The 40,786-nt window shown below is 56.0% G+C and carries 30 protein-coding genes, 1 other RNA gene, 2 pseudogenes and 1 CRISPR repeat array; of the genes and pseudogenes, 15 read left to right on the forward strand and 18 right to left on the reverse strand.

The annotated features are described in order from the left end of the window. Positions 1-2,045: hypothetical protein (locus AC5RE1_RS00680; RefSeq protein ID WP_493938196.1), on the reverse strand; the 2,045-nt coding region annotated here is incomplete at its 3' end. Between the two features lie 1,115 nt (positions 2,046-3,160). On the opposite strand from AC5RE1_RS00680, the gene AC5RE1_RS00685 reads away from it, so the two are divergent. The 5 genes and pseudogenes from AC5RE1_RS00685 to AC5RE1_RS00705 all read left to right on the forward strand — a co-directional run. Continuing rightward, a complete protein-coding gene (locus AC5RE1_RS00685; RefSeq protein ID WP_435729322.1) occupies positions 3,161-3,370 on the forward strand; it encodes a helix-turn-helix domain-containing protein in 210 nt (69 codons plus the stop codon). A 1-nt stretch (position 3,371) separates the two neighbouring features. Next, positions 3,372-5,225: a DNA primase family protein gene (locus AC5RE1_RS00690; protein WP_493938197.1), complete on the forward strand. Its 1,854-nt coding sequence runs from the start codon at positions 3,372-3,374 to the stop codon at positions 5,223-5,225. A 30-nt stretch (positions 5,226-5,255) separates the two neighbouring features. Further along, entirely contained in the window at positions 5,256-5,534 is a 279-nt protein-coding gene (locus AC5RE1_RS00695; protein WP_435729320.1) for a hypothetical protein, read from the forward strand. Continuing rightward, positions 5,534-6,232, forward strand: coding sequence for a plasmid mobilization protein (locus AC5RE1_RS00700; protein ID WP_493938198.1), 699 nt, complete (start codon positions 5,534-5,536; stop codon positions 6,230-6,232). The genes AC5RE1_RS00695 and AC5RE1_RS00700 overlap by 1 nt, the downstream gene beginning before the upstream one ends. Positions 6,233-6,360: 128 nt before the next feature. Then, positions 6,361-6,645: pseudogene (locus AC5RE1_RS00705) on the forward strand (relaxase/mobilization nuclease domain-containing protein); the annotation flags it as partial. A gap of 21 nt (positions 6,646-6,666) precedes the next feature. Here the strand turns inward: AC5RE1_RS00705 and AC5RE1_RS00710 are convergent. Beyond that, positions 6,667-7,068 carry a hypothetical protein gene (locus tag AC5RE1_RS00710; protein ID WP_493938202.1) on the reverse strand — a complete coding sequence of 134 codons (402 nt, stop codon included), beginning with the start codon at positions 7,066-7,068 and terminating at the stop codon, positions 6,667-6,669. Here AC5RE1_RS00710 and AC5RE1_RS00715 point away from each other — a divergent pair. Both AC5RE1_RS00715 and AC5RE1_RS00720 read left to right on the forward strand, forming a co-directional pair. Next, positions 7,046-8,005 (forward strand): hypothetical protein, encoded by a 960-nt coding sequence (locus tag AC5RE1_RS00715; protein ID WP_493938203.1) that lies wholly within the window; start codon positions 7,046-7,048, stop codon positions 8,003-8,005. The two genes, AC5RE1_RS00710 and AC5RE1_RS00715, sit on opposite strands and share 23 nt — an antisense overlap. A 9-nt stretch (positions 8,006-8,014) precedes the next feature. After that, positions 8,015-8,227 (forward strand): hypothetical protein, encoded by a 213-nt coding sequence (locus AC5RE1_RS00720; protein ID WP_435729318.1) that lies wholly within the window; start codon positions 8,015-8,017, stop codon positions 8,225-8,227. A 287-nt stretch (positions 8,228-8,514) separates the two neighbouring features. Here AC5RE1_RS00720 and AC5RE1_RS00725 read toward each other — a convergent pair whose 3' ends face one another. The 4 genes from AC5RE1_RS00725 to AC5RE1_RS00740 form a co-directional block, all read right to left on the reverse strand. Further along, positions 8,515-9,267 carry a PaeR7I family type II restriction endonuclease gene (locus tag AC5RE1_RS00725; RefSeq protein WP_435729317.1) on the reverse strand — a complete coding sequence of 251 codons (753 nt, stop codon included), beginning with the start codon at positions 9,265-9,267 and terminating at the stop codon, positions 8,515-8,517. 15 nt (positions 9,268-9,282) lie between these two features. Beyond that, positions 9,283-10,926, reverse strand: coding sequence for an Eco57I restriction-modification methylase domain-containing protein (locus AC5RE1_RS00730; RefSeq protein ID WP_493938199.1), 1,644 nt, complete (start codon positions 10,924-10,926; stop codon positions 9,283-9,285). Next, positions 10,916-11,485, reverse strand: coding sequence for a recombinase family protein (locus AC5RE1_RS00735; RefSeq protein WP_435729315.1), 570 nt, complete (start codon positions 11,483-11,485; stop codon positions 10,916-10,918). The genes AC5RE1_RS00730 and AC5RE1_RS00735 overlap by 11 nt, the downstream gene beginning before the upstream one ends. 207 nt (positions 11,486-11,692) lie before the next feature. After that, positions 11,693-12,589, reverse strand: coding sequence for a hypothetical protein (locus tag AC5RE1_RS00740; protein WP_435729314.1), 897 nt, complete (start codon positions 12,587-12,589; stop codon positions 11,693-11,695). A gap of 109 nt (positions 12,590-12,698) precedes the next feature. Between AC5RE1_RS00740 and AC5RE1_RS00745 the strand changes: the two genes are divergently transcribed. After that, positions 12,699-12,956 (forward strand): helix-turn-helix domain-containing protein, encoded by a 258-nt coding sequence (locus AC5RE1_RS00745; protein ID WP_435729313.1) that lies wholly within the window; start codon positions 12,699-12,701, stop codon positions 12,954-12,956. Positions 12,957-13,000: 44 nt separating this feature from the next. On the opposite strand, the gene AC5RE1_RS00750 is transcribed toward AC5RE1_RS00745, so the two are convergent. Continuing rightward, positions 13,001-13,552 (reverse strand): antirestriction protein ArdA, encoded by a 552-nt coding sequence (locus tag AC5RE1_RS00750; protein WP_493938200.1) that lies wholly within the window; start codon positions 13,550-13,552, stop codon positions 13,001-13,003. 787 nt (positions 13,553-14,339) lie between these two features. On the opposite strand from AC5RE1_RS00750, the pseudogene AC5RE1_RS00755 reads away from it, so the two are divergent. After that, positions 14,340-15,278 (forward strand): annotated as a pseudogene (locus tag AC5RE1_RS00755) (recombinase family protein); the annotation flags it as partial. A 168-nt stretch (positions 15,279-15,446) separates the two neighbouring features. Here AC5RE1_RS00755 and AC5RE1_RS00760 read toward each other — a convergent pair. The 8 genes from AC5RE1_RS00760 to gdhA form a co-directional block, all read right to left on the reverse strand. Beyond that, a complete protein-coding gene (locus tag AC5RE1_RS00760) occupies positions 15,447-15,776 on the reverse strand; it encodes a hypothetical protein (protein ID WP_493938201.1) in 330 nt (109 codons plus the stop codon). 98 nt (positions 15,777-15,874) lie between these two features. Continuing rightward, positions 15,875-16,251, reverse strand: a transfer-messenger RNA (tmRNA) gene (gene ssrA / locus AC5RE1_RS00765). A 212-nt stretch (positions 16,252-16,463) separates the two neighbouring features. After that, positions 16,464-16,994, reverse strand: a complete 531-nt coding sequence (gene smpB / locus AC5RE1_RS00770) for an SsrA-binding protein SmpB (RefSeq protein WP_179370252.1) — start codon at positions 16,992-16,994, stop codon at positions 16,464-16,466. 187 nt (positions 16,995-17,181) lie between these two features. Beyond that, entirely contained in the window at positions 17,182-18,450 is a 1,269-nt protein-coding gene (locus AC5RE1_RS00775; protein ID WP_103632382.1) for a peptidoglycan DD-metalloendopeptidase family protein, read from the reverse strand. Between the two features lie 2 nt (positions 18,451-18,452). Beyond that, the gene (ftsX, locus tag AC5RE1_RS00780) at positions 18,453-19,367 is read right to left on the reverse strand and encodes a permease-like cell division protein FtsX (protein WP_006680931.1); all 915 of its coding nucleotides are present in this window, start codon (positions 19,365-19,367) and stop codon (positions 18,453-18,455) included. 2 nt (positions 19,368-19,369) lie between these two features. Continuing rightward, positions 19,370-20,059 carry a cell division ATP-binding protein FtsE gene (ftsE, locus tag AC5RE1_RS00785; protein ID WP_006680930.1) on the reverse strand — a complete coding sequence of 230 codons (690 nt, stop codon included), beginning with the start codon at positions 20,057-20,059 and terminating at the stop codon, positions 19,370-19,372. A gap of 253 nt (positions 20,060-20,312) precedes the next feature. Next, a complete protein-coding gene (prfB, locus tag AC5RE1_RS00790) occupies positions 20,313-21,437 on the reverse strand; it encodes a peptide chain release factor 2 (RefSeq protein ID WP_179370251.1) in 1,125 nt (374 codons plus the stop codon). 125 nt (positions 21,438-21,562) lie between these two features. Beyond that, entirely contained in the window at positions 21,563-22,924 is a 1,362-nt protein-coding gene (gene gdhA / locus AC5RE1_RS00795; RefSeq protein ID WP_179370250.1) for an NADP-specific glutamate dehydrogenase, read from the reverse strand. Between the two features lie 220 nt (positions 22,925-23,144). On the opposite strand from gdhA, the gene AC5RE1_RS00800 reads away from it, so the two are divergent. After that, positions 23,145-24,734 (forward strand): phosphotransferase, encoded by a 1,590-nt coding sequence (locus tag AC5RE1_RS00800; protein WP_218840500.1) that lies wholly within the window; start codon positions 23,145-23,147, stop codon positions 24,732-24,734. Between the two features lie 112 nt (positions 24,735-24,846). Here the strand turns inward: AC5RE1_RS00800 and AC5RE1_RS00805 are convergent, their stop codons facing one another. After that, positions 24,847-28,314: an ATP-dependent DNA helicase gene (locus AC5RE1_RS00805; protein ID WP_179370248.1), complete on the reverse strand. Its 3,468-nt coding sequence runs from the start codon at positions 28,312-28,314 to the stop codon at positions 24,847-24,849. 3 nt (positions 28,315-28,317) lie between these two features. Next, positions 28,318-31,467, reverse strand: a complete 3,150-nt coding sequence (locus AC5RE1_RS00810; RefSeq protein ID WP_179370247.1) for a PD-(D/E)XK nuclease family protein — start codon at positions 31,465-31,467, stop codon at positions 28,318-28,320. A gap of 94 nt (positions 31,468-31,561) precedes the next feature. Between AC5RE1_RS00810 and AC5RE1_RS00815 the strand changes: the two genes are divergently transcribed. Beyond that, positions 31,562-31,783, forward strand: a complete 222-nt coding sequence (locus tag AC5RE1_RS00815) for a DUF3107 domain-containing protein (RefSeq protein WP_006680924.1) — start codon at positions 31,562-31,564, stop codon at positions 31,781-31,783. A gap of 80 nt (positions 31,784-31,863) precedes the next feature. On the opposite strand, the gene AC5RE1_RS00820 is transcribed toward AC5RE1_RS00815, so the two are convergent. Beyond that, positions 31,864-32,493, reverse strand: a complete 630-nt coding sequence (locus AC5RE1_RS00820) for a ferritin-like fold-containing protein (RefSeq protein WP_006680923.1) — start codon at positions 32,491-32,493, stop codon at positions 31,864-31,866. A 305-nt stretch (positions 32,494-32,798) separates the two neighbouring features. Here AC5RE1_RS00820 and AC5RE1_RS00825 point away from each other — a divergent pair, with 305 nt between their 5' ends. The 4 genes from AC5RE1_RS00825 to cas2 all read left to right on the forward strand — a co-directional run bounded on the left by AC5RE1_RS00825 (position 32,799) and on the right by cas2 (position 39,391). Next, a complete protein-coding gene (locus AC5RE1_RS00825; RefSeq protein ID WP_464812903.1) occupies positions 32,799-34,589 on the forward strand; it encodes a DEAD/DEAH box helicase in 1,791 nt (596 codons plus the stop codon). Positions 34,590-34,849: 260 nt separating this feature from the next. Further along, positions 34,850-38,152: a type II CRISPR RNA-guided endonuclease Cas9 gene (gene cas9 / locus AC5RE1_RS00830; RefSeq protein WP_179370245.1), complete on the forward strand. Its 3,303-nt coding sequence runs from the start codon at positions 34,850-34,852 to the stop codon at positions 38,150-38,152. A gap of 2 nt (positions 38,153-38,154) precedes the next feature. Beyond that, positions 38,155-39,078 carry a type II CRISPR-associated endonuclease Cas1 gene (cas1, locus tag AC5RE1_RS00835; RefSeq protein ID WP_103632374.1) on the forward strand — a complete coding sequence of 308 codons (924 nt, stop codon included), beginning with the start codon at positions 38,155-38,157 and terminating at the stop codon, positions 39,076-39,078. Further along, positions 39,071-39,391 carry a CRISPR-associated endonuclease Cas2 gene (gene cas2, locus AC5RE1_RS00840; protein ID WP_103632373.1) on the forward strand — a complete coding sequence of 107 codons (321 nt, stop codon included), beginning with the start codon at positions 39,071-39,073 and terminating at the stop codon, positions 39,389-39,391. The genes cas1 and cas2 overlap by 8 nt, the downstream gene beginning before the upstream one ends. 49 nt (positions 39,392-39,440) lie before the next feature. Next, positions 39,441-40,756: a CRISPR direct-repeat array (repeat unit 36 nt; unit sequence AAAGAATATCAAGAGTTCTGGTAACTGATTCCCAGC). Positions 40,757-40,786 lie beyond the last annotated feature (30 nt).

Raw genomic sequence — 40,786 nt, forward strand, 5'->3', positions numbered from 1 at the left:
ACTACGGTGTCTTTAGTGACCGTAATCTCGGTAGCCACAGCTACCTCTTTGCCGTCAATTTCCCAGTAATTGAACTCTTGGTTCTCAGGGGCTTTGAATTTATTATCCAAAATCTTGTACTTTGAGCCCTTGTTGAGCTTCTTGCCATCCATTTTACCGGTGCCGTCGTTACCGTTGTAGCTAACAGTGGCAGTTTCGAGCTCCTTGGTTGCCGGATCTGAATCGAGCTTATTGGTGTCACCCTCGAGACCGCCTTTATCTTTTGCGGTTGCCGTGACAGTTCCACCAACTTCGATGTCTTCAACTTTCAGAGTAATCACACCGGTGTTCGCATCAACCGTGGCATTATTATCGGCTGTCCAAGTCGTCTTACCGGAAGTTTCGTCTACAGTTCGCGTTGCGGTGACGGTTTTCTCTGCTCCGGAAGCATCCTTATAGGTGACGGTGTAGGACAGCAAGTCAGTATCTTCACCCAGCTTTTCATAGGCAGGCGGGGTAATGGTTACTCCACCCTTATCCGTATCTACCGTAATCGCAGGAGATTTAGGTGCGATATTTTTCAGCAGATCCTTGGCTGGGATTGTTCCTTTTGGTTCAGCTCCGTCTTTTACCTTGACTGAACCATCTGCATTTTTTACAGGTACCGGATTCCAATTACTATCATAAGTAACTTCCGCATCATTACCGCTAAATATCTTAACGTTTCCGTTGTCATCAAATTGTATAACTGCCGGAACCCCATCCCAGTCCCCAATTCCATTGGGGAGCTTAGATACGCCATTTACCGTATTGGCATCTCGAATAGCTTTATCAATGGCTTTTTTATCGTCATCTGTTAATTTGCGAGGATCTCTCACAGCAACTTTGTCGGGGGTTGTTATTACCGGCTCAGACTTCGCGCAAGAACGGAATTTATGTGGCTCTTTGACAAGGATACCGAACTCTTTTTCAAGTTTTAAATCGTTATCCTTGATTGGGAAAGTAACTTTTTTGCCGTCAATGGATACTGCTTGAGACATCTCTTGTGAGTTAGATTTGTCAATTTTACAGGTTCCATTTCCGTCAAAATTCTTGTCCTCCCCATCGGTAAAGTTGTTGACAAAATAAAATTTCGTACCTGCGACAACTTCTTTATCAAGTGTAACGATAATCTGTCCGTCTGTTACCTGGACTTTTTGTATTGTCGGAGCGGCAGATGTTTCCGTTACCTGTTTGATTTTTAGGCCCGTAGCTTCAATTTTTCCGGAGGTTGATCCATCGGTATAGGTCACTTCATAGTAGGCATGATCCGTGTAATCGATAGAGAATTTAACACTCTTAAAGTCTTGCTTAATGTCCGGATTGGCACCCTTCAGCATTTCAAGAGCTTCTGCTTGCTCATCTTTATTTACAAGATTGGCGTCAGGGTGTTCTATCCAGATTTCGCCGGTGGGCATTTTAAGAGTAACTGTAGATGCCTTAGATGGTTGCGCATTTTTAGTTACTTCCGGTGATTTGTCTTCACCTATTTGTTGGTAGACAGTAACCGTATCGCCTTTTGCAACTTTAACGCCCCCAGGTAGATCCACCTTCCAGGTTGTTCCACTTGTAGGTGTAACAGAAAGATTGGCTTTTTCAGTGCCATCTTCACCTTTTAATGTTACATGAACTGTTGCTATTACAAGCTTTTTATTAACTCTATCTTTTGCTAAATTGCCTCCAGAAATCGTCGTGGCATCATAAAATACAGGGTCAACGGTCGGTGTTTTTACAGCTGCACCAACGGGTTGCCCAATAATTTCCGGCCCAATCTCCAGGCCATCGCCTGCCTGGGTATCAGTTTCAACTTCTGGAGTGCTTACTGGTGCCGGGCTGACGCTTTGTTCGTCAGCTTGGGAGCTCATCTGCAGATCCTCGGCTTGAGCCAAGGACGGGGTCGATAGCGTGAAACCCAAAGCGCAGGCCAAGGTTACGATCAGAAATTTTCTAAAAACGTGAGCTGGTTTAAGCAACGCTCTGCCGGCAAGCGCTATAAAAGAACCGGGCACGCCCTTGAGGTTAAGCATTAGAACTTCCTGTCCAGTGTCGCTAGTTGAATCTACTCCCTAACGTACCACTACTTTATCCACACGACCAGCCCGTTGAGCTCAGATAGGCGGTTACACCCACAGGAATATAGGCAAAAATATAGTAAATTAGCTAGAATTCCATTACACATATTGATAGCTATAGCAATCGCTATACGTAAGTAATTGTTTTTGGTAATCAAATCATTCATTAACGGTGATTTGAAATGAACGTCTACGAAAAAACGTGACACACTTTTACTGCTTAATTTAGAAGGTCTGGCTTCGGACAGTTACTCCACGATCGCTCTAGGTTATAGATCTATCCCGTGAAACCGCAAAGTTTTAGCGACTCGCACACTTTTGGCGGATGGACATATTTCTTGTAACTTACTTCTCGGAGCCTTCCAGCCTCCCGGCAATCTGACAAACTGTGCCGAGCCAGCGATAAGTCAAATACCTAACCAGGAAGACTTCCGAAACCCATAAAGCTACCCCCGACAGATGGTGATCCCGCGCGGTAGGTTTTCAGGTCGCCTACTCACTGCTCCTCCTGGCTCAGGAAAACTAGAACGTCGGTTTCGGTTCTAGTTTTGTTCTAGTTTTGTTCTAGTTTTGTTCTAGTTTTTATGGCCTAATTATGGCCATTTATGTCCCTTCCTATCTAGGGCACTTTTCCTAAAATCGGCGTAATTCCAACAAAAACCCCACCATTCCGAGGAATGGCGGGGCTATGGGTGGACTTCAGGGGGTATGTGTCGAACTCTGGCCCGTTGGCGATCACCTGCTGCTTGTTGCGATGGTGGCGTGACCAACGTTTCCCGTAGACAAAGTTTGGTCACGTATGATACGATCGCGTTAGCTTTCCAGCGACGACACGCGAGTCGTTGGAAAGGGGATCACCCCGAGAACTGGATCGGATACCATGACCTCCGTCTCCAGGGAGTAGCTCTCCGAAGGTGTAGCGACCGTAGATTTCTCCGCAGGTTTTATTTCAGAGGTTGGGTACCGGGTTAGCACTCGGGTAAAGCCATCAAGGCACGGCACGTTAGGCCGCCCAGATACAGCCGGGAACGCACCCCTCTCCGGACAGTTCAATCTGTCTGGAGTTTTTCATGTCTGACGCGATTTCCCCGCCTCGCCTGTACTCGCTGAAAGCCGTTTCTGAGGCTGGTTACGGTTCGATCACTACTTTGCGCCGCGCCATCCGCAATGGCGATCTTCGCGCCGTGTTTGTCGGTGGTCGGGTCAAGATTTCTGCCGATGCGCTCGACGAGTACGTCCGCGAGTCGTCTGCTCGCACTTCCCAGAGCGGAGGCGAGTGACATGACCGTACAAAAAAGCGAGGCCCCCAGTACTCAGGCAAGTACCGAGGGCCACAACAATGATTCACTTGCCCCCAATCGTACAGATGTTCGATCGCTAGAGCAAGTAGGTGAGACGCCGCTTCAGCCGTTGGATCTTCCCCCAGTGAACCAGATCATCGAGGGCGAGGTCATCCCCTTCTTTGAGCACGAGGATCAGTCAGTTATCCCCGCTGCTCAGGTGGAGAACATCCTGCTCAACAGGATCAATACGCGCTTTCGCAACGAGAACGTTGTACGCAAGCTAAAGGGCGCTCTCGCGTATCGCCCGATGAAGGCGCTCCCTCCGAACGTCATCGCGCGTTGCATCATGGAACGCGACCTGCCGCATCTCGGTCTGCTCGCGGACGTTGACCGGGGCGATAGCGAGGATGTTCGCGATACTGCCGCGCTTGTAAGCTACGCCGAGGATGGTCCTGACCAGGGACTTTATGTGAACGCTGGCCTGCTCGTGCGGAACGCTGCGCGTCAATACAACTCACAGCTCCTCAAGCGCGATCTTGAGGAGATCATGTTGTGGCTCAGGGACGAAGTTCCGCTTCTGTCGCCCTCGTCGAATGGCGACGTTGTGGCCCTGTCCAATGGCCTTTTTGATCTGCGGGACAAGACGCTGCGGCCTTTCACGCCTGAGGTCGTGCTCAGTTCGAAGTGCGAGGCTCGCTGGGACGCGAACGCGACCGTTGTACCCGTCATCGACGGCTGGGACGTTGATTCGTGGATTCGCGACATTGCCGACGAGGACGAGGAAGTGGAGCGCTTGCTCTGGCAGGTGATTGCGGCGCTTTTTCGCCCCGACCACTCGTTCGACAAGGCGATCTTCCTCGTCTCCGAGAGTGGCTCTAATGGCAAGGGAACCTTCCTCGAACTCCTGCGTAACCTCGTTGGACGGAACCGTGTTGCCACGGTTTCTCTCGCGGACTTTGACCGTCCGTTCATGCCGATTCAACTGGCATCGTCGTTCGCCGTGCTCTCGGACGAGAGCAGCGTCGGCGGGTATCTCCAGCGTGCGGAGAATCTGAAGAGCTGGATCTCGCACGACTGGGTGATGATGGATCGCAAAAACCGCGATTCCATCCAGGTGAAAGGGCGAGGGCTCTCGGTCTTCTGCCTGAACGAGCTGCCGTCGTCGAGGGACAAGACGGAATCGTTGTACCGGCGATTTCTTGCTGTCCCCTTCAAGCGTCGTTACGTGGATGGTGACAAGAACCCGCTCATCAAGAGCGATTACCTTAAGCGTCCCGAGGTTCTCGACTACGTGACGCACAAGGCGCTCTCTATGCCGTTGTTCGATGAGTTCGACGTGCCAGCGGCGAGTGCCGAGCTGCTCGACGACATCCGTGTCGATAACGATCCCGTGTCGCAGTTCGCGGAGGAACTATTGTCGGAGTTTTCGTGGGCGTTTTTGCCGTGGAAGCTCGTGCACGCTGTGTATTGCGAGTGGATGAAGCGCGATAACCCGTCGGGTCGGGCAACCTCAGCACGCGAGTTCACGAAGCGAATGGCGGGGTTCGTCGATGCGCATCCGGAGTGCGGCTGGATTGTTCCACGCGGAGCGGATGGAAAGCAAAAGGCCGTACGAACTGACCCGTTCACTCGACGTTTTGGCGACGATCGGCTGGTTAGTCGATATGACCTGTGGGAATGGAAACGGTCGAGTTTCTCGAACGTCATCCCACATGTTTCACGGGGTCTTCTGCGTGTGTCGTCTGTGAGCAATGCCGACGACGACAACCCGCCCGCAACACCTACGCCCCAGCAACAGGGCATCTTGACACCCGAGTCGGAAGCCCGAGTTCTCGCCGCGCAATCCGCATAGCACAACCAACCAAATGAAAGGAACACAACCATGTCGCATGTTGACGATCTCATCAAGGAGAAGCAGAGGAAGCACGCCGCCGAGATCAAGGCTCTGCGTGAGCAGGCTGCCAGAGAGGAGCAGGAACTCCTCGTCCGCGTCGCTCGTCTCGTCGAGCAGCACGAGCCTGAGCGCTTCGCGCAGTACCGCGACCATGCTGCCTCGCTCATTGAGCAGGAGCGTGTTGCTCGCGCTGAGCGTGCGAAGGCGGCTCGCGCTCGTCGGAAGGCGGAGCATAACGCTGCGTATGACGGCGGAGGTGAGGTCTGATGAGTGGGTACGTCATCCGACCGACACGCATCGCCGCGCAGGGCACTGCACCTCGCGTCTCTGCTCGTGCGAACAGCTCCGAGCAGAGCGCGAGCGTGCGTCCCGTGCGTCCCTCGGTCCCCACTTCTGCTGCCGTGCAGCAGGTGGGGGCCGATCCCCTCGCCCGCAGGTCGCGAAGCGACCGAGGACGAGGCCAGCGGTCGATTGGAGGCGAGGAGCGGAGCGAGTCGTCCGACAATCGGCCTGCTGGCACTGTCGTTACAACACCTCAAACGGACCTGAAGGTACCGGGTGTTGTGACGAATGCACCGGCCCTTCCTCCAGTGGAGGAAACACAGGGGGCCGGGGCGCGGGTGAGGCTCGATGCACATCTTGATGTGCGCGTCACCCGTGACGAGCTCGCCGCCGTCAAGCGGCGCGCGACAGTGATCGGCGTCAAGCCGAGCACGTGGGCGAGGGCTGTGCTGCGTGACGCGCTGGACAGTCGTCGCCACGAGGAGGAGGCACTCGTTGCGCAAGCAACGATGCCGAGGCCGTCGCCCGAGTTCGTGAGGGCCGTCGAGCAGCTCCGCAAGGTCGGTGTGAACCTGAATCAGGTCGCGCGAGCGGGTACGGCGGTTGACGACGACCTTCTGCGTGAGGTCCTCGCTGCTGTCGTTGACGTGCGCGCGCAGCTCGGAGACGAGGTGAGTCTATGAGCACAGTGAACGTACAGCCGACGACGAGTGCACGAGCGGCGGTCGAGTACGCGTTGCTCGGCACAGGTGCGCGTCGTGCGGAGCACCTCAAGGACGGCACGACACGTGCTGCTCGCTTCACATGCTCGATGGACTCACCCGAGGCGATCATCGCGCGTGCAGAGCAAGTGAGCACTGCGTTCGGTCGCAGGAACCAGATGTACACGTACACACAGAATTTCTCGCCGGAGGAGTTCGACGTGAAAAACCCGGAGCACATCCAGCGTGTGCATGACCTCGGTGTAAAGCTCGCTCGCAGGATGAACAGCGCCGACTTCCTCGTGGTCACTCACATCGACAGTGCCGGTGGGCACTTGCACAACCACATCTACGCGGTGAACCACGACAACCTCACCGGCAAGTCACTCTCGCGGTGTCGGTCATGGTCGCGGGGACTACGGCAAGTGAACGACGAGCTGATGAGGGACGAAGGGTGTCAGGTGCTCCCCGACCCCCAGCAGCCAAAGCCCGACTGGGATCTGCGTCGCGGTGGGTTCGCAGAGGGTGGCTTTGAGCAGGTGCTCGGCGACAAGGTGATGGAGTCCCTCCTCGATCCGCGATCGGTTGATCGTGAGGCGTTCGAAGCAGTGCTCGCGGAGCACGAGGTCCGTCTCCGTGTGACTGATCGCGATGGATGGACGTATTCGATGCGGCGTTTGGACAACGGGAAGTGGGGACGGCGCAAGGCGTCGTCGCTCTGCGAGGAGTTCCAGAGCGCGAAGGTCGAGGAGGTCTTCGCGTTCCATCAGCAACACAACCAGAAGGGAGAGCACGATGAGCGCGATCGACAAGCTCAAGGAGCAGCAGACCTCGGACACGTCGCAAGCCTTGACGTTGAGGCTCGACGCCGTGGAGGAGCAGACGAGAGAGCTGACGAAAGCCGTGAACGCCGTGAGCGGGTTCCTCAGGGCGATGGACGAGGCTCAAACAGCAGCACTCAAGCGCGTGGAAAGGTTGACCTCGCAGCAGCACGAGCAGCCCTCGCAGACGCAGCTCGACGACGAGACGAAGAGCAGGCTCGCCGAGATCGAGAAGACGATCGCCGTCGTCGCGAAGCAGCTGAGCGCGAGCGGGCTCGTGAAGTTGAGCGACGGAAGCGAAGTGAAGCAATCAGATCTCGACTCGTTCTCGATGATGAAGAGTCTTCAGTCGCAGCTCCAGTCGATGACTTCGAGCTTGAATGACCTCACGAAGGTCGTCGGCAACGGCAGGACTGTGCGTGTTGACGTTGACCGGATCAACGACCACGCCGTGCGTGTGCTCGACCAGCGGCTCGCGCAGGCCGTTGAGCTGCCAGTGAAGCGCATTGAGAGCACTCTCGAAGGGTTCGAGGAGCGCGTGTCCGCCCTGGGCGCAGAGAAGGTATCGGAGGCCGCTCAAAAGCTCGATAGCACGCTTGCTAAGGCCGAGGGCGTGGTGGGGGCGGTAGAGCGCTCAGAACGCCGTCTACAAGCCCTAGAAGGGCGGCAAACATGGACAGCCCTCGGGCGGCTCTGTCTCGCCCTGGTGCCGCTGGCAGCGGTGCTCCTCGTGATCGGCGGGCTCACGATGGGAACGTTCTACGCCCTGGGCTTCGGGCCATTGCTCGGCTGGGCGTGGGCGTCTTTCACTGAGGCGAGCACATGGTGGGCGAAGACACTGATCGCGGTAGCGACGCTCGGCGGGGTCGCTGGCTTCACCTGGGTCGTGTGGAAGGTCGCCGGGCGGCTCCGTGATGAGTTCGGGTCATGGTGAAGGGAGGTGATGAACATGGCGATCAAGCGGATACCGTCTGGTCTCAAGACCGGCAAGCCCCGCATCGAGGTTGACCACTCGCGGTCGATCAGCAAGAACGCTGAGCGGCTCGATGGGAAGGTGCGTGAAGGTGAGAGCGTCGCGGACTACCAGCGGCGCGTCCTCGGTCAGATCGAGGGTCTGGACTGGGGCTCAAGGGGCGACGATGAGCCTGAGATCTGATGTCGAGAGGGAATATCCCCGGCCACCGATGAGGTGGTCGGGGATTCTTTCTGTCTCTGTGCGGGCAAAGGTGGGTACAAAAGGGGTCTTTCTCTGGTCACCATTGACCCGAGAGGAGGGTGTGGGCAATGGTGGTCGATAGAAGGGCCAATGATGACCGCTCGCTGAGCTGTGGGATAGCAGGGCGTTTTCGTGACCATTTATCGGCCATTGAAAGACCACGGTGAAGCCTGGTCAATGATGGGCCAGTTTGGGGTGTTTCTGTGGTCAGGAAAGAGCCAGCGGGGCTAGTGACGGACCATCGCGTCGAACTGGTCATCGGGCAAGGCTTTAATGTAGGCGATTCTCGCCTTGATGGCGGCTTCGAGGTTGGCCATCGAGAGCGCCGGAGAGGGTTCTTCGTACTGGCCACTGTTGGCTTCGGCGGTGAGAAGAGCTACTGCGTCGTAGTTCCCCTCGGCGATCATGCGCTCGAAGAAGATTCGATAGCGCCCGATGTAGGACTCGCCCGTGAAGATCGGGTCTGCTGGGAATGGCATGTTGCTTGGCACTCGGACGGGGCTGGTTGATCCTGGAGCGCGTTCGACGAGCATGAGGAAGCCGAACCACGGCTTGAGCGTGCCGAATAGGCCGCGCTCGACGGCCATCTGAGAGTCTGCTGCAAGTCCGAGGGCTTCTTCGGTTCGGTTGTTGAAGTTGTTGCCGAATGAGGGGCCACGCTGGGACTTGAACTCCATCGCGGCGATGAGAGCGCCTCGGTAGAGGACGACGAGATCCCAGTTTTTCGAGGGGCGGAAGTAGGTCGGCAGGTCGTTATGGCCTGTGGTGCGCACTTCGAGGTCGATGTCGGGGTCGCTCTTCCACAGGTCAGCGACAACGGCTTGCATGAGGTCCATCTGCTTGCCGCCTGTGACGGCGGCACGGTTGCCGGTGTCCTTGATGCCGGAGACGGCTCCTTGGTTTGCTTGCTGGGTGGTGAGGTGGTTCCAGTAGCCAGCGACGGCTTGTTGCCAGATGGATGGATCGAGTGGATCAGACATGGTGCCCCTTTGTACCTAGAGAAGTTGTTCAACGGTGCCACGAGGAAGCCCGTAGGCATCCTCAGCGGCCACGTTGGCTGCTACGCGGTCCTGTGCCCTGAAGGCTGTCCTGAGGCGTTCTGACACGTCCTCAGTGAGTTCGTCGGGGCGGGGAACGGCGATCTTGCGCAGGTATTGCGCTTGGAATCTCAAGGTACCGCCGCGCATCTTCACCCCGTAGGCGGTCACGAACGCCTCAGCGATGCTCGACAGGAGCAGTCCACCTAAGACCTCAAGATCCCAGGTGTCCGAGACGATGTAGTACAGGTTGTGGTGTGGGTACAGACCACCGGGCTCGAAGACCGGCGTAATCTGCGCTTTCATGTCCTGGAGCAGGAGTTTGGGGCGCTCGGCAAGGCCCGGATACACCTTGTCGATGGTGCGGTGCCACTTGTCGGGGTTCTTCTTGGCGACGTAGCGCTGCCGAATGGCTGGTCTTTGCTCGAGCGTGTGAGCGAAGCGGGGGTAGTGAGCGAGGTCGATGAGGTTGCCGTGCTCGTCCCACGGGTTGAGGAGCTGCATCGAGGGGGGCTTGACTACACCTTGGCGGATGTCGTCGGCCATCACGAGGGGCAAGAGCCGGTCGGGTTCCACGTCTGCGAGTGTGTTCATACCGACGAGGTACGCCTTGTCGTTGCCGGTGGCGACTCCGATGGAGATACGGGTGCTTCCGTCTGCCTCAAGCGTTGGGAAGTGCTCTTGAAGGCGCTCGAGCAGTTTGATGGTGCCCGGTGAGCCCGCTGGCCAGAAGTCGTCGGTCTCGAACCAACTGGGAAGACGCACACCCTCCCAACCGGCTCCGTGTCCGGTCTCCTCGTGCCCTTGAACGAATGAGCGCGCCTCGTGTGCCGAAGAGTCGTCAAAGGTCTCAGTCGTGTCGATAAAGGTTGCCTCACGCTGTGGTGCGTTGGCGATCACCGTGATTGCCGGGTAGGCGGACACTTCTGCCTCGAAGGCATCAACGTCGTGCATCTGCCACACCGTCTCTACGGCGTATCTCTGATAGACGAGACGACGGAGGGCTTTGCCGTAGGAGTTGTGCATCCAGCGGTCTGCACAGATGTAGCTAAGTCGTCCTTCGGGGCGAAGGAGAGCGAGTCCGCGCTCGTAGAACCCGACATAGATGTCTGCTCGTCCTCGCATTGTCGTCCAACGTGTGCGATACGCCGCTTCTACCTCGTTGTCGAGGTCTTCGGTGCGGATGTACGGCGGGTTGCCGACTACGAAGTCGGCATCGCTGGGAACCTCGTCAAGCAGGAAGTCTCCCTCGTGAAGCCAGTTCATCGTCAACGTCTCGGCGTGATTCGCACTGAAGCCGTGCTCGCGCAGCATGGAGGCGACTGTGGAGCGGCAGGTGGCGACATGGACGGCTTGTAGGTCCATGCCGAAGAGGCAGTCGCGCAGATCATCTGCGGTGGCCTCGTGACGCTGCGCCGAGGCGAGGAGACGCTCAACGACGGGCACGATGAAGGCTCCTGAGCCAATGGAGGGCTCGATCAGCCGCGTGCGCGCGAGATCCTTATCGGGGGTGTATCCCACGAGATCAAGCATTGTTTCGACCACCCAGCGACGGGTGAACACTTCGCCGTATTCGATGTTGTCCATAACCTCAGTGCTCACTGTAAACACCACGTCCTGCAAGTGCGTCTGCCAGTGTCCAGCGTGAGACGCCGAGACGCGCTGCGACTCGGGTCTTCGGCACGCCCTCGTCGATGAGCCTGCGGCCTTCGTCAAGTTGCTCAGGGCTGAGCTTGGGGCCTCGTTGGTACTTGCCCTTGGCTCGGGCAAGAGCGATTCCTTCTCTCTGGCGTTCCTTGATGAGTTCGCGCTCGAACTCGGCCACGGCGGCGAGGACCGTGAGGGTGAACTTCCCAGAGGGCGTGCTCGTCGAGAGTGCGGGCGTGTCGATGAAATCGACGGTAACGCCCTTGGCCTCGAACTCTTGAAGCAGCGAGAGCAGGTCTTGGGTGGATCGGGCGAGGCGGTCCACGCTCTTGACCTTCACCACGTCGTTGGAGCCGTCGCGCACGTACGCGCGCAGCGCGTCGAGCTGTGGCCGGCGCGCATCCTTGCCTGAGGCGTGATCGACGAACAGGCGATCGACCTCACCGATGGCCTCGATCTGACGGTCGGGGTTCTGATCTGCTGTGCTGACACGGACGTACCCGATGAGTGCCATCTCGCCTCCTCTCAGTGGTGAACATGGTCATAGACATAACCGCACATCTGTTGAACTACAGTTTACCAGACTGCCGTTCACCACTCCAGAGAAGGGTGCTCGGGTGTGGATAAGGGTGTGCCCTGTTCACCGTGTGGATACGGGGGAAAAGAAAGACCCCGATCACCGCGTGGTGACCAGGGTCTTGAGTGTGGATTAGGTGAGCGACTACTTCTCCAGCCAATTGCCCGAGGAATCCTGCTGCCAGTCCTGAATGGTGGAGCCGATGATGGTGATCTTGCCGTCCTTCATGACGGTGTAGTCAAAGCTCGCGAAAGTTTCGATCCCATCAACGTCTGATGAGACACGAGGGAACCTGCTCGTCGCGGCTTCGTCCTCAGACTGAGGGTTGAGAGCACATTTCAGGACTTGAACCGCCTTCGTTGCATCTTCGCTCATGTATAGGCCGTACTCGGGAGACGACTCGTTGAATTCGCTGAGAGGCTTGGCATCGATGCGATCGAGAAGGTTAGCGACAGGATCGGCGTTCTGGATCTCTTCGGAGATCTCATCAATAATTCGTTGCTTGCCTGCGAGGTAAGCGTCCACATCGAACCCCTCCATCCCAATTTCGCGGAGGGTCTGTTCCCGCTCCGTCCCGGTCATCTCAAGGACACCAGTCTCACCCAGGAGCACGCGGGTGTCCCGAGGAGATGAGCTGTTCGGCCACAGCTGAGTCGTGAGCGCGTCGAGGCGATCAAGGAATTCGCCGGTGGTCGTGGGATCAACCTCCACGGGAGTGGAGAGCTTATCGAGCGCGCCGTCGGAGAGAGTGAAGGTGATGTCAGCGGCGCAGTAGGTGGAGGAGTCCAGCGCGTGAGCCTTGAGATCGGCTCCAGTGATGAGCACCTCCTCAGCCCCGGAGCCCATCGCCTGGAGCAGCTCCTGCGGAAGCTCGGCGCGGATGCTCTTGGCAGGTCCAGCCGACCCGCTGAAGGTGAAGGTCTCGTTTCCCTTGATAGCGACACCAGTGCTACCCCCGGCAGAAGACGCGCCACCGGAACAGCCCGCGAGGAGGGCTCCGGAGGCGACAAGGGCGAGGACTGACAGACGTGTTCGATTCATGTGGACTCCTTGATTGTGCTGATGTACGAGGCAAACCTCTTGGTGGTATGATACATCAGGCCTGACCTATAGGGTGTTCTCAGACAGGCCTTCTCCAGACGATGAATGCATGTCTTGGAGTGTCGAGGAAGCGCAGCGATTAGGTGCTGCACTCAAAGAATTGCGATTAGAGCGGGGATTCTCTCAGGAGAAACTCGCGTTTTCTGCGGGCATCACGAAGAACCAACTGCAATTGCTGGAGGGTGGACGCGCGTCCGGACGAAAGGGCGAGACGGGACCGTCGAACCCGCAGATGGCGACGATTTTCGGTCTTGCTGTTGTGCTCGATGTGAGCGTCGCCGAGCTGGCTGCGCGGGCAGAGTTGTGACGATAGACCCCCGCCATCGCACGATGGCAGGGGTCTATTAGGGCTCAGTGAGCAAACACGTACACGCCGCTGCCTCCGACAACATCCATCAAGGTGTAGTCGAATCGCAGGTCTCGTTGATACGCGTCGATGTCGAAGTAGCGGGCAACTTCTTCAGGCACTCCCTCCAGTAGCCCTGAGTTCTCCACGTAGTCCCAGGCGAAGTCCTCGAAGCTGTCCCATTCGCCCCTGTAGGAGTCCTCGAACTCGGAAGCGGAGGGAAGGCCGTGGGTATCCAACGAGGGAGACCCACTCTCGAACCAGGCGACGAGGGCTGGCCACAGTGGCTCGCCAACTTCCTCGAAGAGTTCGCCCCACTCTTGAGCGACGGACGGGGGAATCTCGCCCACATCGCACGGTAGCCCTTCAGTATCGAAGCACCACAGCTCTTCGTGATCCGTTTCCCACTCGTGGATGTCTTCAGGGGTAACAGCCCCGGCGTCTTCGGCGTAAGCCCAGACACCTCGCAGAACTCCGGCGTTGTAACACGCTAGGCATCCGACCCACACTGAGGGGCGGACGACGACGGGGACATTAACGACGATTGGATGACTCATTGAAACCTCCCGAGATAAGGGGAGGTCAGGGTGGGCAGCCAACTCTCGGAAATGGCGCACTGGAACACCCCGACCTCCAAAGCGAGGCTCGGGGTCGCGGTGCGACCCTCACACTCAGCCTGGGGCAGTAACGGAGGTTGAGGGTCTCGGTGGCTGCCGCCCGCGAGGCGGGCGACCGCCACAGCTCGTGGAAGGAAGAAGGGGACGGTGGGGTGTCGGTAGCGGCGCTACCGGACTGTTTGACCCCAATGTGCGCCGATTTTTGTGACCTGCGTCTCTATCTGGGGCCATCGAGGCCCCCTTGTAACATTCGCTGTAACACTTGTAACACTTGCTGGAGAGAAGTGTTACAAGAAGTGTTACAAGTGGTTATGCTGGTTTACCAGGCAAAACGGCGCAAAAAAAGACCTTGTAACACTTGTAACACTTAAAATGAACTCTCACGCGTACGCGCGCGCACGCGCATGTGTGCGCGTGTAGGAAAGTCAAAAAGAAGTGTTACAAGTGTTACAACTGCTCTCGCTCAGGCGAGAAATCCTCACTGACCAGGAAAAACGCTAAGCCTCAGGTGTAACACTTGTTCAGAAAGAAGCGTTACGCCAAGTGTTACAAGTGTTACTTGCCTTGCCCACCCCTCCCCACCTCCCTGTGCTCTTCAACGAGCGTGACGGGGGCGATGTCAGCGAGTCTCGGTGGCTTCCTCGGTAAACTTGCTCATGTACGAGCACAATCGAGAGTCCGAGGAGGCGATGAGATGCGGGGCCAACCTCAGTACAACGACAACTCAATGGTCGTCGCGTATTACAGGTACTCGTCGTCCTCTCAGAACGAGGCGTCGATCGACCAGCAGCGAGAGATGGTCCATCGGTGGGCCTCCTCGCAGGGTCTCACCGTCGTTGCCGAGTATGAGGATGCGGCCAAGACTGGAACCAACGCTGACCGGCCTGGTTATCAGTTGATGTTGCGGGATCTGAAGAAAATCAGGCCCGCCTACGTCGCCGTCTGGAAGAACGATAGGCTCGCCCGAGACCGCGCCGAGCTGCTGCTGGTGAAGCAAACAATTCGCTCTGTGGGAGCCAAGCTTCATTACATCGAGGGCATCTCTCCTAATGACTCCCCCGACTCCGTGCTCATGGAGGGGGTGGCTGACGCGTTCGCCGAGTACTACTCGCGCCAGTTGAGCGCGAATATCAGGCGAGGTCAGCGCTATAACGCCGAGCGAGCCCTCTCAAACGGACACCGGATCTTCGGCTTCACTGTGGACGAGGACAAGCACTACATCCCTGACCCTGAGACCGCTCCCATCGTGAGTCAGATCTTCGACGATTACGCTGCCGGTGTCTCCATGCAGAAGATTGCGGATCGTCTCAATGCTCAGGGCGTGAGGACGACGCGCGGGTATCGGTTCTCACCGAAGAATCTCAACAAGCTGCTCAAGAATCGCGCCTACGTCGGTGAGTACTCCTATGGTGAGCACCTCATCGAGGATGGAATGCCGCGCTTGGTCGAAGACAAGACCTTTGAGCAGGTTCAGCGCCGCTTCGCCATCAACAAGCGTCGTGGCGCGAAGACGAAGGCTGAGCTGAGCGCCTTGGGCGATGACGCACCGGACTACTGGCTCACCGGCCATGCCTACTGCCTGACATGCGGCGCTCCGATGGAGGGCGTGTCTGGCACCTCCAAGACCGGGAAGATCCATCGGTATTACTACTGCTTGAACCAGCGCAAGAAGAAGTGCTCGGCGAAGCCTGTGCGTAAGGACGAGATCGAAGCACGCGTCGAGGAGATCGTCGCTTCCTTCCTCGCTGATCCCGAGATGCTCGCCTCCCTGGCTGTAGACCTCGCTGACCATTACCAGCGCACGCACGGGCGCGGGGATGAGATCCTCAAGGCGCTAGAGGCGCGCCGTAGCGACGTGGAGGCCAAGCTCGCGAACTTCGTCAAGGCCATCTCTCAGGGCATCTTCAATGCGAGCACGGCTGAGGCGATGAACGCGCTCGAAACTCAGAAGCAGGAGCTGGACGCTGCGATCCAGGCCGAGCACGTCAAGGCGACGCTCTACGAGGACGAGACCTCCATCGGCGCGTTCTACAAGAGGTTCGCTGAGGCAACTATCGACACTCCCGAGACCCGCGAGCAGCTCTTTGAGTACTTCGTAGACAAGGTGTTTATCGGGCGTGAGCAGATCGTCATCGCGTCGTACTTCTACGACAGCGCGGGTCACATCGAGTTCGAGGACCTCGAAGAGGCGCTCACCACAGGAAACAGAGCGGGGGAAGTGCGAACCTTCGCTCGAAAGCGAGAGTTCGACACTTCCCCCTCAGGTGGAGATGGGGGGAATCGAACCCCCGTCCGACGGCCGGCCCCGAGGTCTTCTCCGGGCGCATCCTGCTATTGATTTCTTAGCTTGTGACGTCATGCAGGCCTGCTGTCAGCGAAGCTCAGTCGATGAAGTGTCGGAGCGCGCCCACCGACATGGCGCGCACCCAGTGGCCCCCTGAATGACGCCAGACACCAGGCTGAGGGCACCACCTGGGCTGACGGACTAAAGGTTCACGCGGCGATATCAGGCGGCGAGAACGTAGTCGGTGCGGTTCTGTTCGGCACCTATTGGTTTGCACGCAGCGTTAACGAGTTGAGCGCACATTCTCGGCCCGCTTCCCCTCGATCGACGACCGCCGTCGAAACCGATCATCCCCTATTGAGTTCTTCACTCACCGGCAAACAGACTGCCGGGTTGGCTCTTCAACGAAATCGTAAGACTTATCGAAGAACCGTTTCCAACCGTTCGGCCAGACATCCAAGAATAACCCCGCTTAGGCGAAGTTTCAACAGCTAGCGTAATGCCAGCAAACGCAAGGTTTCAGCAGAAAGCGCACCACGCACGAAGCTGGCACCCGCTACCTGTACGCTACTTGTAGTTCGGTCGCTTCGTGTAGGCGCGCATCGCGCGTTCAGCTTCACGCTTATCCTGCGCCTCGCGCAAAGACTGGCGCTTGTCCCATTCCTGCTTGCCTTTGGCCAGCGCGATCTCAACTTTGGCGCGACCGCCGATGAAGTAGAGCTCCAGTGGGACGACCGTGTAGCCCTTGGCCTGCACCTTCTGGGCGATCCGCTCAATTTCTGAGGCGTGCAGTAGCAGCTTTCGCTTCCGCGTTGGCGCATGATTGTTCCAGGAGCCCTGCGCGTACATCGGAATGTTCGCGCCGTACAGCCATGCTTCGCCGTCTTTGACCTCAACCCACGAGTCGATCAGCGACGCGCGCCCCATCCGCAGAGCTTTCACTTCGGTACCCGACAGGACAAGACCGGCTTCCCACGTATCTTCGATCAGATAGTCGTGGCGCGCCTTCTTGTTCCGCGCGATCGTCTTCTTCGCGTCCGATGCAGCTTTGCGCTTCTCGCCTTCGGTCAGCTTCGGCTTCTTCCAGTCTTTCGGCATCGTGCACCTCCTTTCTTTGATTGACGAGGCCACGCCCCGCCACTCAAGGCGTTAATTCTAACGCCTCCGAGGGCGGGGGTCTTGCTCACGCCTCGTAAAATGCCAGTATCAATGGAAGGCGGGGACAAGCTGAGCTTGTCCCCGCCTTCTGACTCAGCCAATCATCAGATCAGCGAGTCGCATTGGCTTACAAGTACCCCATCGGGTCAACGTTCACGCCGTTCTGCAGAACACCGAAGTGCAGGTGGCAACCGGTGGCATAGCCGGTCATGCCGACCTCGCCAAGCACTGTTCCGGCACTAACCGACTGTCCGGGCGAAACATAGATGCGTTGCATGTGCAGGTATTCGGTGATCACGGAGTTACCGCCGAGCATTCCGTGGTTCACGTCCACGTAGTTGCCGGCAGAGATACTGCTTGAAACATCCAGAACAACGCCGGATGTCATCGCGTAGACGGGCTCACCGCACTGCGCAGCGAGGTCAACGCCCGAGTGGTACTTCTGATAGCCGAGCACAGGGTGCATACGCCAGCCGAAGGGCGACGTAATAATCATCGAGCTGTCTTGAACCGGGTTATGGAAACCGCTCGCATTCGCCGACGAGTAGATCCTGTTTGCAGCCCTGTTAGCCGCATCGATCTCTTGAATCTTCGCGGTCTGAGCATCATAGTCAGCCTGTGCCTGAGCCAGCTGTTGGTTCACTTCGGACTTCTTGGAGTCCCACTCCGCTTGCTTCACTTGAGCGTCAGCTTTGGCTTTTTCTAGGGCATCAACGCCCGCTTGGGCTTCAGCTTCTGCCGCCGCAGCGTCATCAAGGGCCTTCTGAGCTTGAGCTTCAAGTGCTGCCACGCGGTCAGAGATTGCTTGCTGGCGACTTGCTTGGCTACGTTGGGTCGCTTTCATTTCCATCGCAGCGTTGAGCGCTTGGGCTTGAGAACGGGCCATGGCGTCAGCTGCTGATGCTCGATCGTCAATTGACTCGGTTCCACTCTTCGTCAGGGCAAGCAGGACTGCAGAACTAGTGCCGTCCTGGTACATGGAGCGAGCCAAGTGACCGATCGCCTTGTTGGCTTCCTCTTGGCGTGACGAGGAAGCGTGGACCTCTTCGTCAATCTCAGCTTTCTTCGCTTGAGCGACCTGAAGTTGTCCCATTGCGACTTCGTGTTCACGATTCGCAGCATCGCGCTTCGCCTGAGTGGCCTCCAGCGCTTTCTGAGCAGCAGGAATCTGCGCGTTTGCTGCTTCAAGGTCGTAGAAGAGCTGCGAGAGTGTCGCATCAATACCCTCAATCTCAGTCTTGAGATTAGAAACTTGCTGAGCCGCGGCATCCTGTTTGCTCACAGCATCATCTCGCTCGTCAGCATTCGCGGGAATGAAGCTGTACATGCACAGCGCACCAATCGATGCGCTCCATGCAACTGCAACAGGAACGTGAAGACGAATCGACTTCTTCATGATCAGACCTTCGTGTATTTAGCCAAGGAAACTGCGGACGCGATCAGTGCCAACGCAACCGCTGCGAGGATAAGGATCGGCGTCATAATCCACACTTGGGTGGCGCCGATAAAGCTGGTCCAGCTGAATGACGGAGCCAACCAGCCTTGGACAAGGAAGTGAACGCCGGCGAACAGTGTTCCCACTGCCAGGATTGCGCCGGCGATTGCGGCAAGCGCACCTTCGATCATGAAGGGTGCTTGGATGAACAGGTTCGAGGCACCGACGTAACGCATAATTTGTGTTTCCGTCTCGCGACTCATTGCCGACAGGCGGATCGTGGTCGAAATCAGCAGGATGGCCGCGATAATCATGACACCACCCAGGCCGAGGGCCATCAGGCGTGCAGCGTCAATGACGTTGAACAGTGGCTCGATAATTTCGCGCTGGTCTTTCACCTGGGAAACACCGGCAGCACCGGAGAATTCTTCCTTGATGATTGAGTACTGCTCGGGGTCAACGAGCTTCACGCGGAAGGAAACGGGCATCATGTCTACCGTTGTCCATTCGCTGATCGTGGAATCACCGTAGAGCTTCAAGTAGTTTTCGTACGCTTCTTCCTTGGATTCTTCGTATACGTTCTTCACGTACTGCGACATTTCCGCGGAATTGAGCTTGTCACGAACGGCGCTGATCTGAGCCTCGGTCGCTTCCGTTGCGTTACAGGACGGCGTTGCATCGTCGGTGGCGCACATGTAGATCGAGACCTCAATCTTGTCGTACCACTGCGATTTCATCTGCATGACCTGCATCTGCGATAGGCCAGCAACACCGACGAATAGGAGGGAAACGTAGGTGACGATGATGACGGCGACGGACATTGCACGGTTGCGCGCCAGTCCCTTGCCGACTTCAGAGAGAATAAAACGAAGCTTCATGGTTAGTTCACCGCCCCGTAGACGCCACGCGACTGGTCTCGGATGACGTGACCGCCTTGTAGCTCGATGACGCGCTTGCGCATCTGGTTCACGATGTCGGCGTCGTGGGTTGCCATGACAACCGTGGTCCCCTGGCGGTTAATACGGTCCAGAAGACGCATGATGCCAAGCGAGGTATCGGGGTCGAGGTTACCGGTGGGCTCATCCGCCAGTAGCAGTTCGGGACGGTTCACCATTGCGCGTGCGATTGCGACGCGCTGTTCTTCACCACCGGAGAGTTCGTGGGGCAGGCGGTTTTCCTTACCTGCCAGATCGACCAACGCCAGTGCTTCTGGGACGGCGGTCTTAATAGCGTGCTTCGGCTTACCAATCACCTGCATTGCGAGCGCGACGTTTTCGTACACGGTCTTTGATGGGAGCAAGCGGAAGTCCTGGAAGACGGTTCCGACTTGACGGCGAAGTCCTGGCACCGCCCAGTTACGGAGCTTGGAGACCTCTTTGCCGAGGACCCACACGTGACCGGAGGTTGCTTTAATTTCGCGCATCACAAGCTGAAGGAAGGTGGATTTGCCCGAGCCGGACTTACCGACAAGGAATACGAATTCTCCCCGTTCAACTTCCAAAGACACATGGTCGAGCGCAGGCTTCGCACCTGCGGTGTACACCATGGTTACGTCATCAAATCGAATCATTAGGCCGTCCAATTGAAGGTTATGGTCTCAATCAGACTAGGCAAGGTTTTCTAACGCGGGCTGAAGCGACACGCGCCGGATTCAGTTCCGTCCCCGCCACCTGTTAAAAAGGTGACGAGGGCGATACTTTCAGCGTTTTCTACGCCAACTGCTTCGCCGTGGCGCGAGCTTACGCTTCAGTGCAGTATGTCGACCGTGATCGACGAGGCCGACCAGCGTTCGCTTCTTTTCCCTGACTCGGGATCGGATCAGGTCAGGCCTCTGCCTGTTCGTTCGCTTGGTTCTTGCGCCAGCGGATGCCTGCGTTAATGAAGCCGTCAATGTCACCATCGAAAACGTTCTGCGGGCTACCGGATTCGAACTGGGTACGAAGGTCTTTCACCATCGTGTAGGGCTGGAGAACGTAGGAACGCATCTGGTCACCCCACGATGCCTTCACATCACCGGCGAGTTCCTTCTTCTTCGCCTGTTCTTCTTCATGGCGAAGGACAAGAAGTCGGGATTGGAGGACTCGAAGAGCGGCCGCTCGGTTCTGAATCTGCGACTTTTCGTCCTGCATCGACACGACAATGCCGGTTGGAATGTGCGTCATACGAACAGCGGAGTCGGTCGTGTTCACGGACTGACCACCGGGGCCGGACGAGCGGAAGACGTCGATCTTCAGTTCGTTTTCCGGAATTTCGATATGGTCGGTGGATTCGATCAGCGGGATAACTTCGACTGCCGCGAAGGAGGTCTGGCGACGTCCCTGATTGTCGAAGGGGCTGACTCGGACCAGACGGTGAGTGCCTGCTTCAACTGAGAGGGTGCCGTAGGCGTAGGGAGCCTGGACTTCGAAAGTTGCCGACTTCAAGCCAGCTTCTTCGGCGTAAGACGTATCCATCACCTTGGTCGGGTAGCCGTGGCGTTCTGCCCAACGCAGGTACATACGAAGCAGAATCTCTGCGAAGTCAGCGGCGTCAACACCACCTGCGCCGGAGCGGATCGTGATGACAGCATTGCGCTCGTCGTACTCACCATCAAGCAGGGTACGAATTTCGAGGTCGGAGATATCGGCCTTCAACGTGGCAAGATCTCCGTCGGCTTCTTCCAGGATCTCTGCGGATTCTTCAGGATCTTCACCTGCCATTTCAACCATGGCTTCAAGATCATCGATGCGATCCACCATCTTGGTCACGCGATCGAGTTCGCTTTGACGATGGCTGAGGGCCGAGGTCACTTCCTGGGCGTGTGACGGGTCATCCCACAAATCGGGGGCCGTTGCCTGCTTCTCGAGGTCTTCAATTTGGCTACGGAGCTTATCGGGTTGGACGACCGCGAGGACGTTCTCCATAGTCGTACGCAGGTTCTGGATCTCTTCTGAAAATTCTGTAGCCACGCCACTACACTAGTCGATTCAGAGCATCTGGTAGATACACCACTGCCCAGTAGCGGTATGAGGTTCAACCTACACACCGCCACCGGGCAGGGTTTGAAGCGTTCAGATGCTCACAATACGGCTGATCAGATCAGACCAAAATCAACCATCGAGTCAGCAACCTTCAGGAAGCCTGCAAGGTTTGCGCCAGCAACATAGTCTCCGGCCACACCGTATTCTTCGGCAGTTGCAACCGAGTGTGCGTGGATGTTCACCATGATCTGGTGAAGCTTCGCGTCGGTTTCCTCGAACGCCCACTGCGTACGACCCGAGTTCTGTTGCATTTCCAGAGCGGAGGTGGCAACACCACCCGCGTTCGACGCCTTGCCGGGAGCGTAGGCAACACCCGCGGACTGCAGGGCTTCAATCGCTTCCGGGGTGGTCGGCATGTTTGCGCCCTCGGCGACCAGCTGGACGCCGTTCTTAATCAGGGTGTTCGCGGCCTCAACGGGGAGTTCGTTCTGAGTTGCACACGGCAGAGCGACGTCACACGGCAGATCCCAGATGGAGCCGCCCGAAACAAATCGCGCTGAAGAACGTTCGCTGGCATAGTCGGAAACGCGGCCTCGTTGAACTTCCTTGATGTTCTTCAAAAGTGCAACGTCGATGCCAGCCTCATCCACCACGTAGCCGGAGGAGTCCGAGACGGCGATGACAGTCGCGCCCAGCTGCTGAGCCTTTTCAGTCGCGTAGATGGCAACGTTCCCAGAGCCGGAAACGACGACCTTCTTGCCGTCGAACGAGGTGCCCTTCGACTTCAGCATTTCCTCGGCAAAGTAGACCAAGCCGTAGCCGGTCGCTTCGGTACGCGCGAAGGAACCGCCCCAGTTCAGACCCTTGCCCGTCAGGACACCCGCATCGTAACGGTTGGTGATGCGCTTGTACTGGCCGAAGAGGTAGCCGATCTCGCGGCCACCAACACCGATGTCACCTGCGGGAACGTCGGTGTCGGGACCGATGTGGCGGTAGAGCTCAGTCATGAAGGACTGGCAGAAACGCATGACCTCAGCATCGGACTTGCCCTTCGGGTCGAAGTCAGAGCCACCTTTGCCACCACCAATCGGCAGGCCGGTCAGGGAGTTCTTGAAGACCTGTTCGAAGCCAAGGAACTTAATGATCGACAGGTTGACGGACGGGTGGAAGCGCAGACCGCCCTTGTACGGGCCGATCGCGGAGTTGAACTCAACGCGGTAGCCACGGTTCACCTGGATCTTGCCATTGTCGTCCATCCAAGGGACACGGAACATGATCTGGCGTTCCGGTTCGACAACGCGCTTGAAGATCTCAAGGTCAGCGTATTCAGGCTTGCGTTCGGCAAGCGGAGCAATCGTCAGCAGGACCTCGTAGACGGCCTGGTGGAATTCGGGCTGCCCCGGGTCGCGGGCAACAACGGCCTCGTAAACAGGTCGAAGAGTGTCGGACAAACGATTCATGTCAAGTGTGCTCATGCCCTAATTATGGGCATGTATTACACATACTTGACCATCCCTTTCCACATATTGACCCTTTCAAGAAAGATCACATACTTTGAACCTCTTCCCGAACCGGCCACTCACTACGGCATTCAGCCAAATCATCGGCGAGGCCGGCCTCGTCGACCACAAAAACCTGACGAAGCGCAAGCCGCACCATCGCTTCAGGCACACACCCATGTACCGTTAAACTGTGATGCGCCCGAAAACTCCGCTTGAACTTGCTGCCCTAGCGACCGCCGCTGTCCCCGGACTTTCCGTTGCGGGTCTGCGCGAACCACAATTTGCCGACGAGGTTCTTTCCGTCACCGGCATCATCGATTCAGCCGGCAATAAATGGACCGTCACCTGCCCGCACTCCAGCGTCGGCGGACTCGATTTGGACGCTCAGTCAGGCGTCCTCACCCGGCTGGCGAAAGCAAAAGACGCGAAGAAAATCCCCTTCGATGTCCCGCGAATCCACGGCACAACCCTGACCCCTGAAGGTGATCGTGTCATCGTCCACCAAGACCTTGGCGGGCACCCGATGAGCGACGACGACTTCGACAATCCGAACCTTCTTCCCGCTTCGCTCGGTAAAGCCCTTGCAACACTTCACAACCTTCCTCCGGTCATTTACACCGGCATTAACCTGCCCGCATACTCCGTCTCTGAATGTCGCGAACGCCATCTGGCGATGCTTGACGAGGTGGCGTCTCAGGTCCTGATTCCCGCGAACCTCTGGAACCGTTGGGAAGCAGCCCTTGAGGATCTGTCATTGTGGCGCTTCCCCGCAGCCCCGATCCACGGCGATATTCAAGGCAATTCCGTCATCGTCGAAGCTGGCATTGTTCGCGCGATGACTGGCTTCACTTCTGCGCACGTCGGCGATCCCGCTCAGGACATCGCGTGGGTTCTTGCGTCTGCATCGGATGCTTTCTTGGAGCGTTTCCGCGCCGCATATTCTCAGGAACGAACGGTTGCTGATCTGCAGTTATTTACTCGTGCGCAACTGTTGTCTGAGCTTGCTATTGTGCGCTGGCTGGTTCACGGCTTGCACGCGGAAGACCGAAGCATCATTTCTGACGCGCGCCACATGCTCAGTGAGCTTTCAACAGATCTAGGGGACGCGCAAATCGTTGAACGCCCGCATGCGCATGTTGCTCAGACGCAGGATTCTCAGGCTTCTGATTCTGGCACTACCGCACCTTCCGCCCCGTCGCCTGCATCTTCTGCTTCCGTGCCGTCGCCTTCCGTCTCCTCTGCCTCCGATTCTGCTTCTTCTTCGCGCCGGGCACCAGCTTTCTCCACGTCGTCCTTTGCTGGCGCGGAGCTTGCGAACCAGAAGACTGAGGTCATTGATTTCAACGCCGTAGCAGGCCGCCTCGACGCCGCCAATCTTTCAGATTCTGGCGATTACTTGGACTCCGGCGACTACGCAGCCCCGGATCGTTGTGCCGACGATAACTCTTACTCTGAAGTCGATGCTGATTGTGATCAGGACGCGCCCGAAGAAAAGGCGAGTCTTGCAACACGATTTGGTTTGCCAGCATCACTTTTCACCAGGTTTGGGCGTCATGGGCGTCACGGGCACGACGTTGAAACGTTGCTTGCGGACTACGACGATGCCAATAAGCGCGTGGATGATGACCGCGCAGATGATGACGATCCGCAACAGTCCGGTTCTCAGTCAGAATCCGATTCGGCTTCCACGTCTTCGGCTCCCTCGCCTTCGTCCGTCTTACGCGCTTCTACCGATGTGAACGAGGCTCCGACTGAGCGCCTGCACTTCTTGGATCAGGAGTAATGGCCAGAGACTGAAGCAAGTTCCGGCGAAGCATATTTGGCGCATTTGTTCGTGCCCACGCGGTGTCCGTGTGGGCACGAACTGTCGTGTGGGCACGAACTGTATTTTGCGCCTAGGCCCGCTTCAAGGTCCTTTTCACTTCGTCTTCTAGGCTTTCTTCGAGGCCTGCACCACCTAGTTTCACCAGATCATCAAGGGAAACAGTTGTGTTAGCGTCCACGAAGGCAAGCATCGGAGTGATTGATTCTTCCGCGAGCCCGGTGAGTTGCGACCAGGCCAGCCGGTAGAGGCGGAGCTGAGTCGCGTAGTAACGCAGTGTTTCCTTCTTCGTGTTCCTGTGTGGAGCCCGCCCCGTCTTCCAGTCGACGATGATTGTTTTACCGTGTTTATCTTCGAAGACAGCGTCGATCCTGCCATTGACTGAAATATCAGCGACCTTGACGCTGAATGCTTCTTCGATGGCGATCGGTGTGCCCGTTTTGACGATGGGAAGCTCGACGAAGTTGTCCTGCATGTGTCGCAATCGGGCGCGTTCGTGATCATCAAGGGTCTCGATCCCAGCAACGGGCTCATCGCGTTCTTCTGGGCTGGCAAGATGCAGTTGTCGTTCAACCCACGCGTGGAAAATCGTTCCAAGCGTTGCGCTGTCGCTGGGTTGAGCGGGCATGGGTCTGCGCATATCCAGAGCAAACGCGTCGATGTCTTCGAGCATCTTTGAAACCGAGGTTGCCGGAATATGATCCTGGTGGATCACCATGGTTTCTTTGCTTGATGCAAGTCGATGTTCCTCAATGAGCGCTGTCACGTCTTTAACGCGCTGAGATTCACCCAAGGCGTCGAGCAGTTCGAAGACGTCGGCGTCCGTTTTCAGCTCTGCTTGAGCTTGTCGCACGCGCTGGGCTCCTTTGGCGACCGCTTGACGTGATGGACCAATTTCGAAGGGGAAGTAGATGGTGTCTTCCTCACTGTCTTGCGCAAACGACTCCGATGTTGGAGCTTCGGGAATGACGTCGTTTAAGCCGTCGATTCGTTTTTGAAGTTCCTGCAACTCGTTGCCGTCTTTGACATCCACGTTTCCGTTTGCCCACACGACTTGCCCTGTCGCCAAGGTCTGTTCGAAGTCTTCGATCATCGCATGCCGTGATGCCATGAGGTAGCGGGAAGGGTTTCGTAGGGTTTTGCTCTCATCCAGCCACGAGCCGATGAGGAGTTGCGTGTGGCGTGCTCGTGTCATTGCCACGTATGCCAGACGACGTTCTTCCCTTTCTACGTGTGCACCAAGTTCCGGCCCATACACGGTCTTTAACCACTTTGAGAATCCTGCGGATGGGGTGCGTCCGTTAGAAACATCAATGGTGAAAGGTGGGAGGTCGCCATAGTCACCTCGCAACGGATGCGGGAGTTCTTCAGGAGCCATGACCCAGCCGGTTTGGGCTGGAGGCTCGTCCCGCCAATACACGCTCTTGCTACGGTGCGAGGGGAAAATTGTATCGGACATTCCAAAGACAATGACGCTATCCCATTCCAGGCCTTTGGATCCGTGCACTGTCAGGATCTGCACTGCGGACGGGTCCGGTTGAACGTCAACGCCTTTGAGCCCTGCCGGATCGCTTTCTGCAACGTTCAGCCATTCGACAAGACCAGCAAGAGTGGGGTTATCAACGCTTGATTCGTATTCTGCAATCTGGTCGATAAAGGCATCGAGCGATTCCCTAGCACCTGAACCCAGCGGGTCGGCGATCGCATCATCGAGGATCCCCATGATCTGGCTTGCTCGTTCTGCGAGTTCAACCAGCCCATGCCCACGCAACGAGCGTAGTTTTCGCAGGCGCTCTCCGAGGCGAAGAACGCGACGATATCCACCTTCAGAGAACGATGGACCATCAAGCGCCTCCGTCTGCGCATCCGATTCTTGAGGAGCATCGTTGGCACTCTCTGCAACGGAATCGGATTGTGACGATCCCGCTTGACGATTCGTAGACGTCCATCCCACTTCCGGAGGAGAATCAACGGCTGACAGAAGCACGCCCTCATACGGAGTTCCTCTGCTCTTACGGTTCAGACGGCTTGCCCACTGCCCCAGCAAACGCAGGTCGGACGCTCCGATATCTTCACGAACAAGGAGTCTCAACAGGGCAGGAGATGCATCTACTGAGTTCGTAATCTCGAGGGCTGCACGCAGGTCAGCAACAACCGGTTGTTCCAGCAGTCCGCCGAGCCCGAGAACTTGGGTGGGAATGCCATGCTCGCGAAGTGCGCGGTCAATGGGAAGAAAGTGGCTCTTCTTGCGACAGAGAATGCCGATCTTCCACTCACTCCGATGGGTATTGCGAAGGCGTTGCACGTAGTCAACAACGTGCGCGATCTGAGCATCGCGATCAGCTTCATAGGCAATTTCAACATCGCCTTCAGTTGCCAATGTAGATTCGACGAGGACCGGAGACGTTGCAGCATGCGAATGTGAGCGAAGCGGTTTTGCCACTTCGTTGGCGCATACAAGGATCTGACGATCGTTACGCCACGCGGTTGATAGCGTCAGAGTCTGTTCCGGCTTGGGTTCTTCAGAACAGAAACGTTCCATGAATGATTCTAGCGAGGATGCCGAAGCACCTCTCCAGCCGTAGATTGCTTGGTTCGGGTCGCCGACGGCAGTCACCGCCTGGTCTTTGAAGAGCGTTGACAGGAGTTCCATCTGGATGACAGAGGTGTCCTGGAATTCATCGAGCAGAACAAGCCCATATTCTTTACGAATCTGTTGAACAACATCGGGCACGGTATTCACGATTCGAGTGGCCAGGATCAGCTGGTCTGAAAAATCCATGACTCCGAGTTCACGCTTACGGCGTTGGAACTGGGCAATGGGATCAAGGAGGGCGATACGAAGCTGGTTACGCGCCTGCACCTTACGCGCATCTTCGTTAGAATCGCCGACTTCGGTGAGTTCCGCTCCGAATTGTCCCAACTGTTCGCGAGCTTGTTCGATGCTGAGTCCATGCTCCCCCAACTGTCCGTTGAGGCTCAACGCCGTCGTGACCGCAGACGAAATCGTGATGTTCTCATCGAGGCGTTTCGGCCAATTCGTCATGATGTCTGTCATCAGCTGAACCGAACCAGCTTGGCTGAGCATTGTGACGTCAGGATTCAAGCCGATCCGTAAACCGTGTTCGCTGACAATCTGCCCCGCGAAGGCGTTGTAGGTCATTGATGTCGGTTCTTCATGCGGGTCGATCATCTTTGTTTTCGCAGAAGAATCATCATCGTTGCTGATCTTTTCCTTTTCGGAAGCTCCGATGCCAATGCTGAGTTTCTTCAATCGTGAACGTAGACGATCTTTCAGTTCACCTGCGGCTTTCTTTGTGAAAGTCAGGCCCAGAACACGCGACGCTGTGATGTCCGGTTCGTTGGCAACCGCCCAGAGAACGCGCATTGCCATCGTTTCCGTTTTGCCCGAACCCGCGCCAGCAACGACCAGCAGCGGGTGTAGAGGTGATTCGATGACTTTAATTTGCTCTGGGGTCGGATGGATTTTGGGGTTAATCAGTCGCTGGATCTCTTCAGCGCTATAGACATGCTGTGTCATTGTTCAGTCCACCGTCCTTCGACCGCTGTCTTGTGCAGGACATGAGCGCGCAAACACGCACCGTGAGCACTTCGTATTATCTGGTTTCGCCTGCAAGCGAATGCCACGCGCGATTTCTCCTGCGCTTTGAATAACGGCATGCCAGGCGCATTTTTCGTCTTCGTCAAGAACGCTTTGCGTGCGCTCTTGCAGTTTCTTTGCCAGAAAGACCAGCTTGGCACCGTTGACTTCACTGGCCTGACGGTCAAGCCCTAGGTCTGCACCGTTTGCGATCATCTGAGCGAGAGCAATCTGATAGATCGCCAGCTGAGCGTGATCTTTTGCTTCTTGTTTGGTCGCAACTTTTCCTGTTTTAAAGTCAACAATGTGAACGCGACCATCGGGGTCAACCTCAAGGCGATCCAGGCGTCCACGGATCGTGACGCCATCCATGTCGACTTCGATCGCCCGTTCGGTAGCAATCTCAATGTCGTGCGGACATTGCGCGAGGTATTCAGCAAGATGCTCAACCTTGTCGAGGGCGGCATCTTTAAACTCAATTCCGCCCCAGGTCTGCATATCGATATCGATTCTTTCTAGCTCCTGGAGCAGGTGGGATTGGAGTTCTTCTGTGCTCCCGCGAGGGAAGACTTCAGCAAGCTCGTGGATTATTTGCCCAACTGATTGAGCATTCGTGGCACGAGGCTGCGCACCGATAGACGAGAAGAACCAGCGAAGAGGACAATCCATCATCGCTTCGATACGCGACGGAGAAAGAACAACGCGTTGAGAGGCAATGCGTTGCTGGGAAGTCAGCGGACCTTCACCAGTCCATTCATCGGGGTCCGCCGAGGAAATGCCTTCTCGAGCCAAAAGAGCAAGAAGAGATGCTGCCGTCGCTTCGTCTTCGCTTTCATCGGGCGCAGATGCAGCACGACGGAGTTCAGCGATCTGACCTTCGAGGTTCAAAGGAGCAGGTGCCGGAGTCGGAACTGCTATGTCACCGCCCTCTTGGCCTTCAGGATTCACAAGAATCGCGTAAAAGCGTGAAGGCGCATAGTCTTCAGCGACGACAACACCAAGATGCAGATATGTTGAACATCGAGAAACTGCGGCTGCCAGCAGACGACGTTCGTCATCAAGGACAGCTCTGCGCGCCACCTGAGGTTCATCGAGAAGAACACGCCCATTCGCGCCGTCACCTGTCCTACCTAAAGCAACATCCGCCAGCAGGTCACCACGCATCGCGCGTGTGCGCAGGCGCGTATTTGGCCACACACCGTCTTGCAACCCCATGAGGACGACTACGCTCCAATGGCGACCCATCGCTTGTGCCGGAGTAATCACACGGACACCGTCAGGCCGTACTGCAACGCGACTGATCGTATCGATGGGGACAGTGTGATCAAGCAGTTCTTTTGCGAAATCGCGGGCGTTCCCATCAGGGTTACGTTGCTCCCAGACGTCTGCCACGCGCATCAGGGAGAGAACAGCGTCCAGCTGGTCGTCGTACCACGATGAGTCCTGATCATTGGCTAGAGCGCGCTCTTTCCAGTCGTCACCAACATTTGCCGCATCCCACAGCGTCCATAGAAGCTGACGTGGACGCTGTTCTTGATCCGTTGAAATGCCCCACATCTGCGCCGCGCGTTGCAATTCCGGCGGAACAAAACCGATGTCCTCGTTCGTCAAAAGATCCGGCTGGCTCATCAACGTGGAAGCCGTAACCAGCGGAGCATCCTGGACGCTTGCACCCATCCATGCGCTGACCCGTTGAAGAAGCGAATAGAGTTTCATCCCATCGCATTGGATCAGTGGCGAATAAATAAGAGCCTCTGCACATTCATCGCCACGCGCCTGCGGGTGAGAACTCATCAGCTCAAGAAGAATGCGAGTTGTTGCAATACTCCGGAAATCGAAGGCAGTAGAGTGCGAGGTAACTGGGATTCCACCGCGACGTAAATAGCGACGAGTTTCTTCAGCGAGGGCCTCTGATCTGACGATGACGACCTGATCCTCCCACGCAATCTTGTCGTGCAAGAAGTGGGCACGCAGGGCATGCGATACGTGTGCACCAAGCTGCGCGTATGAGCCACCAACGTGGGTGATTACCTTGCCGTCGAGCTTCTGAGCCTGCGGAGCAACCCCGCATTGACGCCGAGGATTGTTGTCCGAATGCGCAATGCCCTGGGCGATCACCTTGTAGCGTTCACGCAGAACGGGCGCGGTTGTGTACACGTCACCCAGCTCATGAGAATTCAGATGGAGCGTCTTTTCAAGGCGACCGTCCAAATGGGGCTCACCACCACGGTACGTAGCGACGGCAACATCTGAGTCAGCAAAAGCGACAATACGACTACCCAGCTGATGCAGTTGGGCGAGCAGAGTGATCGTGGATGCCGTACAGTCCTGCAGGTCGTCGACGATGACGAGGTCAGGAAGTGGCCGTTTGCCCGTGATACCCAGAGAAGCAGCTTTGTCCTGCCACTGTCCAAGAACATCTGCTGCCAGGGCTTGGATACGAGAAATGTCAACCGCCAGTGTGCCCTGATACTCAAGAGCGAATTGAGGTTGTTCAAGGTAGCGTCGGAGCAGTTCACCGGCTGCGACCCACTGGGGTTTATCAAAGTCATGACCGGCGCGACTGAGCGCGATACCGTCCATTCCGGCTTCACCCGCGCGCGAAAACAGATCCCTGAGTTCATCGCGGAAAGCAGACATTCCGCGCATTTCCTGCGAGATTGAGTCCGGCCATGCAATATCAGCTGATTCTAGTAGATCTTGGATCAGCTGATCCTGCATTGCGCCGGTGACAAGCTCAATGCCACCCAGGGGTTCTTGACGTTCAACGCGCCACTGATTCACAATCCGATACGCGAAAGCTGACAGGGTACGAACAGGTCGAAGAGTACGGGGAGCAAAAAACTGAGCCCGAGGGGTCATGATCTGCGCACGAACGCGGTCAGGAACAATGATGACGGCATCTTCGCCTTTTTCAATTGCACGGCGGAAGACTTCTAACGCACATGTCGACCGCCCCGAACCTGGCGCACCACGAACGATAAGAGAATGCATTTCCGCTGAATCGCATGCCTGTTTCTGAGCATGATTCAGCGGCGGAATATCCGCCCATCCATGCGGGCGCGTAGCAATCTGTACGTTTATTTCGCTCATAGGGTAATCATCTCAGGAGGCATGTAGAAACCAATGTGCATAGCATTAAAGTCAGGTTCGAAAAACAGATCACTCATTGAGTGAAGGAGTGGGTATGAATATCATCGTCGGCGTTCGCGAAAGCACTCGTGAACTGCATCTTGAGTTGGATCTGACCGCTGATGAGCTGACTGCAAAGGTCGCTCAAGCGCTCACAGGCGACTCTCTTCTGGATCTGACGGACGCCGAGGGCGCTCGTTATCTTGTGCCCGGACACGCGCTGACTTTCGTGCAGATTGCCGACGAGCCCAAGCGGCGCGTTGGCTTCATGATCTGAAGCCCGGTCTTCATACACTGAACGCTCTTCCGCAGCTCGCAGAAGAGCGTTCAGGTGTGTCAGGCTGAGAGTTGACGCTGTTAGGCCTTCAGATGAATCTGCTCCATACGTTCACCGTGACGCTTGGTGACGAATGCGACGATCGCATCAACAGTGTCGGGGTCTTGGCCAAGGGCGGGGTGCGTAAACAGTGTTGCGCGCACTAGAGCGAATGCTTCACCTGCGACGCGTCGCGCCCACAAGGACAGGCGGGCGCCGAGTTGCTCGTCTGCGGAGATCAGCGGAGCGATATTGTCACGAACCCACTCCCCCTGCGTGACATCCCAGTTTCCGGCTTCTTCGATGAAGAGTTCGTGCCGGCTAGCGATTTCGCCGAGCAGGTCAGAGATGATTCCCATGGTCACGTAGGTTTTCACTGAGCGTTCGAACCATGTTGTCGGGCGTGTGCGAGCATCCAGATCGTCGTAGAGACCGTTGTACTGCCCAGCTGCTGCAGGCAGGTCGATGTCACGGTTCGTACACCAGGCTTCAAGCTGGGTGAAGAGTTCAAAAGCCCGTGCGGACATACGCGCATGCTCGATATGGGCTTCGATGGTCGGCGCTTGATCGCCGTCCTTTGACAGTCGCGTCATTGCGGCGAGTGCCGTGAACGCGAGCAGACCGATTACTTCAATATCTGCGGCTTCAACCGCACCGTTTTCAGTAGCCATGTTCTCAGCCTAGCCTCGTCTGCACTCCCCCGATATCTCAATCGCGAAGACGGATGTCCACGCAACCTGCGCCCTTTCCCCACCCCGTGCGCATACTGAACGTGCGCACCCGGGCGGTCGGGGTGGCCTCGTGAATGTAGTGTGACCATATCCTCGGGCTGAAAACTGAGATGCCAACGTACAATGGGAGTGACCATAGCTGACCGGTCGCTTTGAATACCACGTTTTTGCGCGCGCTTGGCGCCTCGATAATGCGCGATCGGCTGCTACCCCCACCCCGGCGTTTCCGGGAGAGAAGGCAGATCGTGACTTCCACGAATACCCAGGGCACCGATGTGCCCGTTGAAAAAAATGACGAGGCCACCGCATTCACTCAAGTAGCTGACGTGCAGGAGGCAAGCAAGCCGAAAACCGTTGAATACTCCGCAGGCGTTGTCCGCCTAGGCACTATTGTTCCGGTCGCTGTTGAACCCGAAGCAACGCCGGACGTTGTGGACACGGGCGACGAGGATCTTGAGCACAAGTCCTTCGCTGATTTTGGCGTGACCGACCCGATCGTTGACGCGCTGGAAGATAAGGGAATCACGCACCCGTTCCCCATTCAGGCGCTGACGCTTCCGCCGGCTCTTGATCGCCACGACATTATTGGTCAGGCGAAGACGGGTACGGGCAAGACGCTCGGTTTCGGTATTCCGGTTCTGGAAGACGTTATTGCTCCTGATGAAGAGGGCTATGACGAATTGCTGAACCCGAACATGCCTCAGGCTCTGATCATCCTGCCGACACGCGAGCTGACGAAGCAGGTGGCCACTGACCTGCGCGAGGCTGCCGCCTACCTGTCGACACGCATCGTGGAAATTTACGGTGGTGTCGCGTTCGAACCTCAGATCGAGGCGTTGAAAAAGGGCGCGGACATTGTTGTGGGCACGCCCGGTCGTCTGATTGACCTGCTCCGAAAGGGTGTTCTGCATCTGAACGGTGCCGAGACGGTCGTTTTGGATGAGGCCGACGAGATGCTCGACCTGGGCTTCCTGCCCGACGTTGAGACGTTGCTTGCACGCACTCCCGCGAACCGCCACACGATGCTGTTCTCGGCAACCATGCCCGGCCCGGTTGTGGCTTTGGCTCGTAAGTTCATGGAACAGCCGACGCACATTCGCGCTCAAGATCCCGAGGATCAGAACCAGACCGTGAACTCCGTCAAGCAGGTGATTTACCGTGTTCACGCAATGGATAAGGTCGAGGTTGTCGCGCGAATCCTCCAGTCTGAGGGCCGTGGCCGTTCGATCATTTTCTGTCGCACGAAGCGCACTGCTGCCCGCCTTGGCGAGGATCTGACGGAGCGTGGTTTCGCAGTTGGTTCGTTGCACGGTGACTTGGGTCAGGGTGCTCGTGAGCAGGCTCTGCGTGCTTTCCGTAATGGCAAGGTGGACGTGCTCGTTGCCACCGACGTTGCTGCACGAGGCATCGACGTTGACGACGTCACCCACGTCATTAACTACCAGTGCCCCGAAGACGAGAAGATTTATATCCACCGTATTGGCCGTACCGGTCGCGCAGGACATTCGGGCGTCGCGGTCACGTTCGTGGACTGGGATGATACGCCACGTTGGTCATTGATTTCGAAGGCGTTGGGCTTGGGGGTTCCAGAACCGCTGGAGACCTACCACACCTCTGACCACCTGTTCACCGACCTTGATATTGCACCGGAAACCACGGGTCGCCTGCCACGCGCCCAGCGTAAGCTTGCGGGCTTGAACGCCGAGGTCCTAGAGGACTTGGGTGGTTCTTCACCGCGTGGCGTTCACGGTTCACGAGGCCGCTTAGGCCGTTCGGGTGCTCGCTCTGGTTCGGGGCGCGGAGGTAGCAAGGGTGGATCCGGTTCGAAGGGGCGGTCGCACTCACCGGAACGTAATCGCCGTTCAAAGGACGGGGATCGCGAGTTCCATGCGGGCCAGCAGGGTCGTTCTGACCGTGGCACGAAGGGGCGTGGTCGTGGCAACCACACGCAGGCTCCGCGCACTGAAGGCTCAGCGCCGAAGGCTCGGCGTCAGCGTGTGCGCCGCCGTAAGGACAAGGGTGGCAGCGCCGAATAAGGCATTCATTCTTGCCTCTCATCTTTCTTGAGCATTGGGTTGTGTAAAACGCTCCCATTGGGAGGCTCGCACGTGTATAGTGGCACTTAACTGATTCCCAGTAAGCGCCGACTCGTTAGCGGCGTTGAATGCTCCACCGGGTCACTCTTTCGAGTGGCCCGGTCTTTTTGTTCCCTCTGTTTTCTCTGATGAGAGGGCTGATACCTGAATAAGACGCGAATGCAATTTCATTTCTACATGGTCTATGTCACTATAAAAACATGTTTTGCAAGGACGCTTCTCAGCAGCTTCGTTACCGTGTTGGCATTGACGTAGGCACACACTCCATTGGTTTTTGTGCGGTTGAGGTCGATGAATCGGGTATGCCGATTCAGCTTTTGAACTCAATGGTGCATATGCACGATTCAGGCATTGATCCTGGTGGAAATAAGACTGCGACGACTCGCTTGGCAGAAGCTGGGGTAGCAAGACGAACGCGTCGACTCATCCGCCGTCGCAAGAAGCGCCTACACGAGCTTGACGCCTTCATTGAAGAATGTGGCTGGCCACTGGTTGATCTCGCAACTATTACTGACGCACGTTCTCCGTGGCGAATTCGTGCACGTCTTGCAACGGAACACATTGACGATAAAGCAGAACAAGACAAGCTACTGTCGATTGCGCTCCGCCATATGGCACGTCATCGTGGGTGGCGTAGCCCCTATGCTCGTATTTCGTCTCTTCACATTCAGGCGGATCCTTCCGAGCAGTTGAAGGCTCTTGCTGAACGGGTTTCTGAAAAGACAGGTATTTCCTTAACAGCCGATCAGACTCCTGCGCAGCTCATCTCTGTCTATCTTGATGTGTTTGAAACAGGCAAGTTGCGTGGCCCAAAGGGAATCTTGGGTGGCAAGCTCATGCAGTCTGATAACGCGAATGAGCTTCGGCGTATTGCTACCGTTCAGGGGCTTGATAATGATCTCCTGAAGAAGATCATTGGCTTTGTTTTTGCTGCCGAATCGCCGAAGGGAAGCGCCGCTAAGCGGGTCGGTAAAGATGTTTTACCGGGAGCACACGGGCTTCGTGCAGAGAAAGCTCATCCTGCGTTCCAGCAGTTCCGTATCGTCAGCATCGTCCAGAATCTACGTATCAAAGAAGGGACAGAGCTTCGTGCACTAACCCCAGAAGAGACGGAGATTGTTGTTGATTTCCTGAATCAAGCTGGTCTCACTGAGGCTCCGACATGGGAAGAGGTCGCCGATAATCTTGAGATTCCGCGTTCACATCTGAAAGGAACAGCCACCGAGGGGTTCGATGGGATTGCTCCCAGTACACGACCACCTTTTGATGTCACATCGCAGAAGATTCTCAATGGAAAGCTGAAGAAGCTCTCCGCATGGTGGAAAGATGCTGATTACGATCACCGCTGTGCCATGGTGAACGCTCTGTCCAACGTGGGCTCTGATGACGAGGGGTCGCTTGCTGATGACGACGTGCGCGAGTTCCTGTCTGATTTCACTGATGAAGAGCTAGAGGCTCTAGATAAAGTTGAATTGCCTGGTGGTCGCGCAGCCTACTCTGTTGATTCGTTGGAAAAACTGACCAATACGATGCTGTCCGAAGGGTGCGATCTGCACTCTGCTCGTAAGATCGCCTTCGGGGTGGATGATTCGTGGACTCCCCCAGCCGAGCCGATTGGACAGCCTGTTGGAAACCCAGCCGTTGATCGTGTTTTGAAGCAGGTTGCGCGTTGGATTAGTGCTGCAACAAACCAGTGGGGAACTCCAGAATCGGTCAACATTGAGCATGTCCGAGACGCTCTCGGTAGCGAAAAAGCTTCACGCGAATATCAACGTTCTTTGCAAACGCGCCGTAATCGCAACGAGAAAATCTTCGCTGAAATGCGTGAGCGTCTCGATATTGGTGGAAAGCCTCGTGGGTCAGAGCTGACGCGTTATTTGGCTCTACAACGACAGAATTGCCAATGCCTGTACTGTGGCATGCCGATTACCTATACCGATGCTGAGATGGATCACATTGTTCCTCGAAAAGGTGCTGCATCAACAAACACTCGTGAAAACCTTGCTGCTGTTTGCCGAGCGTGCAATCACCAGAAGTCGAATCTTCCCTTCGCTGTCTGGGCTGAACAGACTAAACGACCAGGAGTCAGCCTGAAGGAAGCGTACAAGCGCGTCAGTGATATGAGGATTGAACCCGGCATGAATGGTCGTGAAATGAACGACTTCAGGAAGGCGATTCGTCTGCGTCTGAAAACGAAGCATGCTGATGCGGAGATCGATGGTCGATCGCTGGAATCTGTTGCGTGGATGGCGAACGAACTACGTCATCGCATTGAGGGCTTCTACCGTTCAGCAGAAAACGATGTGACGGTTCGGGTGTTCCGTGGTGCTGTAACTGCAGAGGGACGTCGCGCATCTGGGTTTGAGAGCCGAGTTAATCTGATCGGCGGAAAGGGTAAAACGCGTTTGGATCGGCGCCATCATGCGATGGATGCATTAACGATTGCTTTGATGGAGCCCGGGATTGCTCAGACTATTGCACTACGCATGAATATGCGCCAGTCCCAGCGAGTACTAGGTGAACAGGAAACCTGGAAGTCCTTTACCGGCGGAAGTGATACCGCACGGAAGCGTTGGGAACACTGGTGCGAGGAAATGGTTCGTGCCTCTGAGTTGTTCAATGTTTTCTTAGCAGAAGATCGCATCCCGATCTGCCAGAACAAACGTCTTCGACTTGGCTCTAGTTCGATGCACGAGGACACTGTGAAGCCTTTTAAAGCATCCGATAAGCGCATTGTCAGCGATGCGATGCCAGTGGAGCTGATTGACCGCGCCTCGACTCCTGCTTTGTGGACAGCACTGACACGAGATCCGGATTTCGATCCAAAGGAAGGTTTGCCAGCGAATCCTTCGCGCACTATTCGTCTTCACGACAAGCGTTTGGGTCCGAACGAAACCGTGGATTTTTTCCCGACTGCAGCCGCTTATTTGGCTATTCGTGGAGGCTACTGCGAGATCGGAGCTGGGATCCATCACGCTCGCATCTTCCGTATCTCGGGTAAGAATACAACGTATGCGATGTTGCGTGTCTATCAGTGCGATCTGGTGCGCTTCCAGAAGGAGGATCTATTGACTGTTGAACTTCCAGCAAACACGATCAGCGTGCGCACGGCAGTTCCGAAGTTGAGGGAGGCCCTCGCTAATGGAACAGCTGAGCAAATTGGCTGGCTAGTTGTCGGGGACGAGTTGAAGATTGATCCGTCTGGATTCACGACAGGACAGATCGGAACCTTCAATGAAACCTACCCGCAGGCAACGAGGTGGGAGGTTACTGGGTTCCCAGATAAAGCTAAACTCGGTTTGAAACCACTGCTCATCGCAAGCGAAGGCTTAGCTGACGACGCCCCAGACGACATCGTTAAAATCGTAGAAACGAAAGGCTGGCGGCCTGCTATTGATAAACTTCTGAAAATTGGGAATGTTTTTCTGTATCGACGTGATACGCACGGAAAACCACGAGTAGTTTCACACCGTTCCCTTCCCCTTTCGAGTAAGTTGCAATAGGGATGAGTAGCCAGTGGCGGATACTGGACTTCACCTCTTTTGAAGGGAAGATCCACTCGGACGACGGTGCCATTGTTGTCGTTAATTCTGATGGCGTGAGCCAACGAGTATCCGTTGCTGATGTTGCCGTTGTTCTGATCGGAATGAAGGTCTCGTTTTCTGCAGGTGTAATCCATCGATTAACGGACAAAGATATCGCTGTATTGTTCTGCGACTGGCGCGGAGTTCCAGAATCGGGAGCCTTTTCATGGTCAGAGCACACTCGTGTTGGAGCACGCCACAAAGCACAGCTCGAGTTGAGTCTGCCTCGCAGGAAAAATGCTTGGGGACGTATTGTTCGCTCAAAGATTCAAGGGCAGGCAGCAGTTCTGCGAAATCTCAATAGGCCTGGAGCGCAAGAATTAGAACACATCGCTGGCCAAGTTCGTTCGGGTGACCCTAGCAATCTTGAAGGGCAAGCAGCGCGCATCTATTGGAGTAAGTTTTCAGACACTCTCGGAAAACGAACACCAGGAATCGGCGCATTATTTGGCCCCAATTCCTGCCTCGATTATGGATATGCGATCCTACGTGGCCATGGAATCCGAGCTGTTCTTGCCGCTGGTCTTGGACCTGCGAATGGGGTTTTCCATCGAGGGCGTTCAAATATGTTCAACCTTGTTGATGATCTGATTGAACCATTTCGACCATGTATTGATGAGATTGCGATGTTCCTTCCGGCAGATGCTACTCCTTCGGATCGAAGTGTGAAGAAACGCTTGGTTGCAGCTGCAATGCAGACGTTCAATGATGCCGGAAGTGTTCCACGTGTCTTATTAGATCTCGCCCAACAGTATGGGCGTTATGTCGAAGGAGATATTGAAAAACTCCCGGTTCCTTCGTGGCAGGGGCCATCAGCGTTGAATACGGATCTCAAGAATGCCTGATTCTCCGATGTGGTGTGTTGCGATGTTTGATTTGCCTGTTTTAACGGCTCCGCAGCGTCGTGAGGCAACACGTTTTCGAAAATTCTTGCTTGATCGCGGTTTTTTGATGGTTCAGTTCAGTGTGTACGTAAAGTATTGGCCGACTGGCGGAATCGATATGACGACGATCAAAGCGATTAAGGGATCCTTGCCAACGGGAGGGAAGGTTCGGGTGCTTGCCGTGACTGATCGCCAGTGGTCGTCTGCTTACTGTTTTGAGAACGCACGTGAGCAAGTAGCAGATGAGGCGCCAGAACAATTGATGATTTTCTGACGCCTCAAAGGCACTTTCCCGCGCTATTCTGCGGAAAACCACAGGCTCTAAAGAATATCAAGAGTTCTGGTAACTGATTCCCAGCTTCGGCTGTGTCGAGACCGAAGTATTTAAAAGAATATCAAGAGTTCTGGTAACTGATTCCCAGCACTTCGTTGGCGCGGACGTATCCGACGAAAAGAATATCAAGAGTTCTGGTAACTGATTCCCAGCCGGCCGAAAAATGGACGATCCTCAAAAAAAAGAATATCAAGAGTTCTGGTAACTGATTCCCAGCAGCGTCAACGTTATTCCCGCATATTGGAAAAGAATATCAAGAGTTCTGGTAACTGATTCCCAGCCTTCAAATGCGCGACGGCGCAGGTCGTTAAAGAATATCAAGAGTTCTGGTAACTGATTCCCAGCATGAATGTGATCCGCCATCTGACGAAGCAAAGAATATCAAGAGTTCTGGTAACTGATTCCCAGCCGCGCTAAACAGATAGTGGCAGACCTTGAAAGAATATCAAGAGTTCTGGTAACTGATTCCCAGCCGCGCCACGCGTCAAGGGTCAGCTGTGAAAAGAATATCAAGAGTTCTGGTAACTGATTCCCAGCCACACGAGGTTGCGGAATGAGTACTGGGAAAGAATATCAAGAGTTCTGGTAACTGATTCCCAGCCGTGGAAGGCGTTGCAGGCGCAGGCGGGAAAGAATATCAAGAGTTCTGGTAACTGATTCCCAGCCGTCGAGCGTGCTCATAAGCACCCCCGAAAAGAATATCAAGAGTTCTGGTAACTGATTCCCAGCTGAGCGTGTGGGCGTCGGTTTCGGCGTCAAAGAATATCAAGAGTTCTGGTAACTGATTCCCAGCCGAGCGTCATACGGTCGCCGGTTGGATTAAAGAATATCAAGAGTTCTGGTAACTGATTCCCAGCTACTTCTTCGACGGGGCCGATTAATGGTAAAGAATATCAAGAGTTCTGGTAACTGATTCCCAGCGCACGCGCTTGTTGGAGGCTATGAGCGAAAAGAATATCAAGAGTTCTGGTAACTGATTCCCAGCCCGGAAACGCAGGCCATGCCGTGGCCGGAAAGAATATCAAGAGTTCTGGTAACTGATTCCCAGCCGATCGCGAAGGCGGAGTCCGTGGCGTCAAAGAATATCAAGAGTTCTGGTAACTGATTCCCAGCCCGCCGTCGAAAAAGTCGCCGTAGAGCTAAAGAATATCAAGAGTTCTGGTAACTGATTCCCAGCGAGGTCGTCGTTTGTTCGCCTAGGGATGAAAGAATATCAAGAGTTCTGGTAACTGATTCCCAGCCTATGTCCCAAACCATCACTTCCAGCGTAAAGAATATCAAGAGTTCTGGTAACTGATTCCCAGCAAGCGCTATGCGTCCTTTCGTGGCTATTAA

The sequence above is a fragment of the Actinotignum sp. usb-actsch-rep-73 genome (genome assembly GCF_059082735.1).

Coding starts and splice junctions, on each gene's coding strand:
- AC5RE1_RS00685 (WP_435729322.1), top strand. CDS start 3,161: ATGTCTGACGCGATTTCCCCGCCTCGCCTGTACTCGCTGAAAGCCGTT.
- AC5RE1_RS00690 (WP_493938197.1), top strand. CDS start 3,372: ATGACCGTACAAAAAAGCGAGGCCCCCAGTACTCAGGCAAGTACCGAG.
- AC5RE1_RS00695 (WP_435729320.1), top strand. CDS start 5,256: ATGTCGCATGTTGACGATCTCATCAAGGAGAAGCAGAGGAAGCACGCC.
- AC5RE1_RS00700 (WP_493938198.1), top strand. CDS start 5,534: ATGAGTGGGTACGTCATCCGACCGACACGCATCGCCGCGCAGGGCACT.
- AC5RE1_RS00715 (WP_493938203.1), top strand. CDS start 7,046: ATGAGCGCGATCGACAAGCTCAAGGAGCAGCAGACCTCGGACACGTCG.
- AC5RE1_RS00720 (WP_435729318.1), top strand. CDS start 8,015: ATGAACATGGCGATCAAGCGGATACCGTCTGGTCTCAAGACCGGCAAG.
- AC5RE1_RS00725 (WP_435729317.1), bottom strand. CDS start 9,267: ATGTCTGATCCACTCGATCCATCCATCTGGCAACAAGCCGTCGCTGGC.
- AC5RE1_RS00735 (WP_435729315.1), bottom strand. CDS start 11,485: ATGGCACTCATCGGGTACGTCCGTGTCAGCACAGCAGATCAGAACCCC.
- AC5RE1_RS00740 (WP_435729314.1), bottom strand. CDS start 12,589: ATGAATCGAACACGTCTGTCAGTCCTCGCCCTTGTCGCCTCCGGAGCC.
- AC5RE1_RS00745 (WP_435729313.1), top strand. CDS start 12,699: ATGTCTTGGAGTGTCGAGGAAGCGCAGCGATTAGGTGCTGCACTCAAA.
- AC5RE1_RS00750 (WP_493938200.1), bottom strand. CDS start 13,552: ATGAGTCATCCAATCGTCGTTAATGTCCCCGTCGTCGTCCGCCCCTCA.
- smpB (WP_179370252.1), bottom strand. CDS start 16,994: ATGCCGAAAGACTGGAAGAAGCCGAAGCTGACCGAAGGCGAGAAGCGC.
- AC5RE1_RS00775 (WP_103632382.1), bottom strand. CDS start 18,450: ATGAAGAAGTCGATTCGTCTTCACGTTCCTGTTGCAGTTGCATGGAGC.
- ftsX (WP_006680931.1), bottom strand. CDS start 19,367: ATGAAGCTTCGTTTTATTCTCTCTGAAGTCGGCAAGGGACTGGCGCGC.
- ftsE (WP_006680930.1), bottom strand. CDS start 20,059: ATGATTCGATTTGATGACGTAACCATGGTGTACACCGCAGGTGCGAAG.
- gdhA (WP_179370250.1), bottom strand. CDS start 22,924: ATGAGCACACTTGACATGAATCGTTTGTCCGACACTCTTCGACCTGTT.
- AC5RE1_RS00800 (WP_218840500.1), top strand. CDS start 23,145: ATGCGCCCGAAAACTCCGCTTGAACTTGCTGCCCTAGCGACCGCCGCT.
- AC5RE1_RS00805 (WP_179370248.1), bottom strand. CDS start 28,314: ATGACACAGCATGTCTATAGCGCTGAAGAGATCCAGCGACTGATTAAC.
- AC5RE1_RS00810 (WP_179370247.1), bottom strand. CDS start 31,467: ATGAGCGAAATAAACGTACAGATTGCTACGCGCCCGCATGGATGGGCG.
- AC5RE1_RS00815 (WP_006680924.1), top strand. CDS start 31,562: ATGAATATCATCGTCGGCGTTCGCGAAAGCACTCGTGAACTGCATCTT.
- AC5RE1_RS00820 (WP_006680923.1), bottom strand. CDS start 32,493: ATGGCTACTGAAAACGGTGCGGTTGAAGCCGCAGATATTGAAGTAATC.
- cas9 (WP_179370245.1), top strand. CDS start 34,850: ATGTTTTGCAAGGACGCTTCTCAGCAGCTTCGTTACCGTGTTGGCATT.
- cas1 (WP_103632374.1), top strand. CDS start 38,155: ATGAGTAGCCAGTGGCGGATACTGGACTTCACCTCTTTTGAAGGGAAG.
- cas2 (WP_103632373.1), top strand. CDS start 39,071: ATGCCTGATTCTCCGATGTGGTGTGTTGCGATGTTTGATTTGCCTGTT.